We start from the raw sequence: 56,615 nt of genomic DNA, 5'->3' as shown, positions 1-56,615 counted from the left end.
TAGTCGATACGCCAGCCGATATTCCTAGCCCTAGCCTCATTCATATAGCTCCACCAAGTGTAAATTCCTTGTTGGTTGGGGTAAAAATGGCGGTAGGTGTCAATCAAGCCCAAGTCTAAAAGCCGGTCGAAAGCATGGCGTTCCTCAGGACTAAAGCCGGCGTTATGGTGGTTGCGCTCTGGGTTTTTTAAATCAATCTCCTTATGGGCGACATTCAAATCCCCACACACCACCACCGCCTTATGCCCCATCAAATCTGCCAAAAATTGCCTAAAAGCCTCCTCCCATTCTAAGCGGTAATCAAGGCGCAACAAGCCCCTTTGGGAGTTGGGCACATACACATTCACCAAATAAAAATCCGCATATTCGCAAGTTACAACCCGCCCTTCTAGATCATGTGTGGCAACACCAATCCCATAAGTGGTGCTAATCGGTGCGTTTTTGCTCAAGGTCAAGACCCCACTATAGCCCTTTTTCTGTGCGCTATTCCAAAAAGAGGTGTAATCTTGAAAGATAAAATTAGCTTGCTCGGGGTGCATCTTGGTTTCTTGCACGCAGAAAATATCCGCCCCGCTCTGTTCCAAAAACTCTCTAAAACCCTTTTGCATGCATGCACGCAAACCATTGACATTCCAAGAAATTAAATACACCATCGCCTCTTGCATTTTGGGATTTATTATAACGATTTTAAGTAAATTTTAGAGACCCTTGTAGTATAATTGGCTCTTGTTTTCAAGGCTTGATAGCTCAGTCGGTAGAGCAGAAGACTGAAAATCTTCGTGTCGGTGGTTCGATTCCGCCTCAAGCCACCATCCTTTTACCTAGTTACTAACAATCCAAGTTGCTTGTTGCATAACCAAAAACCCTTCTCTCATTTTGATTCCACCAAAATACAAGCAAGAACTCCAATGGTGCTAAATCTGGACTTTAGAGGAATAATATAGGGGGAATCAAAGTGGCGGACAGGGAGGGATTCGAACCCTCGGTAACCTTGCAGCTACGCATCCTTAGCAGGGATGTGGTTTCAGCCAACTCACCCACCTGTCCCTTTTGACACACAAAGTACAATTCTAGTCGTTTGCCACTAAGAGAAAGCTTAATATGCTAGAATAAACAGAGAATAAATCATTAAGGATAAACATGTTTAAAACAATCGGCGTAATGGGGGCGATGCGTGAGGAGATCGAACCTTTTTTAGAGATGTTCCCCGCCCACACAACAGAACAAGTCGGGGGGAATACTTTTTATACCATCCCTTTCCAAAATTCCCAAATTATCTTGGCTTACAGCAAGATTGGCAAGGTGCATGCCAGCTTGACAGCGAGTACGATGATTTTGCGCTATGGCATTGAGGCCTTGATTTTTAGTGGCGTGGCTGGTGGGTTAGCACCGCATTTGAATATCAATGACCTGCTTTTGGCTACCCAGCTTTGCCAAGCCGATGTGGATTTGAGCGCATTTGGGCATCCTTTGGGTTTTATCCCCGAGAGTGCGGTATTTATTACCAGCGACCCTACATTAAATGATTTGGCTAGACAGACAGCCCAAAATTTGGGTATCCCACTCCAAGAGGGCGTGATCGCCACTTGCGATCAATTTGTGAGCGATCCGGGGCGCAAACAAGAATGGGCGCAAAACTTTGGCGCGGCGGTGGTGGAAATGGAGGGTGCAGCGGTCGCTTTTGTTTGCCATGCCTTCCATGTCCCCTTTTGTGTCTTAAGGAGCGTGAGCGACAAGGCTAACGGGGAAGCCCCGGGCGATTTTGATCAATTCTTGCACCAAAGCGCACAGATCAGTGCGCAATTTGTCTTTAACATGTTGGGCAGACTTGCTGATTAATGATTTGGCTAGACATCATTGATCCCAAATATGTTTTATTTTTTAAAGAACTCATCCCCCTTTTGCCCGGCGAGATTTTAATCACCACTAGGAGCAGTCCCAATTATCAAGAGACACGCGCGCTTTTAGATCTCTATGGCTTGCCCTATGTGTGCTTTGGTGGGCGGGGGGAGAGCTTGGAGGAAAAATACCACGAGCGTTTAAAACGCAGCCAATGGTTTTTGACTCTTTTTAAAGATCAACGCCCCGATCTCTTGGTGGTGGGCGCAAGTGTGGAAGCCGTGCAAAGTGCTTTTGCCTTGCAAATCCCTATCGCTTATTTTTTAGATACGCCTAGCTTAGGGCTTGATCCTAAAGAGCCTAACCTTGCATCACTAGCACCGACCAAATTAGCCAAACTCAGCGCCCCTTTAGCTGATGTGATCTTTGCCCCCTTTGTTGTGCCCAAGAGTGCCTACCAGCAAGCTGGCGCACACAATGTCCTAACCTATCCCTTTATCGATCCAGTGCTTTGGATCAACACAGAAGAATCGCCCCCCGATTTTAGGCAGGTTTGTGGGCTTAAAACCACCCGCCCGACTATTTTGGTGCGTGAGGAGGAACAAGCCCACTATGTGCGTGTGCGATCTAATCTCATCTATGAAAGTGTGCGGGCACTCAATGCCCTAGATGTGAATATTGCCCTGATTACGCGTTACAATCCTGCCCCACTCCAACAAGCCTTTCAGGGTTTGGAGAATGTTTATGTCTTGGAGCAAAAATTTAGTGCACTGAGTTTGTATGCTCATAGCGATGTGATGGTCGGGGGCGGGGGGACGATGAATTTAGAGAGTTGTTATTTTGGCTTGCCCACCATCTCCACCCGTTCGCTTTGGCTTTATCACGATTGCTATTTGCTCCAACATGGCTTGATGGCGCATGCCAGCACCTCCCTAGAGGTGCTAGATTTTGTCCAGAAAATCCTAGCCCTCTATGGCAAGAATGCGCATGCTAATCGCCTCTCTATCCAAGCCCAAAGACGTAAAAAAGCAAGGGCATTCTTCATCAAGGGCAAACCCAACTTTGATTTCTTTTTTGAGGCAATGGGTAATATGGGCAGTATTGGGGCTGTATTTGGCGGTCTGTAACCACGAAAATAGGTGTATCTTTGAGAAGTTGCTATAGATTTTTTTCATTGCCATTTTATTATTTTTAAAAGTGTAATATTTTAGTCAAGGAATGGGAAATCTAGTCCATAAAGGAGTTTTCATGGATTTATTAGTCCAAAATCTTAAACAAGAACAGGTTTTAGCATTTCAAGAGTTGGCACGCTCCTTGGGGGTAGGTGTTGTGGCACTCCCTCCAAAAAACAAGACGACAGGTAAAGCCCCTAGTTCTTTGCTCATGGATTCTCTCTCCAAAGAACCCGTTGAGGTCAATATGAGTTGCTCTAAGGGTAGCACGCCCCTTGCCCACTTGCACAAAAAAGAGGCTATCAGCTACTACAGGCAGTCTTATTTGTGCAATTCCTACCATAATCCACTCAACACCCATAAAAAGGACCATTGTGCCCCCATCTCAGATGGGGGGAGTGCGCGCCACCCTCATAAAGCTGGGCACCGCCACACTGATGATCCCAATTCAGGCTTTGGGTTTGATATTTAGGGGTTTGGTGTTTTAAGCCAAAGTGCGTTATACTCGCAAGCTTAATCCATTATAAAGGGGTCAAATGGAGTTGCGCTTGGCTAGATCGGATCGCAAGCAGAGCAAGAGCCACACCATTAGCTTAGAGGATTTACACCAAAAATACCTCAAACACAAAGAGCATATCTTTTACTTCGCCCCGAGCAACACCCATAGGGACATGTTGGAGGCGGTCGATTTCTTGGCCCAAAAGGGGTGCAAGGCTTATTTGTCTGAGGTGCAGATTAGCACCGATGACAAGGATTTTATCTACCAGCTCCACGTTATCTAGGGTGCGCATGCCAGAAGTTGCCACTAAAAAGCTTTACATTGAGACGATGGGTTGTGCGATGAACACGCGCGACAGCGAGCATTTGGCTAGCGAGTTGCACAAGGTGGGCTATGTGGGCGTGAATCGGCCCCAAGAGGCAGACTTAATCTTAATCAACACTTGTAGTGTACGTGAAAAGCCCGAACGCAAGTTGTTTTCAGAGATCGGGCATTTTGCCAAGATCAAAAAACCCGGGGCCAAAATTGGCGTGTGTGGGTGCAGTGCGAGCCACATGGGAGCAAAGATTTTAAAAAAAGCCCCGAGTGTGGATTTTGTGCTAGGTGCGCGCCAAACTTCTAAGATCACCCAGATCATCCACCAGCCTAAAGCCGTTGAAGTGGGTTTGGATCACGATGATAGCACCTATGTTTTTGCCACCCCCCAAAAAAGCCAACTCAAGGCACTCATTAATATTTCTGTAGGTTGTGATAAACATTGCACTTATTGCATTGTACCCCACACCAGAGGTAAAGAGATTTCAGTGCCCATGGATTTGATCCTCAAAGAGGCCCAAAGGCGTGTGCAACTGGGTGCTAAAGAGATTATGCTCTTAGGGCAGAATGTGAATAATTATGGCGTGCGCTTTAGCAATGCCCACCCCAAGGTCAATTTTAATCATTTGCTAGACGCTTTGAGTCAAATTGAGGGTTTGGAGCGGATTCGCTTCACATCCCCCCACCCCCTACACATGGATAATGCCTTTTTGGAATGCTTTGCACGCAATCCCAAGGTGTGTAAAAGTATCCATATCCCCTTGCAAAGTGGCTCAAATGCCATTTTAAAAGCGATGAAAAGAGGCTATAGCCGTGAATGGTATTTAGATCGCATCGCAAGATTACAGGCTTTAGTCCCTGATGTGGGGATCAGCACGGATATTATCATAGGCTTTCCCGGGGAGAGCCAAGCTGATTTTGAAGACACACTGGACATTTTAGAACGGGTGCGTTTTGATACACTCTATAGTTTTGTCTATTCCCCCCGCCCGCTGACCCCTGCGGGTAGCTGGGAAAACCAAGTCTCCAAAGAGATTGCCCAACGCAATTTAGAAACCCTGCAAGCCAGACACAAGGAGATTTTAGAGCAAAAAGCCACCCAAGAGATGGGTAAGGTCCATCGGGTCTTGGTGGAAAATACCGCTGAGGGTGTGGCTGAGGGGCGTAGCGATAATGGGCGTTTGTTGCGTTTTGAGGCTTTGGGCGTGCAGTTGGGCGATTTGGTCGCTGTGAAGGTGGTCGATCAACACAAAGGGAGTTTGAGAGGAGCTTTGTGTTTAGGAGCATAGGGCTTGTTAAAGCGGTTTAGAAGTGGGCTTGTGTTGTGGGCTGTGCCCGTGTTGCTCTATTGGATTTTAAGGCTTTTGTTTAAGACTTGCCGTAACCGCTTCCATTTGGCTAGCAGTTTGCAAAACACTTCTTTTATTGCTAGTTTTTGGCATGGTGAGATTGCCATGTTGCCTTTTGCCTACTTGCGTCTTAAAAAAAAGCCCAATTTGTATGTGGTGGCCAGCCAACATTTTGATGGCACGCTGGCCGCTAGACTGTATGCATGTTTTGGGTTTAACGCGATTCGCGGGTCGAGTAAAAAAGGTGGTGTGCGTGTGTTGGTCGAGGGGATTAGGCTTTTGAAGGCGGGCGCAGATGTAGGCTTGACTCCCGATGGCCCTAAAGGTCCTTATCATAGCATTGCTGATGGCGTGGTGGCGTTGGCCCAAAAAAGCGGGGTGGGTGTTGTAGTGTGCCGTGTGATCTTCCAAAATGCCTTTACCTTCAAGACTTGGGATCGCTTCCAACTCCCCAAACCCTTTTCGCAAGTCAATTATTATATGCTAGAGCCCTTTTTTATCCCCAAAGAGATGGAGTTAAGCGAGGCTAAGGCGTTGATCGCACAACGCATGGAGCTTTCTTAATGGGTTTGTGGAGTTTTTTTAGGGGTATCTTTTATGATAGAATCCGTTTTTTTTTCTTCTCCAATGTGTTTATCTGCCTCAATTTGGATCACGAGACCTTGCAAGTCTATATCGAACGACTCAAACGCAAGAAAGTTTTGGATGTAACCAATAAGGCTTATCCGGTTAAAGATGGTTTGATTCCCATCAAAGTCTTAAAGAATGCCCGCGAATATCTCCAACTCTATCCTTTTTGTTATCTGTGTGGCATGTCCAAGAGCACAGATCAGGGCATGTGCAAAAAAGAGGAGCTAGAGAAACATTTAGCAGGCGTGCGTAAAAAAGATGTGCTCTTGTTAGAGGTGGATCAATATTATTTTTTCATTCTGAAGCAATCATTCAAGCAGGATTTAGAGCGTTTTAATAGCGTGATGCCTTACATTGACTATATCTTTTCGCCCTTTTTAATACTCTATGCGTGCATTAAGCCTATTTTAGAGGACAATGTAGCCATTTATGGGCTATTGGAACACTCTAGGCTTTGTGTCATGGTGAGTAACCACAAGGAGATTTGTTATAGCAAATGGTATGCCCTAGAGGTTATTAAAGAACATCTAGAGGTACAGGGCAAGGAAAAAGAGGAAGAATATGAAAAAGAAGAGGCGTTGCTCAAGTCTTTTTTGAGTTCCATTGAGGCTAATTTGATGCACATCGATCCCAATTTTCAAGATGGCTCCCAAAAAGAATCCGCAACTCCAGACATGCAAGACCCTAAAAGTTTGGTGGATAGCATGGTGCATGTTGCAGATATTGTCAAATTCTTGCAAGAATCGATGAAAGTTGTCTATGAGCACCACTTGGTTCAGGATTTTATTGAGAAGGTTTGGATTCTCAACACCTATCAAATCTCGCCTAAGATGTTAGAAATTCTCCAAGATGAGCTTATGCTAGACATTGTGCAAATGCCCATCTCTCTTGTCGAGCAGATGAGCATTTTGGCTAAAAAAGAATATTACAATGAAGTTCAGTTATAGCAAACCCACGCCCAAGCATATGATGGATTTACTCACCAAAGTTTGGGTTTTTTACATGTGTTTGTCCTTGTGTCTGATTTGGGGACTAGCCTATTTTTTACGCCACTACACTAAGGCCACCAACCGTGCGACCGATGTTTATCAAATCGAGAGTAATATTTACAACCACCGCGATAAACGCCTCAAGCAAGAAATCTTGCAGGTGGCACAGGCTGTCCAAAATGTTAAGGATAAATCCGCTTACACGATCAATGTCAAAGAATCCATCAAGGGTATTTTGAGCATTATCCCCGATGTGATCACTATCCAATCCATCACCATTGACTATGCTAGTCTCACCATTACGGGCATTGTCCCCTCTAAAGACACCTTTAAAACCACGCTCCAGCAACGCCTCGATGCGATCTTTGAAAATAGCCATACAGAATTTACGCCCCTTAAAAATGGTTGGTTGCACTTTGTTTCGACCAATTCATCTGTGTTGCCCTTTATCGAGCAAAAAGGAGATTGATGGATCAAAGCGATAGCTTGACCTATGAGAGTAAATACCGCAAGGATATTTTATTCCAACGACTCCTCAAAAATTTTATTTTAACTCTCGTTTTTACCTTAGTAACTCTGGTGGGCATCCGTATTTGGCTTTGGCCTAAAATGGAGAATTACCGCACGCAAAACACCGAATCTAGGCAAAAACAAGCGATTTCCAGCTATAAACAAAAGAGCTTCCTTGCTACTTTGCAAGCTTACCGCAATATTAAGCAAAAAAACACCGCTATTTTGCAAGATCCAAGCTACCAAGTGGTATCTGGTGCGCTCAACAAGATTTTAAACCAGTATTTTAGCCATATCACGATTCAAGAACAAGCTAGAAGAGTGGATCCCATCAAGCATGTCATCTATGACAGTTTGGACGTGGGCGTGCATGCCCAATCTCTAAAAGATTTTTATGCTTTTTTAGATCATTTGGTGAATCTTAGCTATACCAAGATTGAGTTACCTGTTAGCATCACCAAACAAGGCAACTATTTTAAAATGGGTTTTGTCATTCACATTGAATATCAAGTGGATCGTCCTTAAGGTAGAACATGGAACAAGGATTTAATTTTAGCTTTGATTCTAAGGCATGCGATTCTTGTGGGGCACGCTGTTGTTTGGGGGCAGAAGGGTATGTTTTTGCCAGTATTGCCGAACTAAAAGCGATCAGTCTTTTTTTAAACATGCCCTTTGAAACTTTTACCCTACGCTATGTCAGACGAGTGGGCAATGCCTATAGCTTATTAGAAAAAAGGGCGTTGCTCTCCTCTGGTTATGCATGTGTATTCTTAGATGAGCCAACCAAACGTTGCGCCATTTACCCCGTGCGCCCCAAGCAGTGCCAAACTTTTCCCTTTTGGGAATGCTTTAAAACTAACCGTGAAAAGCTTCTAGCCCTATGCCCGGGCGTGCGCATGGATTAGTCCAAAAAAGATGGATTTTATGATATAGTCTAGGGATTTTTAAAAAAAACTAAAGAGGTTGGATGAAACAGCAGAGATTTTATCAAAAATGGTGCTTGGCATTGGGGGCAGTGTTTTGTAGCACGGCTTTGATGGCACAAGGCTTAACAGAGGATCAACAAATCCTCATCACTTCAGATGCCTTCCAACGCGGGGATTTTGCCACAGCCAAAAAGGGTTATTTGCGTCTTTACAAAGAAACCAACAATATTCTATATGCCAAAGAGGCAGCCATCTCGGCGGCTAGCTTGGGCGACATCAACACAGCCGTAGAGCTTGCGATGCTCTACAAAAAGGTTACCAAAAACGATAAGGATATTTACATCAATAAAATCCTAGTAGATGGTTATATTAAAACTGGGCAGATTGATAAGGCGATTAGCTTGCTAGAAAAAATCCGCAAAGAAGATAAATCCTTGATGTTGGATAGTGTCTTGGGCTCGCTCTATTTGGGGCAGAAAAATTACAGCAAAGCTTTTGAGATTTTCAACAAGATTTACAACCAAGCCCATGACGAAGATAGCCTAGAAAAACTCATTACAATTTTTTTTGTGCAAAACAGCCAACAAGAGGCGATCGATTTGCTCTCCTCACATTTAGAAAAATACGGCTGTTCGCCCGATTTGTGCCAAAGGAGTTTTAATACACTTATCCAGCTCAATGAGTTACAAGTTGCTAAAAGGGTATTTGGCGAACTCTACGAGAAAGAACCCGTTGTGCGCAATGCCCAGCTTTATATCGGCGTCTTGGTTTTGCTCAAAGAATTTGACAAAGCCCAGCAAATTGCCCAAAGCTACCCCTTCGATCGCCGTTTGCTCCTAGACCTCTACACCGCCCAGAAAAAATTTGCCCTAGCTGCCAAACAAGCGGGCCTGATCTACAACGAACAGAAAGACCCGAAGTTTTTAGCCCTAGAGGCTATTTACACCTATGAGGATTTGAGTGCCAATAACGCCCTCCAAAAATCTGATGTGATACAAATCACCAAAAAATTAGAACAGGCGATTATGCAACGCAAGCAAGCCTTGATCAAAACCAAGGGCGATTTAGATGGGCAAGATGCCTTCTTTTATAACTTTTTGGGCTATTCCCTCATCGAATACGATTTAGACATTAAAAAAGGCATTGATTATGTCAAGGTGGCTTTAAAAATCGAGCCCGATTCGATTTTCTACATCGACTCGCTGGCATGGGGGTATTACAAGCTGGGTAGTTGCTCTGAAGCCAAAAAACTCTTTTTTAGCATTTCTGAAGAGGAGATCAACTCCCAACCCGAGCTAAAAGCCCATTCTAAATCCATTGCCGCGTGCCAATAAAGACCCTTCAAGCTTACCTAGAGATCAAGGAATCCCTAACCCCCTTTGAACTCTTGGGCAGGAGTTTGGCCTATAACCCATATGTCCCCAGACTCGCATTAGAAGACTTGAAACGCCCTCCCTCTCAAGAGATTGCCCACTCTATTTTATATCTTAATGCTAACTGGGATTTGGAATTTTTATTAGAAAAACTCGAACAAGCAGACAATGCACGTGCTCTTTTGCTGGATTTTACTCCCCTCTACACGCAGGGCATGCCCGCCCTAGAAGTGCTAGACTTACTGGGCTATATACGCCGCTTGAGCCCTAAACCCTTGATTCACAAAGATTATTTTATGAGCCAGTATCAAATCTTAGAGTCCTTGGTACATGGGGCTGATGCGCTCTTACTCAACGCCTCTTTATTGGCAAAAAACCTCAAGGAGATATTAGAGTATAGCGTGCGCTTGGGGTTGCTTGGCATTGTGGAGGTGGCCACCCCTAAAGAACTCAAGACAAGCATTTTAGCCAAAGCCCCAGCCCTCTACTTCCCCCAAAACTTTAAAACCCTCCTAGAACTCACACCCCAAAGACCCCTGATTTTCAAAGACTCAGAAGACCTAGTCCCTAATGCTCAAAACTCCTATGGTGTGGATGCACTGGTGATCAAAACTTCAGAACAGGCTCAAAAATAAGAATAAGGCAGTGGTATTAAGAGATCTAGAGGCTATGATTATTATTTGGCATCGAGTTGGTGCGTTTTAAGGCCTTAAGGTGATCTAGAGTGTACCCGCTATTGAGAATACCTACAAAAACTAGAAGGATGCATGCTTGACTAGCACAATAGGCTCTAGGCACCATCTCTTGTGTCTTTTATGGAAGCACTCATGTTATTCTAACTTCTTGTCAGCACAACATGGGTGTCAGAAATTTTCTTGAGATCATACCCTCTCAATTTATTCAGCACCCCCACCCCGCCGGCTGCAAAGGCAATGGCGACCGCCGAAGTGGTGGCAGGAAACCCAAGCACCGCCACAGCACCCCCAGCAACTACACCACTAGCCGGGGCTACTGTGCCTCCAGTTACCAGCAATGCAGTGACAGCCACACCAATAGCCCCGATCACCACAGCCAAAGCCACCTTGCCACTTGAACCCCACTAATCTCCCCCATCTGTGCCTTTAGGGCTTTGCACCACACCCCTTGTTATTTTCTTTTTTCTAGTTTGGGCGTTTTGTAAAAGGCGGGCGTGGGTGTCTTTAGCCTCACTGGGCCAATCCTTGCCCTGCTCTTGGACATTCCACTCAGGGTAACACCCCATCACTTTTTGGTAATCTAATAGACACGCATTTTCTAAAAATTTATAGCTAAGAGAAGGCTCAGGCACTTCGTGTAGCCCCAATAAGCCTTTAACACGCGCCTTAAAATTATCTTGATAAATCATGTAAAATTCTATCTTTTTGCCCGATAAAATGGTGTGGTAGAGAAAATACCAAATCCCAAAACTGCGGATGCTCGGTCTCCCTTTCACACCCCCATCTCTATAAATTTCTAAGGTGTTTTTAATCCCCCCTTGTGCTTGAGAGCCCCCGATCTTTTTAATCATCCCATCCACAACAATTAAATACACCCGGGCGATATTTTTAGTCAAAATGCTTTGGGGTAGGGGATTGTGGTCTTCATCTTTCAATTCTTTAAGATAATTGAAGTTAAGTTTTGTACTACCGGGCACAAACTCCACATCTGCGATTTTAAAGGCTGTTTTGACTTCTAAAATGCGCATTTTCACTCCTTAATAATTAAAAGTTCATGAGACTTTTTCACATACCCCACATCGCCCCGCTCAAGGCGGTTTTTGCCCATTCTGGTTTCTCCCTGCCCCATCGTGTATTGCCATGCCAATTCAACAATGTTAAAATCTTGATACGCCTCCCGTACAAAGGCGCAATCATTATAACTCAAAATAAAGGGTCCGGGGCGATTTTTAAGCATTTGGGCTAATTGCTCATGGGCAAAACCATTATGGTGTATGGGAAAATTGCGCATGGGATAAATCCCTTTAAACATCTTAGAATCTCCCTCTAAAAAGTAAGGTGGGTCTAAATAGGCAAAGTCATTAGGGTAGGCTAAAAGCACTTCTTTAAAGTCCGCACATTGCACGCTTAAAGTGGGGGCATCAAAGTTTTTTAACTTAGCTAGGGCGTTATAGTAGCGTTTTTCATCGGTATAAATCTTACTCATCCAGCCCAAAAACCCGGGGCCATAACTCAAGTTGAAGTTAAAATAATAATCCCGCGCCAAAGTGAGCGGGTCTAACACGCGCTCTTTTTGATAATGCGCTTTGAGCTCGGTTTTAATGGTGTTATAAGTGTCTTGCGTGGGTTTTAGTGCAAGCAGGGCTTCATAAAGACGCGCTTTATCTTTTAAGAGCACCTGCCAAAAATTCACCAAAATATCAAAAATGTCAAAAGCCAATACCTCTAAGCCCAGTTCTCTAGCACAGGCGATTTCCACACTCCCTCCGCCCATAAAAGGGCTAATAACCCTTGTGAGGCGAGCGGGCATGTGTTCTAAGATAAAGCCCACCGCCAAAGATTTACCCCCGCCATAGCGCAAAGGGCTTTTAGTGTAGCGTTTATAGTGCCGTTTTTGCGATCGCAAATGATCTAAGAAAAGAGATTTTTTGGCTGAATACATAGCAGAAATTCCCCCTCCTTGTCCCCCTCCAAAAAGCAAAGGCAAGGCTACATCATACCGCCCATGCCACCCATACCGCCCATGCCACCCATATCAGGCATAGCCGGAGCAGGTTTGTCTTCTTTAACTTCATGCACAGTGGCCTCAGTGGTTAAGAGCAAGCTAGAGACAGACACCGCGTTTTGCAAAGCGATGCGCGCTACTTTGAGGGGGTCAATAATGCCCGCTTTAAACATGTCCACATATTCGCCATTGCTCGCGTTGAAACCAAAATGGGCTTCTTTGTGCTTTTCTACCTCATTGACCACCACACCGCGATCGTAACCCGCATTGGCCGCGATTTGGGCTAGAGGAGCTTTAATGGCGCGTTTGATGATTTCATAGCCCACTTTTTCATCTTCGTGCAATTCTAAATGCACTTTTTGGGCGGCACGGATGAGAGCCGCGCCCCCACCAATCACAATCCCTTCTTCAACCGCGGCTTTGGTGGCAGAAAGCGCGTCATCTACGCGATCTTTCTTTTCTTTCATTTCCACTTCAGAAGCCGCACCCACTTTAATCACCGCCACGCCACCGCTAAGTTTGGCTAGGCGTTCTTGGAGCTTTTCTTTATCGTAATCGCTGGTGGTGGATTCAATTTGGGTTTTGATTTGGGCGATGCGATCTTTAACGGCATGCGCTTGACCCTTGCCATCCACGATGGTGGTGTTGTCTTTGTCAATCACAATGCGCGCCGCCACGCCTAGATCGCTCACATCGGCGTTTTCTAGGGTTTTGCCTAGCTCTTCAGAGATCACTTGCCCGCCTGTAAGGATTGCGATGTCTTTGAGCATTTCTTTACGGCGATCGCCAAAACCGGGAGCTTTGACCGCTGCCACATTGAGTACACCCCTAAGTTTATTGACCACTAGAGTTGTGAGCGCTTCGCCCTCAATGTCTTCAGCGATGATCAAAAGGGGTTTGCCCTCTTTCATGGTGCGCTCCAACAAGGGCAAAATGTCTTTCATGCTAGAGATTTTCTTATCTGTGAGCAAAATGTAAGCGTTTTCTAGCTGGGTGGTCATTTTTTCGGCGTTGGTAACAAAGTAGGGAGAGAGATAGCCACGATCAAATTGCATGCCCTCCACCACATCTAGTTCGTCTTCAATCCCCTTAGCTTCTTCAACGGTGATCACGCCGTCTTTGCCCACTTTTTCCATCGCATCGGCGATTAATTTGCCGATTTTTTCATCGGAGTTAGCCGAAATGGTAGCAACTTGGGTGATTTCTTCTTTGCCACCCACTTTTTTGCTAGATTTTTTCAGCTCAGCAATGATGGCTTCGCTGGCTTTATCCATCCCGCGTTTGACTTCAATAGGGTTAGCCCCAGCGGTAATGTTGCGCAAACCTTCTTTAAAAATGCTGTAAGCTAAAACGGTGGCGGTGGTGGTGCCATCCCCAGCCGCATCGGCAGTTTTGCTCGCCACTTCTTTAACCAGTTGCGCGCCCATGTTGGCTACAGGGCAGGCGAGCTCAATTTCTTTAGCCACGCTCACGCCATCTTTAGTAATGCTAGGCGCGCCATAGCTTTTTTGAATGAGCACATTGCGCCCGCGAGGTCCCATGGTAACCTTAACCGCGTCATTGAGTTGTTTCACGCCTTCAAAAAGTTTATTGCGTGCGTTGTCTGAAAATTTGATCTCTTTAGTTGCCATTGTTTGTCCTTTTTTTGTTGTATGAATGGGAGGGGCGCGCTAAAACGCCCCAAAGTCTAGCTTAGTGGCTATGACAGCAGTCGCCCTCGTGTTTGTGATCGCCTTTTTTATGCCCGTGCTCATGCCCATGGCAGCAAGAATCCACCACGCCTAGCACATCCTCAAGCTCTAAAACCATAAATTCTTTCCCGCCTAGTACGATTTCTGTGCCTTTGTACTTGCCAAACGCCACCACATCGCCCTCTTTAAGGCATTTGCACCCTTCACTGATTTTATGGCTGACGGCTTTGACCACGCCCATTTGGGGTTTTTCTTTGGCGTTATCAGGGATGATAATCCCAGAAGCGGTTTTCTTTTCTTCTTCTAGTCTTTCAACTAGCACTCTTTCGCCTAATGGCTTGAACATATCGTCTCCTTAGTCCTAAAAATTAGCACTTAAAAATTTAAGTGCCAAATAATAACAAAAATTTTTGGATAAGTCAAGAGTTATTCCAATATTAAAATATTTTTTTCAATATATATTAGCCACTTAGACTAAAGATAATTATTGTTAGTTATATAAATATTGATAGAGGGCAGAAAAAGCCAAATACAAGCTCTCTTATGCTAAATACCAAATATGATTAGCGCACAATCCTTAGAGCAACTCAAGCAAGTCATTGACATTGTGGAAGTCGTGCAAGGTTATATCGAGCTCAAGAGAACAGGGATCAACTACCAAGCAATCTGCCCTTTCCACAACGAAAGAACCCCCAGTTTCATTGTCAATCCCCAAAAAAACTCCTTTAGATGTTATGGGTGCTCCAAATCGGGCAATGCAATCACCTTTGTGATGGAGTATGAAAAATTGGATTTTGCGGGGGCGGTGCAGAAGTTAGCCGACAAGTTCCGTGTGCCCTTAGAATATACCCACAAAACCCAGCAAAGCACCCAAGGATGGGATTTGTTGGAACAAATTACGCATTGCTACCAAACCCAACTCGCCACAAACTCAGCCGCTCAAAAGTATTTGGAAAAAAGGGGGGTTAGTCTCTCCAGTGTGCAAGAATTCAGACTAGGGTTTTGCCACCCTAGAGCCCTAGAGAATTTTATTGTTAAATACCGCCTTGATCGTTCCATGCTCGTCCAATTAGGCGTGCTCACCCAATATGAGGGCAAGAGTTATGCCCGCTTTTCCAACCGCTTGATTTTCCCCATCCATAACCCCAATGGCAAGATCGTGGGTTTTGGGGGGCGGATTTTGGATACCGATTCACACGCGGCTAAAGTAGCAAAATACATCAACTCGCCCCAAACCCCCCTTTTCAATAAATCCAAGCTTTTATATGGCTATTTCTTAGCCCGTGAGGCGATCTTAAAACAAAAACAGATTTTGGTAACAGAGGGGTATTTAGATGTGATCTTATTGCACCAAGCGGGGATCAAGCATGCCGTAGCCACTTTGGGGACGGCTTTAACCGAACAACATTTGCCTATTTTAAACCGAGGTATGCCCTCTGTTGTGATGGGTTATGATGGCGATCGTGCTGGTCATAATGCCGCTTTAAAAGCAAGCCAACTGCTAGCCAAAGAACTTAAAAGCGGGGGGGTAGTGGTTTTTGAAAACAATCTGGACCCCGCTGAGATGATTGCTAGTGGGCAAACTGAACGCCTCCAAGAACTTCTAGCCCAGCCAATGAAATTTATTGAGTTTGTGCTTAGAGGCATTAGAGAACGGCATAACCTAAATGATCCCTTGCAAAAAGAGCAAGCCCTCCAAGCCGCCCAAAATTTTTTGCACGATCTCCCCTTAGTGGTGCAAGAGGATTACCAACAAATGACAGCCCATTTACTAGAAATCCCCCAAAGTGGTTTAATTGGGCTTAAAAAACAAAAGCTCCCCACTCCTAGCCCCTCGGGTGAGCGTGCCATTTTAGACCCTTTAGAGGAGGTCTTGATCAAATACATGGCTTTAGATCATGCCTTGATTAAGAATGCCTTAGACTTTGTTAATGTGGAAAGTTTCAAGCATTGCCAAGAGGAGTTTAAGGCGTTGTGTCTAGGGCAATTCGATCAGGTGTGCCTAGTGGCGATCATGCTAGATGATCGCCTACCCATTGAACCCCATGGCTTTAAGGACAATTTAGTTAAATTCATTAAACGCCATTGTGAATGGCAGATAACCCAAATCCACACGCTCTATACCCATTTAGACCTTTCAGAACGCATTGCTATGATGAATGAATGGAAAAAGAAGCGTTATCTATGCGAACAAGGAGAATTAGTCAAAATATGAAAGCCCTAGCTCTTTTTAGTGGTGGGTTAGACAGCCTACTATCCATGTATTTAGTTGCCTCTCAGGGGATCGAAGTTACCGCCCTGCATTTTAATATCGGGTTTGGTGGGAACAAAGATAAATTAGAGTATTTGCAAAATGCCACCCAACAAATTGACGTGGGCTTGCTGGTGTGCGACATCCAAGAGCAATTTTTTAATGAAGTGCTTTTTAAGCCTAAATACGGCTATGGCAAGTATTTTAATCCCTGCATTGATTGCCATGCCAATATGTTCAGGCAGGCTTTTTACAAACTCTTAGAGTTACAGGCAGATTTTGTGATCAGTGGGGAGGTATTAGGGCAACGCCCCAAGAGTCAGCGCAAGGAAGCCCTAGGGCAGGTTAGAAAATTGGTGCGCGCCTTTGGGCAAGAAAGTTGCTTTGATAGCTTGCTGGATCGTCAGGGCAATAACCCCAATAAACCCCAATTTTTAGATCAACTCTTGCTAAGGCCTATGAGTGCCCAACTCTTAGAGCCTAGCTTTATGGAAAAACAGGGTTGGGTGGATCGCACGCGGTTGTGGGATGTGCAGGGGCGTAGCCGTGTGCGGCAACTCTCTAAGGTGCAAGAATTGGGTTTAAAATATTATGAAAAGCCCGGGGGTGGGTGTTTGCTGACAGACTTGAGTGTGAGTGCTAAACTCAAAGACCTCCAAGCCCACCGCCAAAACACCCAACAACAAATGGTGGTGCAGGATAATTTAATCGTCAAGGTGGGGCGCTATCTGGTCGTGGGCAATACCCGCGTGATCGTGGCGCGCAATGAGCTAGAAAATGCCAAATTGCAAGCCCCACACCCTTTGATGGATAAAATCGAATTACTGGATTGCAAGGGACCTTTGGGGCTTGTAGAAAAATGCGCTAGCCTAGAGGAGAAAAAACTAGCCGCCCAAATTGTGTTGAGTTATGCTAAAAGTGAGTGCGCACGCGCTTATGGGGTGCAGGTGGGGGCTGAGGTGTTGCATCTAAACCCTTTGCAAAGAGAAGAGGCACAAAAGTATCTTTTCATGGGTTGAGAGGCTGTATAATAGTGCAATGAGGAGCTAGACATGGAAAAATTTATTGGATTAGGGGTTGTGGGTAATTTTGCCAGACATTTAGAGCAAGCGGGCGAAGCCCATAGCTTTATCAACATGAAACACATTGAAAAAGACGCACCCAAGGGTCTTTTCCCTTTTTACCTGCCCAATGATAGCGGGTATTTGGGGCGTTATTGTATGGATAATGAGTTTGTGATCTTGCCTGATAATGCAAGTTTGCGCGCCCAAGCCGAGCCAGAGATCGCCCTAGAATGTGAAATTATCTATAATGATAAGCACTTGGTGGAGAACATCACACCCCATTATTTTATGGCTTTCAATGATGCTTCGATCCGCAATCTCAAGGCAAAAAAACTCTCTGAGAAAAAGAACTTTTCCAAAGCCTCTAAGGGCATGGGCGAGAAATTGCTGATCGATCGCTTTGTCTATGGCGGGGTGTGCAATGATTATTCGATCGCCTCTTTTTTAACTAGAGATGGGGAAACCCACATTTATGGCGAAAACTCTAAGCTTGTCAAATACGAATACTTCTATGATAAGCTGTTAAGCTGGATTGTGGAGATGTTAAACACCCAAGAAGATACGGGGAGTTTGGAAAATCTCAAGGAAGTGTTTAGGGTGCATGGCTACCCTTCTAAATGCATTATTGCTATTGGTGCTACACCCTACCTGCCCTTTGCCCAAGAAAATTTTTTAAAACAAGATGATTGTATCACTATCATTGCCTACAACCACCGCCGTTATAGCTTTGATAAGATTTTCGACATTGTTGCCTCCAACCAACTCCAGCAAACCCCCCTTAAGAGTGTATCTTTTATCCAACAAAAGGTGGTGGTGGATAAAAATTTGGTTGTTACAACTTGTTAGCTTGCCAAGCCCGTTATGCCAGATAGTCCGGGCACGCCCACACCTCAAGACTTAGAGCTTTTGCTCGCCAAGATTGAGGTTTCTCAAGCCCAATTTGAGCAGGAGATCAATAGCAAGATCGAGAGTTTGGCATTGCAACGCTTGGATTTAAATAGCGTCTTTAGAGTGGAGCGTAAAAACACCGCAATCGCTTACAAATTAATCGCCCTATTAGCCTTTGTGAGTCTGAGCCAAGCCATCGCCCTTGTAATCCTCTTGCCTTTAAAAGAAACCCAGCACCACTTTGTAGATTTTGCCAATCAAGACAAGCATTATGCCATTATCCAGCGTGCCGACGAGAGCATCACCAGCAACCAAGCCCTTGTGCGTTCTTTGGTGGGCACTTATGTGCTCAATCGCGAATCCATTAACCACATTGATGATCAAATCCGTTACGAGGCAGTGCGCTTGCAGAGTAGCCAAAAGGTTTGGGAAGTGTTTGAAAATTTGGTCGCGTCCAAGCATAGCATTTACACCAATGCCAAAATGGATCGCGACATTAAGATTATTAATATCGCCCTGCTCAAAGATAGTAACGCCCAAAATATCGCCAGCGTGCAGATTGTGGCTAGACTCTTTCATGAGGGTAAGCTGACCTATGAAAAACGCTACCACATCACGCTAAGCTATGCCTTTGTAACCCCCAAACTTGATTATGAACCCATGCCCAAAAACCCGACCGGCTTTGAGGTTAATGCTTATAGCATCGTGGAGTTAAACTCACTGAAAAACCCTTAAAAAAGTTTGTAAATAGAAACCAAAATCGAGAGAGCATAGACTCCCAAGAGGCAACGCCGGTGCCACGCATTGGAAACAAGTGGCATTAAACGCACCCCGCCCATCACGCCTAAAATACTGCCAATCCCCACAATAACCCCCCCTTGTAAGTTTGCTGGTCCTAAGAAATCTTGTTGCATTAAGGACAATACCCCACTAAAGGAGGAAAACACCACAAAAAATAGCCCTAAAGGCACGCTTTGCTTAGGGCTTAAACCAAAATAGTAAGAGAGCATGGAAACCATCAACACCCCGCCCCCAATGCCCAAACTAATGGCAAAAATCCCAGTGAGCACGCCAATGCCTATTAAAATCCCTTTATCTTTGGAATTGGGTTCTAGCGTTTTAAAAGAGACTTGAGAGCTAGGCTTGATGAATAAAAAACGCCAAAAAGAATAAATGGTGATGGCGATGAAAATCCCTAAGAGCACCTTATGGGGCACTACGCTTAAAATGAGTCCACTAAAGCTAGCCCCAATGAGTCCGCCCAGCCCAACATAAATCCCCACCTTCCAATCTAACAAGCCCTTTTTAAAATTGCTCCAACTCCCCACAACAGAGGAACAAGCCATCTGCACGACTGAAATCCCTACTGCCCCATCATAGGAATACCCGGCTAAAAGCAAGGTGGGCACAATCACCATGCCCCCCCCAATGCCAAAAAAGCCTGCCATTACACCTGTCAGTAAGCCTAGTAGCAAAAACAAGCCTAATTGTGCCATCTCCATAGCGTAGCCTTTTGACTCCATTATAATGAAGTTGTGCTAAAATCCCCGCCATGATTGATCGCCGGATTTTGACCCACTTTGATTTTCTATTGTTCTTTTTTCTCCTGCCCCTCATGGGTCTCTCTTTCTTTTTAGTCCATGAAGCCAATACGACTTTAAGCCTCAAACAAGGCTTTTATTTCGCAATAGGCTTTATCGTATTTTGGGTTGTGTTTTTGATCCCCTTTAGAAAGTTTGATTACTTGTTCCATTTGCTCTACTGGGGCTGTATTTTTCTGCTCTTGCTTGTTAATTTTATGGGCACTTCCAAACTAGGGGCGCAACGCTGGCTAGTGATCCCGGGCACTTCTTGGACCTTCCAGCCTAGCGAGCCGGTCAAAATCGCAATCTTGTTGCTCTTGGCCCACTTGATCAGCACGCACCCCATCCCCCCGGGGGGCTATGGCTGGAAAGTCTTTGGAAAATTGAGTATTTACATCATTATCCCGGCTGGGCTGATTTTAAAACAACCCGATTTGGGCACGGCCTTAGTGATTTTGATCATGGGTTTTGGTGTGTTGTTTTTGGTGGGTGTGCATCCCAAGGTGTGGATGACGCTGGGCATTGTCTTTGCCATTGCCTCCCCACTCATTTATGGCTCCTTGCACGCCTATCAAAAAAAGCGTATCCACGATTTTATTGCCGAAAAACCTAATTACCATGTCCGCCAATCCATTATTGCCATCGGCTCAGGCGGGCTCTTGGGCAAGTCCCAAGAAGAATCCACCCAAGCTAAATTAAAATTCTTGCCCATTGCCACCAGTGATTTTATCTTTGCCTATTTTGTGGAACGCTTTGGCTTTTTAGGGGCATTTGCGCTTTTAATCTTTTATCTGCTCTTTGTCTTGCATTTTTTCTCCTATTTTATAAGCGATCCCAAAGATCGCTTTTTGCAGACGATCACGGGTGGGATCGCAATTTTGATCTTTATTTATACCAGCGTGAACATTGCCATGACTCTAGGATTAGCCCCTGTGGTGGGCTTGCCCCTGCCTCTTTTAAGTTATGGAGGCAGTAGTTTCATCACTTTTATTATCCTCTTTGCCATTTTTGAAAACTTACTTGCATTTAAATTTGGATTTGGTTATAATCCCCCTTCTTATCGAAAAAAAGGATTCTTAGCTCAGCTGGTTAGAGCATTCGGCTCATAACCGATTGGTCGTAGGTTCAAGTCCTACAGAATCCACCAAGGTCTCCATGCAAGTAGCAGCTAGTATTTTGAGTGCGGATTTTTTAGATTTAAGACGGAGTATTACGCGCGTACATGGGGTAGATTTTTTGCACGTGGATGTAATGGATGGGCATTTTGTGCCTAATCTAACTTTTGGTCCTTGCGTACTCAAAAATCTCCCTAAGTTGCAAATCCCCCTAGATGTCCATTTGATGGTAACCGATCCCCTCTTTGGTATTGCGCTTTATCAGGATTTAAAGCCTGCCTTTTTGAGCGTGCATGCCGAAAGCACGCCTCATCTACACAAGGTGGTGCATCATATTAAAGATTTAGGGATTAAAGCCGGGGTGAGTCTCAACCCTGCAACCCCCTTAAGCGTATTGGACTATGTGATCCAAGATTTAGATTTAGTCTTGCTCATGAGTGTGAATCCGGGTTTTGGGGGACAGAGCTTTTTACCCCTCACTCTCCAAAAACTTCACGATTTCAAACAACGCTTCCCCCACTATGCCGGGGTGCTGGAAGTCGATGGGGGGATCAACGATCAAAATGCGCGCCTATTGAGCCAAGCTGGGGCTAATTTATTGGTGGTGGGCAGTTTCTTATTTAACCATAACAACCCCGCACAGGCCCTCCAAGTCCTCCAAGCCATTGATGCCTAAAAGTTACCGCGATTCATTGTATTGTTTTGTGGATATTGAAACCACTGGTTCTAAACCAGAGACTTCCAGCATCATAGAAATTGCCGCCTTGCTCTATGCCCCCCCACCCACCCCACTAGGCAAGGGGCGGCTGGTAAAAAGTTATGCCAGTTTGGTTTTTTGTGAGGATATCCCGCCCAAGATCAGCGAGCTAACCGGCATTGAACCTGAAGACCTACAAGGCGCGCCCTCTTTAATCCCCGTTTTGCGTGTGTTTAAAGACCTCTTGCAGGATCATATTTTTGTTGCCCACAATGTGGCTTTTGATTTTAATTTTATCCATTGCACCAGCCAGCAAGTCTTGGGCGAGGGGCTTTTTAACCCCCAACTCTGCACCTTGAATCTAAGCCGTCTGTGCATCCCTAGTCCCAAGCATGGCTTAAAGTTTCTCAACACCCACTTGGGGATCAAAATCCCCATTACCCACCGTGCCTATGCTGATGCCCTAATCGCTCTTAAGGTTTTTGAGCATTGCTTGAATGCTTTGCCCGCAGAGATCACCACCACCCAAGACTTACTGGATTACAGCATGGGCAAATTAAACTGAGCAAAATAGGGTTTGGATTGGGCAAGAATAACTCCCCAGCAAGTCCAAAATAACAAATATAAGATAAAATAGGGTAGAATGCACACGGTAAGATTTTAGGTAATTAGGGATCGCTCTTGACAGAACAAAGTTTAGACACGGCTTTAAATCTAGGTGAAATCGAGCTCGTGGATTTTCGGATCTTTGGGTTGCAAAATGGCAAGCCCTACGAGGGGATTTATGGGATCAATGTTTCTAAGGTGCAAGAGATCATCATGATGCCTGAGATTTTCGAGTTCCCCACGCACCTAAAATATGTGGTGGGAGTCTTTGATTTGCGCTCCACGATTATCCCCCTAATCGATCTCTCTACATGGCTGGGGATCACTGTGGATGAACAGCGTATTGAAGAAAAAGTCGTGGTGATTACCGAGTTTAGTAGTGTGAAGATGGGTTTTGTGGTGCATGCAGCCAAGCGCATCCGGCGCATTAGTTGGAGTGATGTTGAATCGGCTACCTTTAGTGCGCATAGCAATGCAAATCAAGACAAGATCACAGGTACAACTAAAATTGAGGGGGATAAAACTCTCTTGATTTTGGATTTGGAAAGCATTTTAAACGACTTTGAGTTTAGTATCCCCCATGTTTCCAAAAAAGACCTCCTAGAAGAACATGCTAAGAAATTTGATGGAATCGCTTTGTTTGTAGATGATAGTCGGGCAGCGCGCAAAATCATTAAACACACTCTCTTAAAACTAGGGTTTCAGGTGGTAGAGGCTGTGGATGGCAAAGATGGTTTGGCTAAACTAGAGATGCTCTATAACCAATACCAAGAGACCTTGAGTAAACATTTAAAACTGATTGTCTCCGATGTAGAGATGCCCAAGATGGATGGCTACCATTTCTTTTCTAAAATCCAAGAAGACCCACGTTTTGCCAATATCCCCGTCCTTTTCAACTCCTCTATTTGTGATGACTACAGCGCACAGAGAGCTTTAGATTTAGGGGTAAAGGGTTATTTGGTGAAATTCGATCCCAACCGCTTTGCTGATGAAATTGCCAAGATTTTAGGATAACCCACAAATTGGAGTATAATACATTAAACGACAGAAAGGGTGTTTAGATGGATGATATGAAGGAGATCATGGAAGACTTCTTGGTAGAAGCCTTCGAAATGAACGAACAGCTTGATCAGGATTTGGTGGAGTTAGAACACAACCCGCAAGATTTAGACTTGCTCAACCGCATTTTTAGGGTCGCCCACACCATCAAGGGTTCTAGTTCGTTCCTCAACTTGGATATTCTGACCCATTTGACCCACAATATGGAAGATGTTTTGAACAAAGCCCGCAAGGGTGAGCTCATCATCACCCCCGATGTAATGGATGTCGTCCTGCGATCGGTGGATATGATGAAAACACTCTTAGTAACTATTCGCGACACCGGATCGGATACCAATTCGGGCATTGATATTACCAATATCGTTAAAGAACTCCAAAGCATCGCCCACGCCACACATAGTGGCGATGAAACTCCCTCTTCAGAGTCTGCTCCAAGCGAGCCTAGCCCGCCCCCTCCTCCCCCCTCAGAGCCTGCACCTCCAGCCCAGTCTGCAACCCAGCCATCCTCTTTGGCTAGTGAGCCAGAGCCTGATTATGCCAACATGAGCACTGAAGAGGTGGAAAAAGAGATTGATCGGTTACTAAAACTCCGCCAAGAGGCTGATAAAAAACGCCGTACCGAACTCAGAAAAGAACAGGGCCAAAAGGCTCTAGAGAACAAACCCCAGCCTCTAAAACCCCAAACCCCCCAAACCCCTAAAACCCCAGAAAAGCCCCAAGCAGGTCCTCAAAGCAAAAAAGATCAAGACAAATCTGTTGCCATTGGGGTCGAACAAACCGTGCGCGTAGATGTGCGTCGCTTGGATCACCTGATGAATCTCATTGGAGAATTGGTGTTAGGCAAAAACCGCTTGATCCGCATTTATGGCGATGTAGAGGAACGCTATGATGGGGAAAAATTCTTAGAGGAATTAAACCAAGTGGTCTCTTCCATCTCAGCAGTTACCACCGATTTACAGCTGGCTGTGATGAAAACAAGAATGCAACCTATTGGCAAGGTGTTTAATAAATTCCCCCGCATGGTGCGCGATTTGAGTCGGGAATTGGGCAAGAGCATTGAATTGGTCATTGATGGAGAAGAGACCGAGCTAGATAAATCCATTGTAGAGGAGATTGGCGATCCGTTGATCCACATTATCCGCAACTCTTGTGATCATGGCATTGAAAAGCCTGAAGATCGCAAGATGTTAGGCAAACCTGAAATGGGGCGTGTGGAGTTGAGTGCTTATAATGAGGGCAATCACATTGTGATTAAGATTACAGACGATGGGGCCGGGCTAGATCCAGAAAAACTCAAAGAAAAGGCGATTGAAAAAGGTGTTATCACCGAGAGGGAAGCTAGCACGATGACAGACAAAGAAGCCCTTAATATCATCTTCAAGCCCGGCTTCTCCACCGCCAAAACCCTAAGCAATGTTTCTGGGCGGGGTGTGGGTATGGATGTGGTAAAAACCAATATTGAAAAACTCAATGGGATCATCGAATTAGAATCAGAAGTGGGCGTTAGGACTACCCAAAAGCTTAAAATCCCCCTAACTCTTGCCATTATCCAAGCCTTGCTGGTGGGTGTGCAAGAGGAATACTATGCCATCCCCCTCTCCTCTGTGCTGGAAACCGTGCGCATTAGCCAAGATGAGATTTATAGCGTAGATGGCAAAAGTGTTTTAAGATTGCGCGATGAAGTGCTGTCCTTAGTGCGCCTAGCGGACATCTTTAAGGTCGATGCGATCTTAGAGGATTCTAAAGAGGTCTATGTGGTGATCATTGGGCTAGCCGATCAAAAAATCGGGGTGATTGTGGATTACTTGATCGGGCAAGAGGAAGTGGTCATCAAATCTTTGGGCTACTATCTCAAAAGCACGAAGGGGATTGCTGGGGCAACCGTGCGTGGGGATGGTAAGATCACCTTGATTGTGGATGTGGGCACGATGATGGAAATGGCTAAAAATGTGAAGGTCAATGTCAATAGCCTCATTGATGAAGCCCAAAACTCCAATATCAAAAACAACCCCAGTGATTATATTGTGCTCGCCATCGATGACAGTAGCACGGATCGCGCCATGATGCGTAAATCCTTAAAGTCTCTAGGCGTTACCGTGATTGAGGCGAGCAATGGCGTGGAGGGCTTGGAGATGGTCAAAAATGCCGACAAAGTTCCCGATGCGGTGTTGGTGGATATTGAAATGCCCAAGATGGATGGGTATGCCTTTGCTAGCGAAGTGCGTAAATACAACAAATTTAAAAACCTGCCTTTGATTGCGGTCACTTCACGAGTAACCAAGACCGATCGCATTAGAGGGGTGGAAAGCGGGATGACCGAATACATCACCAAGCCCTATAGCCCTGAGTATTTGGCCAATGTGGTCAAACGGAGCATTAAGTTAGATTAGAGGAGAAAACATGCAAGATGCAATGGCCCTAAAAGAGCTGTTTGAGAAACAAAAGAAGGGGAACAAAGACGAGAATAGGGCTGATGACAATGAGGAGATTTTACAATTCATCGGTTTTATCATTGGGACGGAGGAATATGCCATCCCCATTCTCAATATTTTAGAGATTGTCAAGCCCATTGGTTATACCCGCGTACCTGAAACCCCTAACTATGTGCTGGGAGTCTTCAATTTGCGGGGTAATGTCTTCCCCCTCATTAGCTTGCGTCTCAAATTTGGTCTGCCCCCTGAGAAACTCAATAAGGATATGCGTTATTTGGTGGTGCGCCACAACGACCAGATTGCGGGGTTTTATATCGACCGCCTCACAGAGGCGATTCGCATCAAACAATCCGACATCGACCCCGTGCCCGAAACCCTATTGGAGAATAACCAACTCATCTTTGGTATTGGGAAGCGGGAGGACAAACTGGTTTCTATTTTGAAAGTTGAGGAAATCTTAAAAAAAGACTTTTAAGAGCCCTTGTTAATCCAAAGGAGGTTCATGTCTGCTTTTTCACGTCTAAGCATTGGCACAAAGATTGTAGTCGGTGTGGGCATTATCGTGGTATTAGGGATTTTGGTCTTGGGGCTTGTGGTGGGAATCCAAGTTAAAAATGTTACTCAAACCAAGACCATTGAAACATTGGAAGACAACGTCAATGAGGGAGGTATGCGCCTGCAGAGAATCATGGACCGCTCATTTGCCCATTTGAGTGGTTTGAGCAAAGATTTAATTAATGCTGGGGGCTTAGTCCCTCCAGAAAAACGCCTCGAATTGATGCAACGCTTTTTGGCCGATTCGATCAATATTACCCTCATTAGCTTGACTCTACCTGGTAATCCGCAAGGCTCATCTGTGATGCACATGGTGGGGGCTTCTTTTGAGATGATGCATCAAGAAGAGATTTATTCCCCCAAGCTCTATGACGGGATATTGCAGACTTCTAGGATTGCCAAGAACGATCCCTACTTCCGCGAAATTGATGGTAAGCCGGTTTTTGGGTTTGATCTAGGGGTGCCCTTAAAACAGCACGGCAAAGTAATCGGAGTCTTGACTGCCTTTTTTAGCATTGATAGCCTCACAGACGCGGTGATGCGCAATAAAAACGATACCTTTTTGCTCAATCAAGATGGGTACTTGCTCATCGCCTATGATAAAAACATTCGGGGCAAGCTTCTAGCAGATGTCAATCCCGACCCCTCAGCTAAAACTTTGGTGCAGGCTATCAAGGCTTTAAAAGCGGGTGTTTTTGATTACTATTCTCTCAGCGAGAAGAAGAACAGTTTGTTAGTGGTGAAGTCCTTTGATATTTTTCAAAAAATTGGTCCCGAGGATTTTAAGTTTAATTGGGCGTTAGCCCGTTTTGTCGGTAAAGACAAGGTATTACAAGCCTCTGTTTATCTCCAAAATCTTGTGTTGAGCATGGGTGTCATCATCATATTGGTCTTGGTGATTGCCATTTATATTTTAGTGCGCTTGTTGGTGCGCAATCGGATTCGCATGGTTTCTGAGACCTTGCTAGGGTTTTTCAAGCTTTTAAACGACCCAAAGGGGCAGCACAATATTCCAATCACTAAGGTATATGCCTTGGATGAAATTGGGGTGATGAAACAAGCCATCAATGAAAACATTGCCAAAATCCACGAAAATACCAAAGCTGACAACGCAACTATTGATGACATGTTGGGCGTAGTGCGTTCCATTAAAGAGGGCGATTTTACGAAAGAAATCTACGCCACACCTAATAATCCTGATCTCTTGCACCTTAAAGAGCTTTTTAATGAGGTCGCCGTGTATTTACGCCAGCATATCGGATCGCACATGCAGGGTATCAACCAAGCCTTTGAGCGATTCAAGGTTCTGGATTTTAGGCAGGGTATCCCCAACCCTACGGGAAATGTTGAAAAAGCCGTCGACACTTTGAGCAATGGGATTAGGGTGATGTTGCGCACCTCCTCTAATTTTGCCAATGCGCTAAGCCATGAGGCAGAGGGGTTAAAAACTTGTGTGGATAGTTTGATTCAGAGTGCCGATCAACAAAATAAAAGTTTGCACCAGACCTCAAAATCCATTGAGTCCATTGTGGATAGCATTTCTAGCATTAGCCACAAAAGCGAGGATATGATCAAACAAGGGCAGGATATTAGAAACATTGTGGAGATCATCAAGGATATTGCCGATCAAACCAATTTGTTAGCCCTCAATGCCGCCATTGAAGCCGCACGGGCTGGGCAGTATGGGCGCGGGTTTGCGGTGGTGGCTGATGAGGTCAGAAAACTAGCCGAGCGCACCCAAAAATCGTTGGGCGAGATTGAGGCCAACATTAATGTGTTGGTGCAAAGCATTGCGGATACTTCCGAATCGATTAAGATGCAGAGTCAAAGTGTGGAGGGAATCAACCACTCCTTAGAAGCCTTCAAACAAGACACGCAAAATAACTTGAATATCGCCAATACTTCCTTAGAAGTGGGGAATAACATCGATCGCATCTCCAAAGACATTTTAGACGATGCCAACAAGAAGCAGTTTTAATGCAGATTCTTAAAAAAGTCCTGTGGGTGCTTTTTATCCTACCCGTAACGCTAGGTAGCGTGTTGGGCGGGGGGTATCTGTTCATTTTGTGGGTGGGGGCAGACCATGAGATTCGCAAGGTCGTGGATTATAAACCCGAGATCGCCTCTAGGATTGTGGATGCTAAGGGGCGTTTGGTCGCTAATATCTACAACAAAGAGTTCCGCATTTATACCCATTTTTCTGAGATTCCGCCCAAAATGGTCGAAGCTTTGCTAGCGGTCGAGGACACGCTATTTTTTGAGCACCATGGGATCAACCTAGATGCGATCATGCGTGCTTTTTTAAAAAATATCCGCAACCAAAAATACACTGAAGGAGGGAGTACGCTCACCCAACAGCTGGTTAAAAACATGCTTTTAACCCGTGAAAAAACTTTAGGCCGCAAGTTTAAAGAGGTTGTTTTTTCGCTTAAACTAGAACGCACGCTGACCAAAGAGCAAATTTTAGAACGCTACTTCAACCAAACTTTCTTTGGACATGGTTTTTATGGCATCAAAACGGCTAGCTTGGGTTATTTTAAAAAACCTCTATCCGCCCTCACCCTCAAAGAGATTTGCATGTTAGTCGCCCTGCCCCGCGCACCCTCTTTTTATGACCCCACTAGGAGGTTGGATTTTTCTCTAGCAAGGGCTAATAGCATTGTGAAGCGCATGCACGATTTGGGTTGGGTTAGCACGGAGCAAATGCAAACAGCCTTAACCCAAGTGCCCAAAGTCTATGACACCACCTTAACCCAAAATAGCGCACCCTATGTGGTCGATGAGGTGGTGCGCACTCTAAGCCCTTTGAGTGATCTCAAAACCGGAGGCTATACAATCAAACTCTATCTCAATTTGGATTACCAAAAAGCTGCCCAAGAGTCTTTGCGTAATGGTTATGAGCGCATTATTAAGAGACTCAAAGAGGAACAAGAAAATAATACCCTTAATGGTGCGATCGTGGTTACTGACACCCAAACCGGGCATATTGTGGCGATGGTGGGCGGGGTCGATCACCAAAAAAGCCCGTTTAACCGCGCCACGCAAACCAAACGGCAATTTGGGAGTGCGATCAAGCCCTTTATTTACCAAATTGCACTCAACAATGGTTTTTCAAGTGCTTCTTTGATCCCTGATGTGGCGCGTAGCTTTGATACCAGCGTGGGTAAAAAGAAATACTGGCGGCCTAAAAATGATAACCGCAAATACAGCGGGTTCATCACACTCAAAAAGGCTTTGGTGCATTCGGTCAATCTAGCCACAATTAATCTAGCCGAATACATCGGTTTTGATACAATCTATAGAGACTTGGATGCCTATGGTTTTACAGATGTCCCCAAAAATATGTCTATTGTCTTGGGGAGTTTTGGCATGTCGCCTTTGGAGGCTAGCATGCAATACTCGCTTTTTTCTAGCTATGGGAATATTTTAGAACCAACTCTCATTGAAAGTGTAACCGATGCCAATGGCAACCAAAAAATATTAAAAACCACCCCCCCTAAGTCTGTTCTCTCACCCGCCCAAGCGTTTTTGACCATTGCGATTTTAAAAGAAGTGGTGGCAAGGGGAACAGGGCGACAAGCCCAAGTGAAGGGCATGCAGGTAGCGGGCAAAACTGGGACATCTAATAATTATGTTGATGGCTGGTTTTGTGGTTTTACCCCCAGCTTACAAGCTATTGTGTGGTATGGGCGTGATGATAATAGCAAAATTGGGTATGGCATGACTGGGGGTGTAGTGGCAGCCCCTGTCTTTGCAGATTTCATGAAACAAGCTTTAAGAATCAACCCCTCGCTCAAACGCGCCTTTAGGGTGCCTGAGGGTGTGATCGAGCAACAAATCAATGGTGAGACCTACTACACCACCCAAGGTTCTACCCCCCACCAAGAGATTCGCCAAGAGATCAACGAACCTTTAATGTTTTGATTACACCTTGAAGGTGTCGATCTCAGCACCCACAATTTCAAAGAGGTGATCGAGTGAGGCACGGGTTTTGCGGATTTTTTCAATATCTTCTAGTTTGAGGTGTGCTAGAGTGCTGATCTCCTTGATTTCATCGTTGATATTTTCGCTATCTTTTGCGCTCTCTTGGAGACTTTGGGCACTTGTATGGGCGCGATCGATCACCTCTGAGATGTTCTGTACGCTTTTGTCCATCACTTCTTGCAAGCTGATGGCCAATTCGGCGGTTTTGACCAATTCTTGGGCATTTTCACCCAAGCTATAATTGATCTCATTCACACTTTGCACCATTTCATTGATGGTGGAATTGATGGTCGTCAAGCTATTTTGGGTTTTTTCGGCTAATTTTCTGACCTCATCAGCCACCACTGCAAACCCGCGCCCATGCTCGCCCGCCCGTGCGGCTTCAATGGCAGCATTGAGGGCTAACAAATTGGTTTGGGCAGCAATGTCATCGATAATGGTTAAAACCTCTTTAATGCTATTGGTGCTCTTAGAAGTCTCTTCTAGGCGGTGGGAAAACTCCACGCTTTGCTCGGCGTTGCTTTTAAGGCGCACATTTAAGGCTTTCATTTGCCCATGCACATCTTTTAAGTATTCCTCTGTTTGGTTTAATTGTTTCTCATTTTCACCCGCATCATTGACCCGCGCCAAGACCTTAGAGATGTTCTCCTTACTACGCCCGACCGCATCCTCAACCACCACAATAGCCTGACTGGCTCGCCCATGCACGCTGTCTGTCGCCTCTTTAAGTGTAGAGGCAACCTCAACCCGTCTGGCACTAAAATCTTTAAATTGGCGCATCACGCCTTGCATGTGCTCGATAAAGACATTAATATTGCGTGTAATCTGGGCGATCTCATCCTTGGTCTGTTTGTCTTGACGGCCCCGATATTTAAGGCGTTTGGTCAAATCCCGATTACCAGTGGTGAGATCCGCACTCAAGCGTTGGAGTCTCCCTAAAGGGCGGATCAAATAATAAACCCAAGCGATCGTGATCATCAAGGTTAAAATAAAGTCAGATAGAGATATCCAGAGCATGATGCTGCGCAAGTCAAAAATGCTTTTAAAGGCAACTTCAGTGGGCACATACGCGATCATTTTCCAATTATACCTAGGCACTGTAGTGAAGACCACTAAAAATTCCTTGCCATTATTGACCTCTAAAATCACCCCTTCTTGTTGTTGCAAAATCTGCTGGGCGATGTTCTTAATGGGCGATTTATCCCCTGCGATGCTATCCCCTACAGCCAAATTACTTGAACCCAGCACATAACCTTTCTCATTGGTCAAATCCAAATCCCCCTCATCTGCAAGATGTATCTTCTTGATATAGGATTCAAAAAAATGTAAAGGAATATCTGCCCCAAAAACCCCAACAAAATGCCCATCACGCATTAAAGGCGCGCTATAGGTGATCACCAACTTATTGGTGAAGGCATCGGCATAAACTTCAGAAAGAATGGTCTTCCTTTGGGCTTTGGCTTGCTGGTACCATTCTCTGACCCTAGGATCAAAGCCCTTGGGTACACCTAGTGTGGAATACATTCTCCCATCTTCAAGACCCACAAAGGTTTGCAGAGCGTCTAAATTTTGGCTGATGTATTTGAGTACATGGTTAAGCGCGTTGAGATTGCGATCCACCCCAATGGCTGACACTTGGTCAGCACCCGCATCGAATAACTTACGGGTATCATCATTCCACGCAGCAATCCAACTCGTGTTCGCTTTGGCAATTTGCAATAAGTGTGCTTTGACATTGTGCGTAACAAGATTACGCACAAAGCTTTCCACACGCATCCCAAAAATAATAAAACCCACAGCCAAAACCAACGCCAGCACTAAACCAATTTTTTCTTTGGTGCCCACAAAATCCCCTTATGTTATATCTCCCTCCTTTTGCAAACCCTTAACAAAGAGGTAAATTATACAACAAATGCCATTTTTGGATTGTTAATATCTTGAAAAATTTGAATAATAAAATAAAATAAAGCCCAGCACCCGCCCTATTTGGGCTATTTTAATCACTTTTAGATATAATGGGGGCATTTTTTTTTAGCGGGTGTCTATGCGGTGGCTTTTGCGTGGCTTTTTTAGTATTTTTTTCTTAGTTTTACCCCTTGTGGGCACTAAGATCACCCTCGATCCTTTCGGGTATTTGGGCATGATCTACAATCAAGGGTTGCAACGCTCGGCTCATAGCTATGTGGGCTTTGATGCGCGTGTGGGCACGAATTTTTCTTTTAATAATGGTTGGGCATTTGGGATTGGGGCGATTGGGGCATGGAATGTCTATAGCCGCAATAAAAAATTCCAACCCATTGTGAGCATTGGGAATGTCTTAGGGAGTGCAGAGAGCAACATGCGCCCTTATTTGAGCATGGGTGATATTTCAGATGCCTATGTCAAATACGACACCAAGCGGCTTAAATTTGCCATTGGGCGTTTTAACTCCAATTTTGTAGGCTTTGATTGGATTCAGGGCAATATTCAGGGGGCGAGCCTATTTATCCACCGCAATGATTTCCGCTATTGGGGCATTTTTATGGACTCCATGCTCTATAATGGTTATCAGGGTAATGATTTACAAGGTGCGCGAATCGCTACGGGTATCAATGCCCTTGCTTCCTATGATCCCGTTTCTAAGAAAAAATATGTGGGGGGAGAAGTGGTGGCTTTTGGCATGGGCTATGAGCACAAGGGCTTTAGTGTTGCCCCCTTTATCTTGATCGATTCAAAACTCCCTTTACCCACTAGGGGAGTCTTGTTCCAAGTGGGGGGTAAGTTCCAATACCAAGCCAGCTTGCCCAAAGGCTTTAAATCCTTTACTATTCTGCATGGAATTTACCAACATGGCGATACAGATGCGATCGTGGGCAACAATGAAGCCGGCTTGTTTATGATCGATCAGACCTTCTTATACAAAATCTTTAACTTTGGGTTGGGTTTTTACGCTGTCCCTGCCCCTAATAAAAAGGGTTATTTTTGGTCCTTTAATGACAAAACCAAGTTTTATGGGCGGGGAATCAACTCAATTGGTGTGCCCGCTATTTATTTTGCCAACGCCACCATGACAGGCTATGTCTTCGGGGGCATGAAGACTAAGAGGGTGCGCATCGATGCGATGATCGCATGGGGGGATTATCAGGAGTATTCTTTGATGACAAATTATAAAATATGGAATTATAAGGAGATGACTTTGGATGCTGGGATCGGGTATGTCTATTCCTACTCCTCTAAGGCGGTGAGCAATATTGGTAATTCTTCTTTGGTGCTCTTCACCAAGTTTTCCTACTAACCATGATCAGCATTGAAAATTTAAGCAAATTTTACGGGCATCATGTGGCTTTAAATGGCGTGCATTTGCAAATCCCTAACGCACAAACCATCGGATTATTAGGTCCCAATGGTGCGGGCAAAACCACCTTGATTAAAATCCTAACGGGCATGCTTAAAAACTACCAAGGTCAAGTGCGTATTGACAACTACCCCATTGGCATAGAGACCAAAAAGATCACCGCCTACCTGCCCGATCAAGATTGTTACCCCCAAAGCTATAAGGCTTTGCAAATGCTACAACTCTACAAGGACTTTTTTAGCGACTTTGATCACCAAAAAGCCTTAGAACTATTGGATCGCTTCCAAATCCCCTTAAAACAGCCCTTTAAAGCACTCTCTAAGGGCACAAAAGAAAAACTCCAACTCCTGCTCACCCTCTCTAGAAGGGCTAGACTCTTTATCTTTGATGAGCCCTTAGGCGGAGTTGATCCCATCGCACGGCAAGAAATCTTAGACTTGATCATCGCTGAGTGCCAAGATAACGCCACGATCTTACTCTCCACCCATTTGGTTTTAGATGTGCAAGATCACTTGGATTGGGCGATTTTTATTAAACAAGGCAAGATCATCGCCTTTGATCGTGTAGCGACTCTTAAAGGCGAATATGGAAGCTTGGAGCGTGCCTATAAGGAGTATTTGAAATGATCCAAATTTTTAAACATGACTTTTTGGAAAGTTATATCCCCATTGTGGGCATGAATATCTTTTTGGTGATCTGCTGGGTTTTTCTAGCCAACATGCAACAAGGGCATGATCCCATCATTTTTTTACTCCAAAATTTTTTGCTCTTTTTGGGGAGCTTGGTATTGGTGGTGTTTATTTTCATGGCGACCCTGCGTTCCACCCAACAAAAGCTATTTGGCAAGGAGGGCTATTTGACCTTTAGCCTACCTTTGGGAGTGGATCGTATTTTATTACCCAAAATCGCCATCAATCTTTTTTGGGTGATCCTAAGCCTCACATGCATTCCCGTTGCCTTTTGGCTCTCCTATGTTTTGCACGTACCAAATTCCAAACATGGGCTTTGGTTATCCATTGATGACAAGAAGATGTTTATCACCAGTATTTTGTTATCCTTGCTTTTTTACATACTCTTATACCTCAAGTTTTTATTAACCCTAAGCCTCCTACACACGGGCAAATTCAAACGCTTCCCCAAACTGACCGGTTTGGTGATCTTTATTGGGCTTAGTCTCGTGCTAGAAATCCCCTCTAAAATCTTGCAACACTATCTGTTGAGCCATTCCTCACATTTTGTCTTGCCCGATGGCTACATGGCTTTTTATTATAATTTTTATAGCCCCTTTAGCTCCACCACCATTAAAGCGATCTTTTTAGGCACGGAGTTTTTAAAAATCTTGGGGCTTTACTGGGCGATTCGTTGGCTGATTGTCAATAAATTAGAATTAGAATAAGAGAAAGGATTTTCCATGAAATCTCTAACCATATTGTTCTCCCTTGTTTTTGTGGGGGTTTTGCACGCCCAAAGTGGTTATTGCAGTTCAGATTGCATGGGCACGCCCGATGAGCGCCTAGCCCCTATGGAATTCCATTTTAGCCTTGTCCATTCTGTGGAACACTACCTCAAACACCCCAAATCCAGAAAACGCATGCTCCAAAGATGCCATGAGGCTTTCACTTCCACAAACAAGATCAATTACATCAGCGACTCTTTTAAGCAAGATTGCGACAACGCCAACCAAGCCCAAGAGATGGCACACTCTAAGGCACAAGGTTAGGGTTAGTCTCTTAAAAACTCTCTTTTTGCGCTCAAAGGTAGGGCGTGGGTGCATGATTTGTTAAGTGTTTTTTAAGACAAATGAGATTAGCATCTCCCCTAAAAAAGGGACAATGCTACCCCTTTTTAGGGGGGCTTTGTTTTGCCCAAACATAAAGGAATTGCATGCATACCTGTGGCAGTTTAACTATCGAGAACTTGACTATCGAGAACTTGACGATTAAGAATTTATCCATCAATGGTTTAAAAGACTTGGGCTTTAAAGTTGAGGGGGGGGGGTAGATCACTACTCTAAATCTTATCCACCTGCACACCACAACCCCGCTCAAGAGTCTTCTTACAAAGCCGCATCAGAATATGATCACCTTCAAAGAGAGCTCGCCAGCACCAACAAATACTCTGAAAATCTCCAAAACCAGCTAAAAAGCGTACTTGAATGGGCAGTTTCTCTATGCCCACATCTTGGCTTAACACCCCCTGACCCGCAACTAACACCCACAAAACAAATTGAAAGCCTTATAGCGCAAAAACCCCACTCCGAACAACAAGAGGGCTTGAGCGGACTTGAAAGAGAGTTATATCGCCTCGCGTCGGATTTAGAACTAAACCTAGAGGACATGGACATGGGCAAGGATAAAAAGGACAAACTCACCCCCAAAGAGCTTGGGAAAGTGGTTATCGAAATACAAAAAGCAGTTAAAACACTGCAACAACAGGTCAAAAGGCTAGAAAAAGAGCTTGGAGATACTGAGGGTTTGAAGGCAAAATACACAAAACTAGAGACGGAGCTAGGAGAAAAGAACGCAACAATAAAGGATTTGCAGGAAAACAAAATACTGGGCTTACAGGGCGAACTGGAAGATAAAAAGCAAAAAGTAACGGACTTAGACGAGAAATTAAAAGTCGAGGAGAAAGAAGTAGAGAACTTGGGCAGGAAATTGGAGGATTTGGGGCAGGAAAAAGACCAACTAGAGCGAACGGCACTACAAAAAGAAAAAGAGCTAGGTGAGCAAATAACAAATTTAGAGACCCAAATGGCTACACTCAAAGGCTTTGAGCCTTACCAAGAGCTTTTAAAACTTGCCCAAGAACACCCTAATTTGGGGCTTGTGGCAAATACGCCCGGGGATTTGCTCAGCGAGATTTATAAAGCCCCTAAAAATCTGATGAAAAAGGTAGCCGAGAACACTCTCAAGTCCATTAAAGAGAAAACAGCGGATGCGCCAATTTGGAGTAACTATTTTGAACGTCTCTTTGCGATTTTGCAAGATTTGCTTGGTTTGCAAAGACTAGCGATTAAAGAGGGCGATGGATACAACCCCGCAAAATGCGAGATATTGGGCAAGGGCAATAAGCAGGGCAAGGTTTGTAAGGTTATCTTTCAAGGCTACCAAATAGGTGGTAGCACCGTGGCATATAGCTTAGTTGAAACGCAGTGATCGCGGGCGTTTTAGCGCGTGTGCGGGCGTTTTTATGTGCGCATTTGTGTGCAAAAGTTCCAACCCCCATTAAGAAAGGAAAAAGCATGGAAGAACAAAGAGACAAAACCAGCATTGAAGAATTAACCCTTGCTGAAAGACACCCTTTAGCCAAAAAACTACGGGATTTAGAGAAAAAGGGCAATGAGAAAGCCAAAGAGATTTTAGCCGATGTCCAAAGGAAATTAGATGGTTTTGAGGGCAAGATTGCAACTCTCCCTGCCAAAGACCAAGAGCGTTTGTTGGCAGTGGCTAGACGCGTGCGTTATCTCAAGCCCGATGATTCTTGTGTGCGATCCCCGCAATTTTTGGAATACCTGCAGGAATTATCTGTTTTGGTTTCTAGCAACCAAAAGCCCTTTATTCCGGCACGCTGGATTAGAGAGTTTGAAGCATTGTTGCAAGATAGCCAATTACATATTAAAATGGAGGATTTACGCCCTTGGTTGCTCAAGATTGACCATGTAGCCATTGGCATTGAACCCTATGTGCAAACCCTGCTAGATGATCTTAACGAGGGGCATTGGGACCTCTACCCTAGGGAAGATGGGTTCAAGGGTAAGAAGTTGTGTTTTAAATTTGATGCGCGTTTGAATGTCAGAACCCCTAAGGGAGATATTAAACCCGGAGAGGTCGCCATTGACTTTGGCACTAAACACACCATTGCAGCTTACTTAGAAGATGGCAACCCCACCTTGCTCTCCATTGGCGCAGAACAAAATCTAGGGAATTTGGGTGATCGGGAGTTTGAAAACCCCACCATTATCGAGTTTAGACACCACCAAAAGTTTTTAGAGGACTATGGTGCACTTGAACACCGCCCCTTTACAGAACTTGCCGATCTGGGGGTTTCCCACGGGGCTTTTGAAGAGTTTAAAAAGGCCAAGGGGAATGACTATTACCGCTTTTTTTACAAACTCAAGCAATGGGCAGGCGCGGCAGATCACAATATCCGTTTCAACGATGAACAAGGGTATGAAGTGAGCTTGAAGGGTTTTATGGATTGTGATTTTAATAATCCGGTGGAATTTTACGCCTATCTGTTAGGACGCTACATCAACAACATGAATAGGGGGGTGTATTTAAAATACTTCCTCTCTTACCCGGTCAAGTACGAGGAGGAACAGGCATTAAAAATCCGCGAGAGTTTTGAAAAGGGTTTGAGAAAATCTCTTCCTGCTGGCTTGGATGAAAATCAATTGCAGGTGCGTTTGACCCTGAGCGAACCGGCTGCCTATGCGATCAGCGCGTTGCAAGAATTTGGGTTTTATGACAAAGTGGATCAAAAGGGCATTTACTATGGGATTTTTGACTTTGGGGGCGGGACAACCGATTTTGATTTTGGGATTTTTAAAGAGAGCGGTGATCCCAACCATGAATTTGATCTCCACCCCTTTACAACCCATGATGGTATGCGTTGGCTAGGGGGCGAGAATTTATTAGAACTTCTAGCCTATGAACTCTACATTCAAGAGGATCACCTAGAGCAGATGCGCGGACACAAAATCCCCTTTGTAGCCCCCAATTACGACCCGGCGCGTTTCAACATTGCCCCCTTAGGCGATCTCATCACTCTAGCTCCCCGTGAGGGTAGGCGCAATTTACAAGATTTGGTAAGCCTGTTGCGTCCCTTTGTAGAAAACTTGAGTGCGGAAGATTTGCAAAAAGAGGATCAAGAGCTACAAGAACAAGAAACGAGCAAAATAGAACCAGTCATCACTTTAAAAGATGCGCTTGGTGAGGATAGGGACATTAACCTAGCCATCAACTATCCCCATCTGCTTGCCATTCTAAGAAGAGAGATTGAGGATGGGGTGGAAAACTTCTTCACAAGCTTGCGACTCTTGGATGAGAAACTAGAGGGCATGACAAAATTGCACATTTTCTTAGGGGGGAATGCGAGCCGCTCCCCCTTGCTCAAATCTATTTTCTTAGAGCACATTGAAAAGGTAAAAGAAAAGTACCAAGCCTATAAAAACACCCAACTTAGCAAACGCGGGGAAGAGATGCCGGATATGGATTTTGAACTCTGGCCCCCTCTGGGTACGCCTGAGGCAGATGAAATCATCAAAAAAGAAAACCCCATGCACCCCATACATGATGGAGCGATCCATTCTTCACACCGCGTAACCTGTAAAACGGGGGTGGTCTTTGGGCTTTTGGAGGGGCGTGAGCGCAACAAAGGGGGTATTCGGATTGTGCGGGAGGAAACAGCCCCTGTCTTTAAATACCACATCGGCTTTGAACGCAGAAGGCGTTTTGAGCCCAAATTGCACCGCGATCGAATCAAGATCGGGGAGTGGGTGGAGTTGGATCATTTGGGCTCTTATCAAGAGGTGGAATTCCGCTACACGGATAAGGCGAGTGCCTTTGCTGAGGGGAGAAATCTCCCAGCCAGCCAAACAACAAGATGTGTAGTGAGTTTGGATCGCCCCTACCCAGACCATGTGCTTAAAATTTGCGCTCAGGATATGAGCACGCTTAAAATCGGCGTTTTCAACAATAAGGGCGAATTGGTTTGGGCAGAGAAAATCATCCGCCTAGATGCCAATAAAGCGACTCATCTCAATTAATAAAGGAGTGGCATGCGTTATACCTATGTTTTTGTGCTGACTAGTAATTGCGTGTGCGTACTCCAACATAAAGATGGAGAAGTTAGAGCATCCAATTTAGCCAACAAGGCACGCTTTGAGGACATCTCTGAGAGTTTTTGGGAGGACTTCCAGCGGGTCTTTAACATCGATCCCAAAGGGCATAAAGACTATGCCTTTGTGTGGCTCAACAAAGCCCACAAGCATAGTATCGTGCTAAATACCCCTGATTTTAAAGATCGCTTAGAGGATAGCATTTGGAATCATGCACGCATGGCAGATGTGCGTGACGTCCTTGAGAGGGATTGTTCCATGCGTTTTAATTTTGAGGATTTTGCAGGCTGTCAGTTATATCCTCTGCCCTCTGCAACCCCCTTATTCACCAATGCCAATTTGGAACACCCACAGGAAACATCCTTTGAGGATGAAAGACCCTCAACGGGTTTTTATGGTTATAGCAAGGATAGCCTCAAACCCCATCAAGAAGCTATCTATGGAGAAAAAACCCAAAAGCGTACACCTGTAGAGCGCACCCTCTCTACTAAAGCCTCCCTTAAGGGGGATGACAAACCTAGTGTAGATGAGGAGAATGTGTAAAGTGGTGTGGTTGGGCGGGATTTAAGAAAATTTAAAACAAGGAGTTTTGATGTCAGTAGCACGAGCCGATTCAGATGAAATTGAGGGTTTTGCCAATCATTTACAGCAATTCTTAGACGATCTCAACGACATGGTCAATAGTCTTAATGGGCATTTTCGCTCTTTAGGAGATACTTGGGGCGATAAAAAATATTTGGAGTTTGAGGAAGTCTTGCGGGATTTAGAGTCGTTTCTAAAACGCTTTGATACCGATGCGACCGAGCAAGTCGCATGGCTTAGACGCAAGGTTGAGGAACTTAGGACTTATGGAGGCATCTGATGCCTGTTAATGTCGATACGGAGCAACTACGCCAAGTCATTACGCAGTTGCGCCTTTTTAGAGATGCGTTGCAACAAAGAACACGCGACTTTTTGCAAGAATTGCAGGAGTATTACGAAGCGATCTGTGAGGAGTACCGCAACACCAAGAAGTTTCTAGAAGAGGCTAGAGTGGGGCTAGCGGATGCTAGAAAAACTGAAGAGTATCGCGAATATTTGCTTATGCTTGCATGGCTAACCCCGGAACCTTGGACTATGGTAGCTGTAGCCACAGCCACAGCTGCCCTGACCATAGCCACTAATAAACGCAAACAATGGGAAGAAAAGGTCGCTCTGCTTGAGCAGGCTTTAGAGATTTACAGCGAGCAGATTAAACGCATTGAGAGTCAGCTCTTAGAGGAAGCCTACCAACAAAGCAAGGGCTTATTGCTGGACTATGATGAGGAACATAACCAACTCTGCCGGCGTTCCAATGAGGCGGCTAGCATTATCGAGCAAGCATACAACATTCCCCCACCACAATTCCAAAAATTACAAGAATTATCCGCACAACTAGAAGCTTTGCAAGAACAGCTCAGACCCAATGCCAGAGAGCAACAAATCCAAGAGGCAAACACCAAATACCAAGAGCTCTTAGAGGGACAAAAAGAGGACTTTAACACAAACCCCCAAAATGATTTTGACATCCCCTTCAGTGAGTTTAATTTGCCTATTTTTCCGGGAGTGTTTTCCACCACCATAGACTTAGAACATTTAAATGAGGAAAAATCTATGTTACACTTCCGCGCGATCAAGGCTTTGCAAAAAGCCCTAGAAGAACGCACCTCTTTGCAAAATCTGTTTGATGATGAAGAAAAAGCGCAGATTAACAAGGGCATCACCCCTAAGGGTTATCTCTGGCATTTTGATGGCAACCCACCACTAGGCACCATGCAACTTGTGCGTGAAGAAATTTTACTCAAAGTCCCCACAGCAAAGGTTATCCCCTATGGCAACAAATGGCAACACAACTCAAGGTTTAAGTTGGGATTTTGCGATCCCTTTACAAGAGGAGGGATTGCAAGCCGCACAAGATTTTAGCAAGCAAGAATTTAGCCCCACATTCATTGACTTTTTAAGGCGTAACAACAATGCGATTCCCCCTAAACACAGTTTCTCCATTGGCAATAAAAACTATAGCTTTAAAAATGTGCTGGACTTCAACACAGAGGGTAAATGCCTCTTTGTGTTTTTCATGGAGAGTCTCAAAGAGCATTTGGGGCAGAGTGAAATTGTCTTTGGGAGCGATGGGTATGGGGGTTATTATCTCTTGGACACCAGCAACCAACAGGTCTTATTCCTAGACACAGACACCTACACCAAAACGCCCTTATTGGTTTGGGACATGTTTATGAAAAAATTAGAGGGCTAAGGACACGCATGCATTATGATGGGAGCACACAGACTTTACAAGGGCTAGAGGAGCAATTTTTAGAGGCGATGGATGACGATTTGGGGGCCAAGTTAAGTGTAGAGGTCTTTTACCCCATGTGTAGCCTCACCAACCGCTTAGAAAACCTAGAATACGAGATCAACAACACTAAGCAGATGATTGAAAACCGCTTAGATGAGGCTAGAGGTTTGATCAAACAAGCCCAAAATATCAACCCTTAGGAGAACGCATGGATCGTAGCTTAAAAAATTTAGATGATATTCTCAAAAGTGTGCGTTTTGAGAATGCGCCCGCATCTTTGATTCAAGAAAGCTTAGACAATATGCAATCACAAATCAAGCAGGTGCGCGCGATTCAACCCCAATTGGGTGGGGAGTTGCATGTTAATCACAGCAAAGAATATCCGGATTTTCTAGCCCTAGGACTCTATGAAGTGCGTGATGGGCATACCCCTGAGAGTTTTGAGCCCTTTTATGCCCCTAAAACCTATACTTTTCCTCCACCCGCTCTCTTTGGAAATAGCCCAAATACGCCTAGATTTATGCGCGAGGCATTGATGCGCCTGATCTCAACAATCCCCCTCACGCATTTAGAAGTGGTCTTGGTAGATGCGCTCAGTCTTGGGGGTATTTTTGCGCTGGCTAGAAGATTGCTTAAAAAAGACAATGACTTTATCTACAAGCAGAAGATTCTCACAGAGAGCGATGAGATCAAGGAGGCTTTAAAGAGTCTTTATAATTACTTGAAAGTGAATTTACAAGAAAAACTAGCCAACTACAGAGATTTTATGCACTTTAACCGCAATAACCCGGATATTTTAGAAGTGCGTGCGTTATTTTTAAGTGGGGTGGATGCGCTGGATGGGGAGAGCTTGTATTATTTGCAAAAAATTGTGCGCTTTGGACCGGCTAATGGGGTGTTGAGCTTTATTCATAGTGAGAGTGAGGGCGAGGCTTCTGCTGGACTTAAAGCCTTAATGGGATATTTAGAAAATTATGGGCAAGACTTTGAAGCTGTGGCTGACTTAGAGCATGTCGATTTAATGTGGTGCATGATTTTAGCGTGTCTCAAGAGCATTTAAACGCTTTTGCGCACGAAGTGGAACAATATTATAGCGAACGCAAGCAAGTTAAGCGCGAAATTGATACCTTGCAAAGACCTAAGGAGTTTTGGAGCAAGCAAAGCACCTTTATTGTGAGCGTGCCCATTGGTTGGAATAGCGATCACAAAGAAGTTTTATTTGAGATTGGGGGGGATCAAACCCAGCACCACACTTTAGTATGTGGGCGTAGTGGGAGCGGAAAATCCAACTTTTTAAATGTGTTGATCCAAAATCTAGCCTTTTACTACTCCCCAGATGAATTACGCTTATTCTTGCTAGATTATAAAGAGGGCGTAGAATTTAATGCCTATGCCAACCCGACCTTAGAACATGCTGAATTGGTGAGTGTGCAGGCTTCTGTATCCTTTGGGATCGAGTTTCTAGCATCGCTCAATAATGAGATGGTTGCGCGATCGGAGAAATTTAAGGAGTGTGGAGTCAAAGACTTTAAGGGCTACCGCCACAATGCCAAGCAATCTATGTCCAGAATAGTGGTGGTGATTGATGAGTTTCAAGAACTCTTTTTGAACATGAAAGAGGGCGATTCTGTATCGGACTTGTTGAGCAGGTTGCTCAAAAAAGGGCGTAGTTATGGGATTCACTTCATCTTTTCTACCCAAACCATGCGTGGAACTAATATCCCACAGAGCATGAAAGCCCAGATTGGCAATCGTGTGGCTTTGGCAATGGATGCAGAGGATAGCATGTCAGTTTTAAGAGATGATATGGCTTGCCACCTTAAGGGCAACCCAGAGGGCATTTACAACAACAATGGCGGACATCCTATTTGCCATGTATCTATGACTATCCCCTATGCAGCTAATGAGAAACTCCCTGCCCTTATTCAAGAAACCATCAAAGCCACCCAAGAGAGAGGCACAAAGCCTGTAGAGCACGAGCTTTACAATGGCGAACTCCCAGTTACGATGCCTACAAGTTTGCAAGTGCAGGGTGCGGCTTTACAGCTAGGCGTGGATGCGGGTTATAAGGGGAAAGACTTTATTTTGCGCTTTGAGGATGCCCCACAATCCCATTTGCTCATGGTGAGCCATGATCTAGCCACCCAAATTGCTTGGCTTCAGATTATTGGCAAAAATTTACAAGTAACTGGCAAACAACTTTACTACTACAACGCTAGCAAACAGATCGCTAGCCATGCCTCTGTGTTGCAACCCTTTGGGATTGTAGTTACCCACACCAACGCCCAGCTTTTTGCGGAGAATCTAGCACCGGGTAGCTTTATTCTCATCGACTCTTTAGATGAGGCAACAGATTTACATCGTAGCAGGGGCGGTTCTCTAGGTATGTGGCAGGCATTTTTAGAGAAGTCCATGGATAATGAACAGCACTTCATTGTCTTTGCCAGCAATCTTAAAAATGTTATGGGTAATCATGATCTCAAGCCTATGTTAGATCATTTCCACTACCGCATTGTCTTTAAGAGCAACAAAGAGAATTTAGAAAAAGCTAGTCCTAGGGAGACCAAAGCTGAACTAAGCCCTATAAACGCGCGTTTTATAGATAAGACAGCCGATCAATGGAGGGATTTTAGACCCTATAGTCTCGATCAAAAATCCTAGCACCTCCATAGGTTGAAACCCTAAGGGTCAGGGTTTTAAGCACGGGTGCTTACAGTACGCAAACTCCCTTGAGAATAAGGCACGGGGTTTTTGAGCTCTAAACGGCACTGGACTAGGCATTTTAGCAAGCTTTTTACCAAGCTCTTATCATGGGCAACCCCTAGAATTTTGACCCGCACTCCGCTGACCTCTTGTAGGCTGATAGGTCTTTCATGCACGCCTTTATTGCGTTTAAAGGTAAAATCTTGCAAGACTTGTGGGAGCTCTCCTAAGCCAAAATCAGCCACAAAGGGGGGTAATTTGGAGCGTAAATTTTGGATTTGAGAGAGGGTTAAAATTTTACTATGGGCATGTAGACTGGGCTTTTGACCCTTTTTGCCAAACAAACCACTTAGAAGATACGATCGGTTCATCGATTCATAACGCAACTCTAGGATCGTCGGATCGACATGGCTTAAAAACGCCACGATGTCTTTTGTAAGAAGATATATCTCTTGCTCTAGGATTTTAGAATAACGCACCATCACCGCACTAAAATCATAAAGTGGGTCTTGCCTGTTGTCTTGGTATTCCATTTCAGCATAGATGATATTATCTAGGCTCAAATGGTGGAGTTTGTAGGCATGTTCGCCAAAACTCAAATTGATCAAATGCTCTTTGATGGTTAAAAAACGCTTGCTTTTAAAGACATAGTGATAAAACTTCTGCGGACTTTCAAAATAATTCCGCTCCTCCTTCATCTCGATACGCAAGGGGTAATCGTAGTCATTGCCATAGATTCGAAAAGTGTGGTTGCCATAATCGGGAGTGATAAAATTGGACAAGTGGCAATCGCGAATGGTGGCAAAATCATTGCGCTCTATTTCTTGTATATCTGTGATCATAAACCACGCCTCCACATCATATTTCCCATCTTTGTAATACTTTGGGGCTTTGCTTTGACCCAAGTTGTGTTGCACCGCCTCCACCTTGGCCACAAATAAGTTGGCAAAATCAGTTAAAAAAAGTTGTAAAAAATTGTCCGGGTTGGTGGTTTGATAAATACGCTCCAAACTCTCAGGGAATTTGTGTTCTTTGTCTTTAGTTTTAGGGCGGATTTTGCCAAAGGCGACTTTGCCCTCCTTTTTGAGAGTCTCCAAGTGCGCTTCAATCACATCAGTTTTATAAAAGGGGTTGTAAAGAACAAGTAAATTTTGCATCACCAAACCCCTTTAAAAAGGCGATCAAACACACTGGGTGTGCCCCTTTGCATCTCTTTGTTGCACTTAGGGCAGGTGTTGCCTATTTGGGCCAAATCTGCCCCACTCAGGCAATCGCTCTTAAAGGACACCACCTTAGAATACCCACAAGAACAGATGAATTTAACCGGTTTGGGGGCTATAGGCATCAAAACTCCTTGACATCTTGCATGATTATAACGAGAATGGCAATCAAACCCTTTGAAGGGGTTTTTAAACTATTCCTTGATGGTGTAGGCGATGGGGATTCGCAAACGCACCCGTTGTTTGGGGGTGGGGAAAGACCTAGATGCCTCTTTAACCGCATTCAAGGCAGCATGGTTGAGAATATCAGAACCTGAGCTTTTGGAAATCTTAATGTCTGTGGTGGTGCCATCGGTGTTTAAAATAAATTCCACCAACACCTCTCCCTCAATTCCGCGCATCATAGCCATTCTAGGGTATTTATTTTTAGCTGAGATTGCCATCTGAATCTTCATCAAAAACTCATTACTCACGCCTTGGTTGTAGGCTAGCTGGTTAGCTTGTGCGCCTTCAGTGGTTTTATTGGATTCTTCTTGTCTTTTATTCTCTTTAGGCTCTTGCTTGGGTTTAACTTGCTTGTGTGCGCTCTCTTGCTGGCTCTCCTCCTTGGGTTTGGGCTCGGGTTTGGGTGTTGGTTCGGGCTTAGGTTCCGGTTTGGGCTCGGGTTTGGGTGTTGGTTCGGGTTTGGGCTCAGGTTTAGGTTCCGGTTTAGGCTCGGGTTTGGGCTCAGGTTTAGCGAGGGGTTTTGGTTTGGGTTTTTCTATAGGTTTGGGTTTCTCATGGTGTTTTGGTTTGGGTTTAGGCTTGGGTTTTTCGATGGGTTTGGGGGTGGGGGGTGTAGATTCGGCGTGCTGGAGATGTTGGGAGCGTGTATCAATGCTTGCCAAACTCATGGTCATGCTCTGGGTACCTGCTTGGGCTAGATTCTCCACCTTGAAAGGGTCATTTGTAAAGATAAACCATAGCCCAACGGCATAAAGGACTGCCGTAATCGCAAAACTAACACTTGTTGAAAACTTACTTTTTTTCTGTAGAGATGGAGAAGTTTTCATGATGTTGATCTTTGAGAATGTCTATAATGTTGATAAAAGTCCCAAATTTAGAGTCTTTGTCGCTCCGCAAGTCTATTAAGACTTTAGGGTCCGTCTTGGCAATGAGGGCACGCAAATCCTCTAGACTCTTGGGCTTGTCATCAATGTAAATCCCATCGGCTTTATCCACCACAATGGTGATTTTCTTCTCCTCTTTTTGTTGTTTTTGCGCGCTACTAGCACTGGGCAAGCTAACCTTAATCTTGCCTTCCGCGATGAAAGTTGAGACGCTCAATACAATGGCAAGCAAGACCAACATCACGTCGATAAAGGGGACAATATTGAGTCCATCACCGCGCCGTATTCTAGATCGCATGCCCTAGGCCTTCTTTTTGGTTAAAAGCCTAAATTGTTCGGATAACACATCTACTTTTCTGAGCAAGGCGTTATACACCATCAAGGTAGGGATTGCCACAAGTAACCCAAAAGCGGTAGCCTTGAGGGCTAGAGATAAGCCCAGCGTGATTGCCTTAGCATCTAGCCCAGTGGTGCTCGTACTCATGTCATAAAAAGTAACCATCACACCTAAAACCGTCCCTAAAAGCCCCACATAGGGGGCATTGGAGTAGATGATGTAGAGCGAAGTGAGGTTTTTGGTCAAGTCCAAATCCAATTTTTCGGGGTCTTCATATAGATTGAAATCCAATTTCGTATAAAAGATAATGCGCTCAATGGTGAACCACAGCGCAATAAAACTCATGATCCCCAAAGCCGTGAAGATGCCAATATCCACATATTCGCCCACCAATTTGACAGAGAATCCTTCGCCCATAACCATCCTTCTATTCTAATCTTAGAAAATTGAAGTGTGTATTGTATTGTCTTTGTAATAAAAAGTCAATATAAAAGTTTTTTTTATAACAACAAGAATAGATATAACTATTCTTCTTATTTTAAGCCCCACCCCCCTAAAAACTACATGCTTTTGGGGATTTCCACCTCGTCATAGCTCAAAGCGGCTTTGAAGATAGTCTGGACCTTAGCCAAAATAAGACGCACGGTTGCAACATCCAGGGCCTTGATATCAAGCAACAAGCGTTCTAAACGGGCGGGTTGATAACCATCAACACGCACAAGCATAAAAACCTCTTGGTTGTTAGGGTTGATATATTCGCCTAATTGGACTTCCTGATCGAGGCTGGCTGCGATGGCTTGGGTGATTTGGGTAAAAATTACCTCATCATAGGGCTTTTGCCGGGCGTTCTGAGATTGCTTGTAAAACTCTTTGATTTTGTTAGCAATGTGGATGGCGACACGGAATCTGGCCCGCTCTCTAGCAATGCCCTCAGAACGCACCACTTGCCCATCGATGATATGTGAGCTATCAATTCCCCGATTGACATACATACTCTGATCTTCAATCATCCATCTGGGCATGTTTTGCAAAAAAACCCGCTTCTGGGGACTAGAGGCGCAAGCACTCCAAATCAAAGCCCCTAAAACGCTAGAAGCTAAGAGAAAACGCACATTGTACTGTGGAGACATCAAAAATCCTTTTTGGCCCCATTCTAACGAATTTTGCGAAAAACTGCAAGTTGGGTTTAACTCAACGCACCTTTGACTTCATTGACCCACGCTTCAATGCGCCCATCGGTGAGGTCATCTTGGTTATCTTCATCTAAAACAAGGCCGACAAATTTACCATTTTCAACAGATCGAGAACCTTCAAAATTATAACCATCTGTAGAAGTAAAGCCCACAACTTTACCCGCTTTGGCTTTTTCGTAAATATGGAAAATGCCTTCCGCAAAGGTATCTGAATAAGTGTCTTGATCGCCTAACCCCACAAGTGCAATGGTTTTGCTAGCAAAATCCGCATCATCCAAGGTCCCCAAAAATTCCTCCCAATCGGCTTGCAAATCACCCGCACCAGCTGTAGGTGCAACCAAGATCACAGAACTAAAGCTATCAAAATCGGCTTTAGAGGCTTTGCTCACATCAAAGACTTTTGCACCACCAAAGTGCCCTGCGATCTTGTTGCTAATGGTTTCAGAATTACCACTATCCGTCCCATAAAAAATACCAACTGCCATAACATTCCTTTGATTGATAATTTCCAAGCCAAAGCTGGCTTGGTGCTATTCTATCCAAATTTTTGGAATCTCAGATTAATAACAAGCACTAGAGAGTTTGAAGGGAGTTTGTTTATAGGGGTAATGCTCAATGCTCAGGCTAAAGAGGTGTGTTTGTTTGGGGGCTAGGACCACTTTAAAAGTTTGGATATAGGTGTGCTCAAAAAGCCATTGGTAGAGAAACTCTTGAAGCTTGTTACTTGCTGGTTTGAGCACATCCAAACGCAAGGCGCATTGGTGGATTGTCATGCGTCCTTCATTAGTGATTTGCACTCTAGCCTCAAATGCATCGGTGTAGGTAAAGGCGTAGGCTTGCTCCACTTGAGCATGGATTTTAAAAAGCTGTTGGTCTAGGAGATAATGCACGCCAAAGGGGGCACCAAAAAGACAGATAAAAGAGAGCATGTACAAAAAAGTGGCAATATACCCACGCACCGCCAATCCCAAGATAAAAAAGCAAAGAAAAAACGCATAATGCAAACAAAAGATCACCACCGCAAATAAACTGGTGTAATTCCAAAAAATCCGCAAGTGCTCTTGGATACTCCATAAAATGCTCTCCATGCAACTTACGCCCTAGTTATTTCCCTTCAACATGCCCAGCTAGACTTTTGGGCTTACTTTTAGTATCTAGCCAGATATTGGGCACGGCACCACCGGGGACCAAAAAGATTTGGGCATTTTTATTCGTTTTCAAGGCTTCATTGAATTGTCCTTGTGTTTCAATTTGACGTAATTGCAAGAGGCGTTCATTTAAGCTCTGCCCAATGTTCAAGTTAGCAGTCGACTTAGCTTTAGCTTCAATCACGATCGCATCGGCAACACCCTGTGCCCTAATGCGATTAGCATCTGCCTCACCCTTAGCCAAGGCCGCCGCCTTTTGGGCTTCTTGTTTGGCGCGTTCCACCTCGTATTTGACTCGCTCGGATTCCTGACGTGCAATCTGTACTTTTTCAATCTGTTCTTTGATCTTAGCGGGTAAGACAATTTCGCGTAGCTGGATAGAGGTCAATTCCACCGGAGAGTTAGGGAGCTTAGAGACCTCTTTATTGATGTCGGTATTGATCAAGGCGGCAATCTCGTTGCGTTTAATGGGCAAATCCTCAGCTGGGTAGCGCCCCACCACCGAGCGCACCACATCGCGCACCACCGGGTTGATGATTTTTTGCTCCCAACTCAAGCCATAGGTGGCGATGGTTTGGGGCGTGGTTTGAGAGTTTAGGCGGTATTGCACGGTGAGCTCGATAGAAACCGTGAGTCCCCTAGAGTCCATGACATTGATCGCGTCGTTGCGGAAAATCCCTTGATTCTTGCCCACAATGCCCATATCTTCTGTGCGGGAAAAGTTAATGGTGCGCACGCGCGTATCGATCACCAAAATATCCTGCACAATGGGGATAAAAAAGTGAATCCCGGGTTGCAGGGGAATGGGGTCGTATTTACCCGCCGTGATTTTAATGCCAATTTCACCCGATTGGATTACCATGAAGGGTTTGGCCAAGATGAGCAAGATCACCACGATAATGACAATGATCAGGCTTGTAAATCGTTTAGATTGCAAAAAATTAGAGGGCAAGGTGGGGGGCTTGGGGTTGTTGCTCTTGGGTGGGTTTGGATGATTGGGGGTATTATTTTCAGGGCTAGGGGTCTGTTTGCGCTTCAGGTGCTCGTTTAGATCAATGGGCATTCATTTCCTTCTTAATTCAAGGGGGTTAAATAGTGATTAAAATGATTGAGTTGTCCTCTGACAAGTTGCATATAAGTTTTGGATAGGGCTTGGGTGATGGGGGCGTTATTGGGGTTACCGATTTCTCTAAAGTCTAGGGATTTAATGGGCGTGATCTCTGCCCCCGTGCCCACAAAAAAGGCTTCTTGTGCCGTGTAAATTTCCTCACGCACCAAGCGTCTTTGCAAAGTGGGGATTTTGAGGTGGTGGGCTAACTCTAGGATGGTTTGGCGGGTGATCGAATCCAAAGTTGAATCCAAAGGCGGGGCAACGAGTGTCCCCTTAGAAACAATGAACAAACTTTCAGCCGAGCCTTCTGCCACAAAGCCCTGTGTGTCTAAAAGCAAGGCTTCCTCGCACCCGCATAACAAAGCCTCTTGTTTGGCTAGATGCGAGTTTAGATAATGCGCACTGGCTTTAGCGCGATTAGGGCTAGCTTGCACGCTAGGCTTACTAAATGAGCTGGTTTTGACCTTAATACCATGTATCTCATTCGCTCTCCATTGCATAGAAGCGATGATTGTATGGATGGGGGGGGTGGGGTTGCACACGCCCAAAGTCCCCAAACCCATAAAAATTAAGGGACGGATATAGGTATCTTCACCACATTGATTCGCCCTTAAAAGTTCTAGAGTGGCCTGTTCGAGCTGTTCTAAACTATAGGGAATCTCTAGCATCAGGGTTTTAGCCGAGTCTAGGAGTCGTTGGAGGTGATCGTGCAGTCTAAAGACGAACATACCCTCGGGGCTTTTGTAGGCACGGATACCCTCAAAAACGGCATTGGCATAGTGCAGGCTATAGCTCAAAACATGGATAGTAGCATCCTTAAAATCCACTAATTTTCCATCTTGCCAAATATAGGGGGAGTTGGCATAAGTAGCTGGGATTGGCATGTTATCTCCTCGTGCGGTTTTTATGAGATCGCCCGTGTGGTTTGCTAAATTTGCCCTTAGAGGCGTGTGGCGTGGCTGTGCGTGTGTGGAGGACCTCCTCTAGGTTGATCTTGTGGCTTTTAAATTGCAAGCTCAAGAGCTTTAAAACTAGCTGAGAGGGCTCAAATTGCTCGGTGAGTTGTTCATACAAGCTCACCACTTCCGCATCCACATCGACTTTGTTTAAGGCTTGCACTAAGCGATCTTCATCCATGTTGGGGATTTCATAAAGCTCAATGCTAGAGCCGATCTCTTTTTGCATGCGCAAAAGTTCTTTATACTCTAAAGGGGTTACTAAAGTGATCGCCACGCCCTTTTTGCCCGCGCGCCCCGTGCGCCCGATGCGGTGGATATAACTTTCGGTGTTGAGGGGCAAGTGGTAATTAAACACATGGCTGACGTCGCTAATGTCCAAGCCCCGACTAGCCACATCGGTAGCGACCAACACATCGGCACGCTTGGTCTTAAAGGCCTGAATAGACTCACGACGCGCGCGTTGTTCCATATCACCATGTAGGGGTGTGCTCTTATAGCCCTTGGCACTCAAAAATTGGTGCAACTCATCAACTTCGCGTTTCATACGCATAAAAATAATACTCTTGGTGTGGTTTTCTTTGTCCAACAAACGCATGATCGCCTCGTTGCGTTCATGTTCGTTGATCACATAGAATCGTTGGGAGATGTCCGCATTGGTGACATGGGTGGGGGCGATGTGGATGGAGATGGGGTCTTGTAAAATCTTGTTGGCTAAATCCCGAATGGGTGGAGGCATGGTGGCGGAGAATAACAAAATCTGCGCTTCACTGGGGAGGTAGTCAAAAATCTCCTCAATATCATCTAAAAAGCCCATGTCTAACATCTCGTCGCTCTCATCAAGCACCACCACTTTAGGGGAGAAGTTCTTGAGTCGTTTGTTTTTGAGGTGATCTAAGAGGCGGCCCGGCGTAGCGATCATCACTTGGGGGTTGCGCTCCAAAAGCTCGCATTGTTTTTTGATACTTTGCCCGCCATAAACACAAATGGTGCGGGTGCGGGAATTTTTACCCAGCTTAAAGACCTCATCGCTAATTTGCATGGCTAGCTCTCTAGTGGGTGTGATCACCAAAGCCTCAATGCTCTTGTCGTTTTTGAGATTTTGGATAATGGGCAGAGCAAAAGCGGCGGTTTTGCCCGTGCCTGTTTGGGCTTGGGCAATCACATCTTTACCCTCTAGGACAGCGGGGATTGCCTTTTCTTGAATGGGGCTAGGCTGGGTGAAACCCACATCGGCGATGGATTTTAAAATCCTCGAGTTCAAGCCCAAATCTTTAAAAGAACGGGGTACAATATCTGATGGTTGGGGAATTTGAGGGGTGGGATTTTGTTCTGGCATGGGGGTTTTCTTGATCCTTGCTTTAAGGTTTGATCGCGATCTTAGTTTTAAATAAATCCATAGTATTATATCAGAAATTCTAGCAGGATAACTGAATGTTTGATGATGCCTTGCTCTCTATTTTTGATCGCATGCCTCTTATTGCCTCTTTTTTAGCGGGGCTATTGGCTTTTTTAAGCCCTTGTGTGTTGCCCCTGCTCCCTGCCTATATGTCCTACATCTCCCAAAGTTCCCTAGATGAGCTTAAGAGTGGCCAGTTTAACCGCTTTGCGGTGTTGGGCAAGGCTTGTTTGTTTGTGCTAGGCTTTGGGCTGATCTTTTGGCTCATTGGTGCATCCATGGCTAAAATCATGCACAATTATTTAGTTGGTGCATGGGTGCGTTATGTCTCTGGGGGGATTGTGATCTTATTTGGCTTGCATTTTTTGGGCATCTTGCGTTTTAATTTTTTATACCGCTCCAAAAATTTTAACCTCTCGTTTGAATCTAAAAATAAATTCTTACAGGCATTAATGCCCTTTATCTTAGGGGCGGGCTTTGCTCTGGGTTGGACTCCATGCATTGGACCCATTTTTACCAGTATTGTCATTTTAAGTGGCTCGCAACAAGTCTATGGGATGGCACTACTTGTTGTGTTCATTGTGGGCTTTGGGTTGCCCTTTTTAGTGGTGGCATTGATGGTGCAAAGAGCCTTAGAAATGCTTAAAAAAGCACGCCGTTACGCCCATTGGTTTGAGATCGCCTCAGGGCTTGTCTTAGTGTTGATGGGCGCATTGATTATCAGTGGCAAGATGGACGATCTGGGCGCATTTTTGTTGCAATTTTAAGGAAGTGTGATGTTGCTCCAAAATGCCAGGTTAGAAAATGGGGAAATTACATGCGTGCGGGTTTTAGAGGGGGTGATCACCCAAATTAGCCCCCAGTTGCCAGCTAAAGCAGATGAGGTGGTGCTAGATTGCCAAAACAAGACCCTTTTACCCAGTTTGATCGATCTAGGTGTGTTTTTACACAATCTCAACACCTCCACTTATACCCAGCTCAAGCAACAAGCCTATAAGGGAGGTGTGGGGACTTTAATGGGAATCCCTCTAGCCCCGCTTTACTCGCTCAGCGAGCCCCGCATGGAGCCCTTAAGCGTGTTTGAGGATCACCAAGACAATTTAAATCCCCTAGACTATGGCGCGGTGCAAAGAGCCCTAGCTGATGGGGATTTGCTTTGTTTGCATCCGCTCAACAGCCAGCAACGCCTGCAAAACTTGAGCATGCTTTGCGATCAACTCTTAGAGCGTACAAAGGTTTGTCTCTACATTTACAATATAGAGGGGCAAAAACTTTTGCCCGCCCTAGATTATGCCAAAATGTTAAACTTGCCCCTGGTGTGTGGGGTGCGTGGGTATGAGGGGCGATCCAGTTTGGCGATGCTTGATGAAAGCCCCTTAGCCTATGAATTGGGTTTGCCCTCTGTGAGCCGCTTGATTCAAGTTAAAGAAGTGGGCAAATACGCTGGGTTAGCTTTACACACAAAATTAAGCGTGTTGCTTGATAGCGTGGTGGAGTTAGATGCGTTGCAAGTAGCCCAAGCCTTTAAATCTTTGGGCGCGCCTTTGTGGGTGCAAACCCCCTTGCACCATTTGATCCTAGATGAGAGCATTTATAAACATTACGATCCCCGTAGCAAGATTTTACCCCCCCTCAAAAGCAAAGCCCACCAAGAGCAATTACAAGCACATTTGGATCAAATTGACATCTTAACCAGCCTACACTATACCCATACCCCCCGTGTGCAAATCTTTGAAGATGCCCCCTTTGGGATGAATAGCATTGATCTGAGTTTTGCGCTAGCCTATACGTTCTTGATCAAGTCCCAAATCACCACTCTAGCACGGCTGGTAGAATTGATGGCCACCAACCCAGCACGCTTGCTAGGGCTAGATTATGGCGTGTTGGCTGTGGGCAAGCAAGCTAGATTAATGCTGGTGGATTTAGAGCAAACCTTTAAAGTTTCCAACCCGATCAGCATTTATGAGGGGCAAATGTTACAGGGGTGTGTGGAGTGGGTTTTACAAGGAGAGCAGATTGTCTATGCAAATCATCGGAGCTAGCTGGCTTTGGGTCTGCGATCCTAATTTTAGCATTCTTCAAAATAGCGGACTTTTAATCCAAGAGGGGCATATTGCCAGAGTGGGGGATTATGCGCACTTGGTGGATTCACACCCTAAAGCCTTGAGCGTGTTTTACCCCCATTGTGTCCTCTTGCCCGCTTTGATCAACCCCCATGTGCATTTTGAGTTTTCTAACCAGCAAGATAGCTTTGCGTATGGGAGTTTTGAGGCATGGCTAACCAGTGTTATCCAACAACGCGATCGCGTATTACGCCACTCCCATAAAAGTATCCAACAAGCCATCGCTGAACAGCTCAAAAGCGGGGTGGCAAGCGTGGGGGCAATTAGTAGCTACGGGTTGGATCGCACTTTGCTAGCCAACTCCCCTCTAAGGGTGGTGTTTTTTGATGAGTTGCTTGGTGGCAGTGCACCCATTGAGCCCGCTTTGCAAACTTTCCAAGAACGCCATGCTCTCTCCTTGCAACATAAAAGCCCTACATTCACGCCCGCAATCGCCATCCATGCGCCCTACTCGGTACATAAAGATTTAGCCAAAAAGGTCTTAAGCACCATTAAAAGCCCCGTTATTTCGGCACATTTTTTAGAATCCCAAGCCGAATTAGAATGGCTAGAGCAACAAAAGGGCTGGTTTGCGCGCTTTTATACGGACATTTTAGGCGTGCCCAACCCCAAGCCCCTGTATCACAGCGTGGCGGAATTTTTAGACCTCTTTAAAAATCAACGCCTCTTGCTTGTGCATGGGCTTTTTGCTAAAGAAGAACATTTAAAATACGCTAAAAAAACCGCCCAACTGACCTTAATTAGTTGCCCCCGTTCTAACCGCTTATTAAGCGGGCAAGTGCTAGACCCAACCCCACTTAAAAAACTAGGTATCCCTCTTAGCATCGCCACCGATGGTAAAAGTTCCAACTACAACTTAGATTTTTTAGAGGAATTACGCACCGCCCTTTTTGCTTATCAAGCCCCATTGAAAGAATTAGCCATCCAGCTTATCCTGAGTGCAACTTGGCATGCCGCTCAGGCATTGGGCTTGAATAATGGGAGCTTGCAGGCAGGAAAATTAGCCGATTTGGCGATCTTTAGCTTTAAGGGCAAAGGCACACCTGCTGATGCGCTCAACTGGCTTTTGCACGCCAAAAAAGCCAAAGTCGTGTATGTGGGGGGAAAGTTGGTTATATGGCAAGCAAAGAACTAATGGCAAAAATCTTTAACACAAGGGCTTAAAGATCCGCCTGCTTTTTATAATAATTATGAAGAGGGCATTTGGGATAAACACGACAAAGAGAAAACCCCTATCCCTAAGATCGTGCAAGATTACGAGCTAGCCACGCACGCTTGTATCCTTACCGAAGAGAATTGCTGGGGAGGAGCAATCGGATACGCGCAGTGGGACTTCGCCTTTAATCTTTTAGTTTGGAAGTTTGACATGCCCTTGGGTAAAGACCTTAGCCCCACAACCCAACAAACTCGTTTGCGCCTCTTTGAAGAGAATACTTATGATAAAGACACGCTTGAAACCTATATCCAAGCTTTGCGCTTGGTCAATGTGAGTAATAAGCCTTGTTTCTTTTTAGACGCGCAAGACCAACTCCAAACCTTTAAATCTAACAATGCCCTATGCTTGGCATTACAAAAACACTTGACAAAGGAACAAAAGTA

The 56,615-nt window shown here is 44.9% G+C and carries 58 protein-coding genes, 3 tRNA genes and 3 pseudogenes (1 of these 64 running past the window's edge); 44 read left to right on the top strand and 20 right to left on the bottom strand.

What is annotated here, in order from left to right; genetic code table 11:
- Positions 1 to 650: the 5' portion of an exodeoxyribonuclease III gene (locus FNE76_RS03225; protein WP_120948060.1), read on the bottom strand. Its footprint begins 103 nt before the window's first position; only the first 650 of its 753 coding nucleotides appear in the window; the start codon lies at positions 648 to 650; its stop codon lies beyond the left edge, outside the window.
- Positions 651 to 736: 86 nt separating this feature from the next.
- Here FNE76_RS03225 and FNE76_RS03220 point away from each other — a divergent pair.
- Positions 737 to 812, top strand: a tRNA-Phe gene (locus tag FNE76_RS03220).
- Between the two features lie 144 nt (positions 813 to 956).
- Here the strand turns inward: FNE76_RS03220 and FNE76_RS03215 are convergent.
- Positions 957 to 1,047: transfer RNA gene (locus FNE76_RS03215), tRNA-Ser, on the bottom strand.
- 93 nt (positions 1,048 to 1,140) lie between these two features.
- Between FNE76_RS03215 and FNE76_RS03210 the strand changes: the two genes are divergently transcribed.
- From FNE76_RS03210 to FNE76_RS03155, 12 genes are all read left to right on the top strand, one after another.
- Positions 1,141 to 1,839, top strand: a complete 699-nt coding sequence (locus FNE76_RS03210) for a 5'-methylthioadenosine/adenosylhomocysteine nucleosidase (protein WP_120948003.1) — start codon at positions 1,141 to 1,143, stop codon at positions 1,837 to 1,839.
- Positions 1,839 to 2,966, top strand: coding sequence for a DUF354 domain-containing protein (locus tag FNE76_RS03205; protein ID WP_120948004.1), 1,128 nt, complete (start codon positions 1,839 to 1,841; stop codon positions 2,964 to 2,966). Before FNE76_RS03210 ends, FNE76_RS03205 begins: the two co-directional genes overlap by 1 nt.
- A gap of 121 nt (positions 2,967 to 3,087) precedes the next feature.
- Entirely contained in the window at positions 3,088 to 3,483 is a 396-nt protein-coding gene (locus FNE76_RS03200; RefSeq protein WP_120948005.1) for a hypothetical protein, read from the top strand.
- Between the two features lie 64 nt (positions 3,484 to 3,547).
- Positions 3,548 to 3,793, top strand: a complete 246-nt coding sequence (locus FNE76_RS03195) for an HP0268 family nuclease (protein ID WP_120948006.1) — start codon at positions 3,548 to 3,550, stop codon at positions 3,791 to 3,793.
- Between the two features lie 7 nt (positions 3,794 to 3,800).
- Positions 3,801 to 5,114 carry a tRNA (N6-isopentenyl adenosine(37)-C2)-methylthiotransferase MiaB gene (gene miaB / locus FNE76_RS03190; RefSeq protein WP_120948007.1) on the top strand — a complete coding sequence of 438 codons (1,314 nt, stop codon included), beginning with the start codon at positions 3,801 to 3,803 and terminating at the stop codon, positions 5,112 to 5,114.
- 3 nt (positions 5,115 to 5,117) lie between these two features.
- On the top strand, positions 5,118 to 5,738 hold the full coding sequence (locus FNE76_RS03185) for a lysophospholipid acyltransferase family protein (RefSeq protein ID WP_120948008.1): 621 nt from the start codon (positions 5,118 to 5,120) through the stop codon (positions 5,736 to 5,738).
- Entirely contained in the window at positions 5,738 to 6,751 is a 1,014-nt protein-coding gene (locus FNE76_RS03180) for a hypothetical protein (protein WP_120955781.1), read from the top strand. Before FNE76_RS03185 ends, FNE76_RS03180 begins: the two co-directional genes overlap by 1 nt.
- Positions 6,735 to 7,262: a hypothetical protein gene (locus FNE76_RS03175; RefSeq protein ID WP_120948009.1), complete on the top strand. Its 528-nt coding sequence runs from the start codon at positions 6,735 to 6,737 to the stop codon at positions 7,260 to 7,262. The genes FNE76_RS03180 and FNE76_RS03175 overlap by 17 nt, the downstream gene beginning before the upstream one ends.
- Positions 7,262 to 7,828, top strand: a complete 567-nt coding sequence (locus FNE76_RS03170) for a hypothetical protein (RefSeq protein ID WP_120948010.1) — start codon at positions 7,262 to 7,264, stop codon at positions 7,826 to 7,828. The genes FNE76_RS03175 and FNE76_RS03170 overlap by 1 nt, the downstream gene beginning before the upstream one ends.
- 8 nt (positions 7,829 to 7,836) lie before the next feature.
- A complete protein-coding gene (locus FNE76_RS03165) occupies positions 7,837 to 8,208 on the top strand; it encodes a YkgJ family cysteine cluster protein (RefSeq protein ID WP_120948011.1) in 372 nt (123 codons plus the stop codon).
- 131 nt (positions 8,209 to 8,339) lie between these two features.
- Positions 8,340 to 9,563: a tetratricopeptide repeat protein gene (locus tag FNE76_RS03160; protein ID WP_407925311.1), complete on the top strand. Its 1,224-nt coding sequence runs from the start codon at positions 8,340 to 8,342 to the stop codon at positions 9,561 to 9,563.
- On the top strand, positions 9,554 to 10,237 hold the full coding sequence (locus tag FNE76_RS03155) for a beta/alpha barrel domain-containing protein (RefSeq protein WP_120948013.1): 684 nt from the start codon (positions 9,554 to 9,556) through the stop codon (positions 10,235 to 10,237). Before FNE76_RS03160 ends, FNE76_RS03155 begins: the two co-directional genes overlap by 10 nt.
- Before the next feature lie 200 nt (positions 10,238 to 10,437).
- Here the strand turns inward: FNE76_RS03155 and FNE76_RS03150 are convergent, their stop codons facing one another.
- The 5 genes from FNE76_RS03150 to groES all read right to left on the bottom strand — a co-directional run bounded on the left by FNE76_RS03150 (position 10,438) and on the right by groES (position 14,339).
- Positions 10,438 to 10,683, bottom strand: coding sequence for a hypothetical protein (locus FNE76_RS03150; protein ID WP_120948014.1), 246 nt, complete (start codon positions 10,681 to 10,683; stop codon positions 10,438 to 10,440).
- Positions 10,684 to 10,701: 18 nt separating this feature from the next.
- On the bottom strand, positions 10,702 to 11,325 hold the full coding sequence (locus tag FNE76_RS03145; RefSeq protein WP_120948015.1) for a GIY-YIG nuclease family protein: 624 nt from the start codon (positions 11,323 to 11,325) through the stop codon (positions 10,702 to 10,704).
- 2 nt (positions 11,326 to 11,327) lie between these two features.
- A complete protein-coding gene (locus FNE76_RS03140) occupies positions 11,328 to 12,239 on the bottom strand; it encodes a DNA adenine methylase (protein ID WP_120948016.1) in 912 nt (303 codons plus the stop codon).
- 47 nt (positions 12,240 to 12,286) lie between these two features.
- On the bottom strand, positions 12,287 to 13,933 hold the full coding sequence (gene groL / locus FNE76_RS03135; protein ID WP_104751599.1) for a chaperonin GroEL: 1,647 nt from the start codon (positions 13,931 to 13,933) through the stop codon (positions 12,287 to 12,289).
- A gap of 61 nt (positions 13,934 to 13,994) precedes the next feature.
- Positions 13,995 to 14,339 (bottom strand): co-chaperone GroES, encoded by a 345-nt coding sequence (gene groES, locus FNE76_RS03130; protein ID WP_053941367.1) that lies wholly within the window; start codon positions 14,337 to 14,339, stop codon positions 13,995 to 13,997.
- Between the two features lie 213 nt (positions 14,340 to 14,552).
- Here groES and dnaG point away from each other — a divergent pair, with 213 nt between their 5' ends.
- From dnaG to FNE76_RS03110, 4 genes are read left to right on the top strand one after another with little or no spacing between them, the layout of a single operon-like run.
- Positions 14,553 to 16,208, top strand: a complete 1,656-nt coding sequence (gene dnaG, locus FNE76_RS03125; RefSeq protein ID WP_120955778.1) for a DNA primase — start codon at positions 14,553 to 14,555, stop codon at positions 16,206 to 16,208.
- Positions 16,205 to 17,263, top strand: a complete 1,059-nt coding sequence (locus tag FNE76_RS03120; protein WP_120948017.1) for a 7-cyano-7-deazaguanine synthase — start codon at positions 16,205 to 16,207, stop codon at positions 17,261 to 17,263. The genes dnaG and FNE76_RS03120 overlap by 4 nt, the downstream gene beginning before the upstream one ends.
- Before the next feature lie 33 nt (positions 17,264 to 17,296).
- Positions 17,297 to 18,154, top strand: a complete 858-nt coding sequence (locus FNE76_RS03115; protein ID WP_120948018.1) for a DUF5718 family protein — start codon at positions 17,297 to 17,299, stop codon at positions 18,152 to 18,154.
- A gap of 15 nt (positions 18,155 to 18,169) precedes the next feature.
- A complete protein-coding gene (locus FNE76_RS03110; RefSeq protein ID WP_120948019.1) occupies positions 18,170 to 18,931 on the top strand; it encodes a type IV secretion system protein in 762 nt (253 codons plus the stop codon).
- On the opposite strand, the gene FNE76_RS03105 is transcribed toward FNE76_RS03110, so the two are convergent.
- A complete protein-coding gene (locus FNE76_RS03105; RefSeq protein WP_120948020.1) occupies positions 18,928 to 19,698 on the bottom strand; it encodes a sulfite exporter TauE/SafE family protein in 771 nt (256 codons plus the stop codon). The genes FNE76_RS03110 and FNE76_RS03105 overlap by 4 nt on opposite strands.
- Positions 19,699 to 19,748: 50 nt before the next feature.
- On the opposite strand from FNE76_RS03105, the gene FNE76_RS03100 reads away from it, so the two are divergent.
- From FNE76_RS03100 to FNE76_RS03060, 10 genes and pseudogenes are all read left to right on the top strand, one after another.
- The gene (locus tag FNE76_RS03100) at positions 19,749 to 20,888 is read left to right on the top strand and encodes an FtsW/RodA/SpoVE family cell cycle protein (protein ID WP_120948061.1); all 1,140 of its coding nucleotides are present in this window, start codon (positions 19,749 to 19,751) and stop codon (positions 20,886 to 20,888) included.
- Positions 20,850 to 20,926: transfer RNA gene (locus FNE76_RS03095), tRNA-Ile, on the top strand. The genes FNE76_RS03100 and FNE76_RS03095 overlap by 39 nt, the downstream gene beginning before the upstream one ends.
- 8 nt (positions 20,927 to 20,934) lie before the next feature.
- On the top strand, positions 20,935 to 21,570 hold the full coding sequence (gene rpe, locus FNE76_RS03090; RefSeq protein WP_120948021.1) for a ribulose-phosphate 3-epimerase: 636 nt from the start codon (positions 20,935 to 20,937) through the stop codon (positions 21,568 to 21,570).
- Positions 21,563 to 22,156 (top strand): exonuclease domain-containing protein, encoded by a 594-nt coding sequence (locus tag FNE76_RS03085; protein WP_120948022.1) that lies wholly within the window; start codon positions 21,563 to 21,565, stop codon positions 22,154 to 22,156. The genes rpe and FNE76_RS03085 overlap by 8 nt, the downstream gene beginning before the upstream one ends.
- A gap of 116 nt (positions 22,157 to 22,272) precedes the next feature.
- Positions 22,273 to 22,759: pseudogene (locus FNE76_RS08775) on the top strand (chemotaxis protein CheW); the annotation flags it as partial.
- A gap of 65 nt (positions 22,760 to 22,824) precedes the next feature.
- A pseudogene (locus FNE76_RS08770) lies at positions 22,825 to 23,211 on the top strand (response regulator); the annotation flags it as partial.
- Positions 23,212 to 23,258: 47 nt separating this feature from the next.
- A complete protein-coding gene (locus tag FNE76_RS03075; protein ID WP_120948024.1) occupies positions 23,259 to 25,646 on the top strand; it encodes a hybrid sensor histidine kinase/response regulator in 2,388 nt (795 codons plus the stop codon).
- Between the two features lie 10 nt (positions 25,647 to 25,656).
- Positions 25,657 to 26,163 (top strand): chemotaxis protein CheW, encoded by a 507-nt coding sequence (locus FNE76_RS03070; protein WP_328588044.1) that lies wholly within the window; start codon positions 25,657 to 25,659, stop codon positions 26,161 to 26,163.
- A gap of 27 nt (positions 26,164 to 26,190) precedes the next feature.
- Positions 26,191 to 28,221, top strand: coding sequence for a methyl-accepting chemotaxis protein (locus tag FNE76_RS03065; protein ID WP_120948025.1), 2,031 nt, complete (start codon positions 26,191 to 26,193; stop codon positions 28,219 to 28,221).
- Between the two features lie 5 nt (positions 28,222 to 28,226).
- Positions 28,227 to 30,167, top strand: a complete 1,941-nt coding sequence (locus FNE76_RS03060) for a transglycosylase domain-containing protein (protein ID WP_120948062.1) — start codon at positions 28,227 to 28,229, stop codon at positions 30,165 to 30,167.
- Here FNE76_RS03060 and FNE76_RS03055 read toward each other — a convergent pair whose 3' ends face one another.
- Positions 30,168 to 32,072, bottom strand: a complete 1,905-nt coding sequence (locus FNE76_RS03055; protein WP_120948026.1) for a methyl-accepting chemotaxis protein — start codon at positions 32,070 to 32,072, stop codon at positions 30,168 to 30,170.
- 199 nt (positions 32,073 to 32,271) lie between these two features.
- Here FNE76_RS03055 and FNE76_RS03050 point away from each other — a divergent pair, with 199 nt between their 5' ends.
- From FNE76_RS03050 to FNE76_RS02995, 13 genes are all read left to right on the top strand, one after another.
- Positions 32,272 to 33,501, top strand: a complete 1,230-nt coding sequence (locus FNE76_RS03050; protein WP_120948027.1) for a hypothetical protein — start codon at positions 32,272 to 32,274, stop codon at positions 33,499 to 33,501.
- Positions 33,502 to 33,503: 2 nt separating this feature from the next.
- Positions 33,504 to 34,187, top strand: coding sequence for an ABC transporter ATP-binding protein (locus tag FNE76_RS03045; protein WP_120948028.1), 684 nt, complete (start codon positions 33,504 to 33,506; stop codon positions 34,185 to 34,187).
- Positions 34,184 to 34,957 (top strand): hypothetical protein, encoded by a 774-nt coding sequence (locus tag FNE76_RS03040; RefSeq protein WP_120948029.1) that lies wholly within the window; start codon positions 34,184 to 34,186, stop codon positions 34,955 to 34,957. Before FNE76_RS03045 ends, FNE76_RS03040 begins: the two co-directional genes overlap by 4 nt.
- Before the next feature lie 15 nt (positions 34,958 to 34,972).
- The gene (locus FNE76_RS03035) at positions 34,973 to 35,281 is read left to right on the top strand and encodes a hypothetical protein (RefSeq protein ID WP_120948030.1); all 309 of its coding nucleotides are present in this window, start codon (positions 34,973 to 34,975) and stop codon (positions 35,279 to 35,281) included.
- A gap of 622 nt (positions 35,282 to 35,903) precedes the next feature.
- A complete protein-coding gene (locus FNE76_RS03030) occupies positions 35,904 to 36,719 on the top strand; it encodes a coiled-coil domain-containing protein (RefSeq protein WP_120948032.1) in 816 nt (271 codons plus the stop codon).
- An 86-nt stretch (positions 36,720 to 36,805) separates the two neighbouring features.
- On the top strand, positions 36,806 to 39,331 hold the full coding sequence (locus tag FNE76_RS03025) for an acetate and sugar kinases/Hsc70/actin family protein (protein ID WP_120948033.1): 2,526 nt from the start codon (positions 36,806 to 36,808) through the stop codon (positions 39,329 to 39,331).
- Positions 39,332 to 39,343: 12 nt separating this feature from the next.
- Positions 39,344 to 39,946 carry a hypothetical protein gene (locus tag FNE76_RS03020; RefSeq protein WP_143928370.1) on the top strand — a complete coding sequence of 201 codons (603 nt, stop codon included), beginning with the start codon at positions 39,344 to 39,346 and terminating at the stop codon, positions 39,944 to 39,946.
- A 49-nt stretch (positions 39,947 to 39,995) separates the two neighbouring features.
- Positions 39,996 to 40,265: a WXG100 family type VII secretion target gene (locus FNE76_RS03015; RefSeq protein ID WP_120948035.1), complete on the top strand. Its 270-nt coding sequence runs from the start codon at positions 39,996 to 39,998 to the stop codon at positions 40,263 to 40,265.
- Positions 40,265 to 41,344 carry an HNH endonuclease gene (locus FNE76_RS03010; RefSeq protein WP_235852376.1) on the top strand — a complete coding sequence of 360 codons (1,080 nt, stop codon included), beginning with the start codon at positions 40,265 to 40,267 and terminating at the stop codon, positions 41,342 to 41,344. The genes FNE76_RS03015 and FNE76_RS03010 overlap by 1 nt, the downstream gene beginning before the upstream one ends.
- Positions 41,253 to 41,675 carry an SMI1/KNR4 family protein gene (locus FNE76_RS03005; RefSeq protein WP_143928369.1) on the top strand — a complete coding sequence of 141 codons (423 nt, stop codon included), beginning with the start codon at positions 41,253 to 41,255 and terminating at the stop codon, positions 41,673 to 41,675. The genes FNE76_RS03010 and FNE76_RS03005 overlap by 92 nt, the downstream gene beginning before the upstream one ends.
- A gap of 8 nt (positions 41,676 to 41,683) precedes the next feature.
- Positions 41,684 to 41,917, top strand: coding sequence for a hypothetical protein (locus tag FNE76_RS03000; protein WP_120948038.1), 234 nt, complete (start codon positions 41,684 to 41,686; stop codon positions 41,915 to 41,917).
- Positions 41,918 to 41,925: 8 nt separating this feature from the next.
- Positions 41,926 to 42,777 (top strand): ATP-binding protein, encoded by an 852-nt coding sequence (locus FNE76_RS08510; protein WP_235895353.1) that lies wholly within the window; start codon positions 41,926 to 41,928, stop codon positions 42,775 to 42,777.
- Positions 42,744 to 44,378, top strand: coding sequence for an FtsK/SpoIIIE domain-containing protein (locus FNE76_RS02995; protein ID WP_235895352.1), 1,635 nt, complete (start codon positions 42,744 to 42,746; stop codon positions 44,376 to 44,378). The genes FNE76_RS08510 and FNE76_RS02995 overlap by 34 nt, the downstream gene beginning before the upstream one ends.
- Positions 44,379 to 44,413: 35 nt before the next feature.
- On the opposite strand, the gene FNE76_RS02990 is transcribed toward FNE76_RS02995, so the two are convergent.
- The 11 genes from FNE76_RS02990 to FNE76_RS02940 all read right to left on the bottom strand — a co-directional run bounded on the left by FNE76_RS02990 (position 44,414) and on the right by FNE76_RS02940 (position 52,833).
- On the bottom strand, positions 44,414 to 45,577 hold the full coding sequence (locus tag FNE76_RS02990; protein WP_120948039.1) for an HP0729 family protein: 1,164 nt from the start codon (positions 45,575 to 45,577) through the stop codon (positions 44,414 to 44,416).
- Entirely contained in the window at positions 45,577 to 45,765 is a 189-nt protein-coding gene (locus FNE76_RS02985) for a hypothetical protein (protein ID WP_120948040.1), read from the bottom strand. Before FNE76_RS02985 ends, FNE76_RS02990 begins: the two co-directional genes overlap by 1 nt.
- 69 nt (positions 45,766 to 45,834) lie before the next feature.
- Positions 45,835 to 46,692 (bottom strand): energy transducer TonB, encoded by an 858-nt coding sequence (locus FNE76_RS02980; RefSeq protein WP_185962979.1) that lies wholly within the window; start codon positions 46,690 to 46,692, stop codon positions 45,835 to 45,837.
- Positions 46,658 to 47,047 carry a TonB system transport protein ExbD gene (gene exbD / locus FNE76_RS02975; protein ID WP_120948041.1) on the bottom strand — a complete coding sequence of 130 codons (390 nt, stop codon included), beginning with the start codon at positions 47,045 to 47,047 and terminating at the stop codon, positions 46,658 to 46,660. The genes FNE76_RS02980 and exbD overlap by 35 nt, the downstream gene beginning before the upstream one ends.
- A gap of 3 nt (positions 47,048 to 47,050) precedes the next feature.
- Positions 47,051 to 47,503, bottom strand: a complete 453-nt coding sequence (gene exbB / locus FNE76_RS02970) for a TonB-system energizer ExbB (protein WP_120948042.1) — start codon at positions 47,501 to 47,503, stop codon at positions 47,051 to 47,053.
- Between the two features lie 143 nt (positions 47,504 to 47,646).
- Positions 47,647 to 48,216, bottom strand: a complete 570-nt coding sequence (locus tag FNE76_RS02965; RefSeq protein ID WP_120948043.1) for a hypothetical protein — start codon at positions 48,214 to 48,216, stop codon at positions 47,647 to 47,649.
- A gap of 56 nt (positions 48,217 to 48,272) precedes the next feature.
- A complete protein-coding gene (locus tag FNE76_RS02960; protein ID WP_120948044.1) occupies positions 48,273 to 48,764 on the bottom strand; it encodes a flavodoxin in 492 nt (163 codons plus the stop codon).
- A 75-nt stretch (positions 48,765 to 48,839) separates the two neighbouring features.
- Positions 48,840 to 49,367 (bottom strand): DUF2393 domain-containing protein, encoded by a 528-nt coding sequence (locus FNE76_RS02955; RefSeq protein ID WP_143928368.1) that lies wholly within the window; start codon positions 49,365 to 49,367, stop codon positions 48,840 to 48,842.
- A gap of 16 nt (positions 49,368 to 49,383) precedes the next feature.
- On the bottom strand, positions 49,384 to 50,490 hold the full coding sequence (locus FNE76_RS02950; protein WP_120948046.1) for a prohibitin family protein: 1,107 nt from the start codon (positions 50,488 to 50,490) through the stop codon (positions 49,384 to 49,386).
- An 11-nt stretch (positions 50,491 to 50,501) separates the two neighbouring features.
- The gene (locus FNE76_RS02945) at positions 50,502 to 51,422 is read right to left on the bottom strand and encodes a branched-chain amino acid transaminase (RefSeq protein ID WP_120948047.1); all 921 of its coding nucleotides are present in this window, start codon (positions 51,420 to 51,422) and stop codon (positions 50,502 to 50,504) included.
- Between the two features lies 1 nt (position 51,423).
- Complete coding sequence (locus FNE76_RS02940) at positions 51,424 to 52,833, bottom strand: DEAD/DEAH box helicase (RefSeq protein WP_120948048.1); 1,410 nt, start codon at positions 52,831 to 52,833, stop codon at positions 51,424 to 51,426.
- A 95-nt stretch (positions 52,834 to 52,928) separates the two neighbouring features.
- On the opposite strand from FNE76_RS02940, the gene FNE76_RS02935 reads away from it, so the two are divergent.
- The 4 genes and pseudogenes from FNE76_RS02935 to FNE76_RS02920 all read left to right on the top strand — a co-directional run.
- Positions 52,929 to 53,660 carry a cytochrome c biogenesis protein CcdA gene (locus FNE76_RS02935; protein ID WP_120948049.1) on the top strand — a complete coding sequence of 244 codons (732 nt, stop codon included), beginning with the start codon at positions 52,929 to 52,931 and terminating at the stop codon, positions 53,658 to 53,660.
- 9 nt (positions 53,661 to 53,669) lie between these two features.
- Positions 53,670 to 54,935, top strand: a complete 1,266-nt coding sequence (locus tag FNE76_RS02930) for an amidohydrolase family protein (RefSeq protein ID WP_120948050.1) — start codon at positions 53,670 to 53,672, stop codon at positions 54,933 to 54,935.
- Positions 54,916 to 56,151 carry an aminofutalosine deaminase family hydrolase gene (mqnF, locus tag FNE76_RS02925; RefSeq protein ID WP_185962978.1) on the top strand — a complete coding sequence of 412 codons (1,236 nt, stop codon included), beginning with the start codon at positions 54,916 to 54,918 and terminating at the stop codon, positions 56,149 to 56,151. Before FNE76_RS02930 ends, mqnF begins: the two co-directional genes overlap by 20 nt.
- 111 nt (positions 56,152 to 56,262) lie before the next feature.
- A pseudogene (locus FNE76_RS02920) lies at positions 56,263 to 56,615 on the top strand (hypothetical protein); the annotation flags it as partial.

Origin of the sequence: Helicobacter mehlei, assembly GCF_007280785.1 — a bacterium.
Lineage (GTDB): Bacteria > Campylobacterota > Campylobacteria > Campylobacterales > Helicobacteraceae > Helicobacter > Helicobacter mehlei.
This window is presented reverse-complemented; position numbering and strand designations above follow the sequence as displayed.

Excerpts from the sequence above, each read along its gene's own strand:
- FNE76_RS02985 (WP_120948040.1), bottom strand. The coding sequence starts at position 45,765 with ATGCCTATAGCCCCCAAACCGGTTAAATTCATCTGTTCTTGTGGGTAT.
- FNE76_RS02980 (WP_185962979.1), bottom strand. The coding sequence starts at position 46,692 with ATGAAAACTTCTCCATCTCTACAGAAAAAAAGTAAGTTTTCAACAAGT.
- FNE76_RS03040 (WP_120948029.1), top strand. The coding sequence starts at position 34,184 with ATGATCCAAATTTTTAAACATGACTTTTTGGAAAGTTATATCCCCATT.
- exbD (WP_120948041.1), bottom strand. The coding sequence starts at position 47,047 with ATGCGATCTAGAATACGGCGCGGTGATGGACTCAATATTGTCCCCTTT.
- groL (WP_104751599.1), bottom strand. The coding sequence starts at position 13,933 with ATGGCAACTAAAGAGATCAAATTTTCAGACAACGCACGCAATAAACTT.
- FNE76_RS08510 (WP_235895353.1), top strand. The coding sequence starts at position 41,926 with ATGGATCGTAGCTTAAAAAATTTAGATGATATTCTCAAAAGTGTGCGT.
- FNE76_RS03065 (WP_120948025.1), top strand. The coding sequence starts at position 26,191 with ATGTCTGCTTTTTCACGTCTAAGCATTGGCACAAAGATTGTAGTCGGT.
- FNE76_RS02935 (WP_120948049.1), top strand. The coding sequence starts at position 52,929 with ATGTTTGATGATGCCTTGCTCTCTATTTTTGATCGCATGCCTCTTATT.
- FNE76_RS03145 (WP_120948015.1), bottom strand. The coding sequence starts at position 11,325 with ATGCGCATTTTAGAAGTCAAAACAGCCTTTAAAATCGCAGATGTGGAG.
- FNE76_RS03035 (WP_120948030.1), top strand. The coding sequence starts at position 34,973 with ATGAAATCTCTAACCATATTGTTCTCCCTTGTTTTTGTGGGGGTTTTG.
- FNE76_RS02990 (WP_120948039.1), bottom strand. The coding sequence starts at position 45,577 with ATGCAAAATTTACTTGTTCTTTACAACCCCTTTTATAAAACTGATGTG.
- FNE76_RS03105 (WP_120948020.1), bottom strand. The coding sequence starts at position 19,698 with ATGGAGATGGCACAATTAGGCTTGTTTTTGCTACTAGGCTTACTGACA.
- FNE76_RS03115 (WP_120948018.1), top strand. The coding sequence starts at position 17,297 with ATGGAAAAATTTATTGGATTAGGGGTTGTGGGTAATTTTGCCAGACAT.
- FNE76_RS03070 (WP_328588044.1), top strand. The coding sequence starts at position 25,657 with ATGCAAGATGCAATGGCCCTAAAAGAGCTGTTTGAGAAACAAAAGAAG.
- FNE76_RS02950 (WP_120948046.1), bottom strand. The coding sequence starts at position 50,490 with ATGCCCATTGATCTAAACGAGCACCTGAAGCGCAAACAGACCCCTAGC.
- FNE76_RS02945 (WP_120948047.1), bottom strand. The coding sequence starts at position 51,422 with ATGCCAATCCCAGCTACTTATGCCAACTCCCCCTATATTTGGCAAGAT.
- FNE76_RS02930 (WP_120948050.1), top strand. The coding sequence starts at position 53,670 with ATGTTGCTCCAAAATGCCAGGTTAGAAAATGGGGAAATTACATGCGTG.
- FNE76_RS03120 (WP_120948017.1), top strand. The coding sequence starts at position 16,205 with ATGAAAGCCCTAGCTCTTTTTAGTGGTGGGTTAGACAGCCTACTATCC.
- FNE76_RS03000 (WP_120948038.1), top strand. The coding sequence starts at position 41,684 with ATGCATTATGATGGGAGCACACAGACTTTACAAGGGCTAGAGGAGCAA.
- FNE76_RS03085 (WP_120948022.1), top strand. The coding sequence starts at position 21,563 with ATGCCTAAAAGTTACCGCGATTCATTGTATTGTTTTGTGGATATTGAA.
- FNE76_RS03195 (WP_120948006.1), top strand. The coding sequence starts at position 3,548 with ATGGAGTTGCGCTTGGCTAGATCGGATCGCAAGCAGAGCAAGAGCCAC.
- FNE76_RS03030 (WP_120948032.1), top strand. The coding sequence starts at position 35,904 with ATGGGCAAGGATAAAAAGGACAAACTCACCCCCAAAGAGCTTGGGAAA.
- FNE76_RS02955 (WP_143928368.1), bottom strand. The coding sequence starts at position 49,367 with ATGGAGAGCATTTTATGGAGTATCCAAGAGCACTTGCGGATTTTTTGG.
- FNE76_RS03170 (WP_120948010.1), top strand. The coding sequence starts at position 7,262 with ATGGATCAAAGCGATAGCTTGACCTATGAGAGTAAATACCGCAAGGAT.
- groES (WP_053941367.1), bottom strand. The coding sequence starts at position 14,339 with ATGTTCAAGCCATTAGGCGAAAGAGTGCTAGTTGAAAGACTAGAAGAA.
- FNE76_RS02940 (WP_120948048.1), bottom strand. The coding sequence starts at position 52,833 with ATGCCAGAACAAAATCCCACCCCTCAAATTCCCCAACCATCAGATATT.
- FNE76_RS03140 (WP_120948016.1), bottom strand. The coding sequence starts at position 12,239 with ATGTATTCAGCCAAAAAATCTCTTTTCTTAGATCATTTGCGATCGCAA.
- FNE76_RS02965 (WP_120948043.1), bottom strand. The coding sequence starts at position 48,216 with ATGTCTCCACAGTACAATGTGCGTTTTCTCTTAGCTTCTAGCGTTTTA.
- FNE76_RS03210 (WP_120948003.1), top strand. The coding sequence starts at position 1,141 with ATGTTTAAAACAATCGGCGTAATGGGGGCGATGCGTGAGGAGATCGAA.
- miaB (WP_120948007.1), top strand. The coding sequence starts at position 3,801 with ATGCCAGAAGTTGCCACTAAAAAGCTTTACATTGAGACGATGGGTTGT.
- FNE76_RS03160 (WP_407925311.1), top strand. The coding sequence starts at position 8,340 with ATGGCACAAGGCTTAACAGAGGATCAACAAATCCTCATCACTTCAGAT.
- FNE76_RS03205 (WP_120948004.1), top strand. The coding sequence starts at position 1,839 with ATGATTTGGCTAGACATCATTGATCCCAAATATGTTTTATTTTTTAAA.
- FNE76_RS03005 (WP_143928369.1), top strand. The coding sequence starts at position 41,253 with ATGGCAACAAATGGCAACACAACTCAAGGTTTAAGTTGGGATTTTGCG.
- FNE76_RS03075 (WP_120948024.1), top strand. The coding sequence starts at position 23,259 with ATGGATGATATGAAGGAGATCATGGAAGACTTCTTGGTAGAAGCCTTC.
- FNE76_RS03110 (WP_120948019.1), top strand. The coding sequence starts at position 18,170 with ATGCCAGATAGTCCGGGCACGCCCACACCTCAAGACTTAGAGCTTTTG.
- rpe (WP_120948021.1), top strand. The coding sequence starts at position 20,935 with ATGCAAGTAGCAGCTAGTATTTTGAGTGCGGATTTTTTAGATTTAAGA.
- FNE76_RS03020 (WP_143928370.1), top strand. The coding sequence starts at position 39,344 with ATGCGTTATACCTATGTTTTTGTGCTGACTAGTAATTGCGTGTGCGTA.
- FNE76_RS03180 (WP_120955781.1), top strand. The coding sequence starts at position 5,738 with ATGGGTTTGTGGAGTTTTTTTAGGGGTATCTTTTATGATAGAATCCGT.
- FNE76_RS02960 (WP_120948044.1), bottom strand. The coding sequence starts at position 48,764 with ATGGCAGTTGGTATTTTTTATGGGACGGATAGTGGTAATTCTGAAACC.
- dnaG (WP_120955778.1), top strand. The coding sequence starts at position 14,553 with ATGATTAGCGCACAATCCTTAGAGCAACTCAAGCAAGTCATTGACATT.
- FNE76_RS03025 (WP_120948033.1), top strand. The coding sequence starts at position 36,806 with ATGGAAGAACAAAGAGACAAAACCAGCATTGAAGAATTAACCCTTGCT.
- FNE76_RS03010 (WP_235852376.1), top strand. The coding sequence starts at position 40,265 with ATGCCTGTTAATGTCGATACGGAGCAACTACGCCAAGTCATTACGCAG.
- FNE76_RS03200 (WP_120948005.1), top strand. The coding sequence starts at position 3,088 with ATGGATTTATTAGTCCAAAATCTTAAACAAGAACAGGTTTTAGCATTT.
- FNE76_RS03165 (WP_120948011.1), top strand. The coding sequence starts at position 7,837 with ATGGAACAAGGATTTAATTTTAGCTTTGATTCTAAGGCATGCGATTCT.
- FNE76_RS03175 (WP_120948009.1), top strand. The coding sequence starts at position 6,735 with ATGAAGTTCAGTTATAGCAAACCCACGCCCAAGCATATGATGGATTTA.
- FNE76_RS03100 (WP_120948061.1), top strand. The coding sequence starts at position 19,749 with ATGATTGATCGCCGGATTTTGACCCACTTTGATTTTCTATTGTTCTTT.
- mqnF (WP_185962978.1), top strand. The coding sequence starts at position 54,916 with ATGCAAATCATCGGAGCTAGCTGGCTTTGGGTCTGCGATCCTAATTTT.
- FNE76_RS03050 (WP_120948027.1), top strand. The coding sequence starts at position 32,272 with ATGCGGTGGCTTTTGCGTGGCTTTTTTAGTATTTTTTTCTTAGTTTTA.
- exbB (WP_120948042.1), bottom strand. The coding sequence starts at position 47,503 with ATGGGCGAAGGATTCTCTGTCAAATTGGTGGGCGAATATGTGGATATT.
- FNE76_RS03045 (WP_120948028.1), top strand. The coding sequence starts at position 33,504 with ATGATCAGCATTGAAAATTTAAGCAAATTTTACGGGCATCATGTGGCT.
- FNE76_RS03015 (WP_120948035.1), top strand. The coding sequence starts at position 39,996 with ATGTCAGTAGCACGAGCCGATTCAGATGAAATTGAGGGTTTTGCCAAT.